This window comes from Bartonella sp. CL162QHHD (assembly GCF_042195435.1).
Classification (GTDB): Bacteria; Pseudomonadota; Alphaproteobacteria; order Rhizobiales; family Rhizobiaceae; genus Bartonella.
On record NZ_JBHIOG010000015.1, the window covers coordinates 1 to 57,671 of the forward strand.

52 protein-coding genes, 2 tRNA genes and 2 pseudogenes (1 of these 56 running past the window's edge) are annotated in these 57,671 nt (G+C 35.8%); 26 read left to right on the top strand and 30 right to left on the bottom strand.

Going from position 1 to position 57,671, the window contains the following annotated elements; translation table 11 throughout:
• Positions 1–154 precede the first annotated feature (154 nt).
• Positions 155–358 (top strand): AlpA family transcriptional regulator, encoded by a 204-nt coding sequence (locus ACFILD_RS01225; protein ID WP_273790351.1) that lies wholly within the window; start codon positions 155–157, stop codon positions 356–358.
• A gap of 173 nt (positions 359–531) precedes the next feature.
• On the opposite strand, the gene ACFILD_RS01230 is transcribed toward ACFILD_RS01225, so the two are convergent.
• The 4 genes from ACFILD_RS01230 to ACFILD_RS01245 form a co-directional block, all read right to left on the bottom strand.
• A tRNA-Thr gene (locus tag ACFILD_RS01230) sits at positions 532–607 on the bottom strand.
• A 203-nt stretch (positions 608–810) separates the two neighbouring features.
• The gene (accC, locus tag ACFILD_RS01235; protein WP_375657794.1) at positions 811–2,169 is read right to left on the bottom strand and encodes an acetyl-CoA carboxylase biotin carboxylase subunit; all 1,359 of its coding nucleotides are present in this window, start codon (positions 2,167–2,169) and stop codon (positions 811–813) included.
• Between the two features lie 14 nt (positions 2,170–2,183).
• Positions 2,184–2,681, bottom strand: coding sequence for an acetyl-CoA carboxylase biotin carboxyl carrier protein (accB, locus tag ACFILD_RS01240; protein ID WP_375643407.1), 498 nt, complete (start codon positions 2,679–2,681; stop codon positions 2,184–2,186).
• Between the two features lie 242 nt (positions 2,682–2,923).
• On the bottom strand, positions 2,924–3,796 hold the full coding sequence (locus tag ACFILD_RS01245) for a DsbA family protein (RefSeq protein WP_273791009.1): 873 nt from the start codon (positions 3,794–3,796) through the stop codon (positions 2,924–2,926).
• Positions 3,797–4,140: 344 nt separating this feature from the next.
• Here ACFILD_RS01245 and glpD point away from each other — a divergent pair, with 344 nt between their 5' ends.
• The 3 genes from glpD (at position 4,141) to cobT (ending at position 8,754) form a co-directional block, all read left to right on the top strand.
• A complete protein-coding gene (glpD, locus tag ACFILD_RS01250) occupies positions 4,141–5,670 on the top strand; it encodes a glycerol-3-phosphate dehydrogenase (protein WP_273791010.1) in 1,530 nt (509 codons plus the stop codon).
• Positions 5,671–6,372: 702 nt separating this feature from the next.
• The gene (dusA, locus tag ACFILD_RS01255) at positions 6,373–7,353 is read left to right on the top strand and encodes a tRNA dihydrouridine(20/20a) synthase DusA (RefSeq protein ID WP_375631111.1); all 981 of its coding nucleotides are present in this window, start codon (positions 6,373–6,375) and stop codon (positions 7,351–7,353) included.
• 393 nt (positions 7,354–7,746) lie between these two features.
• Positions 7,747–8,754: a nicotinate-nucleotide--dimethylbenzimidazole phosphoribosyltransferase gene (gene cobT, locus ACFILD_RS01260; protein ID WP_375637612.1), complete on the top strand. Its 1,008-nt coding sequence runs from the start codon at positions 7,747–7,749 to the stop codon at positions 8,752–8,754.
• Between the two features lie 26 nt (positions 8,755–8,780).
• Here cobT and ACFILD_RS01265 read toward each other — a convergent pair whose 3' ends face one another.
• The 7 genes from ACFILD_RS01265 to topA all read right to left on the bottom strand — a co-directional run bounded on the left by ACFILD_RS01265 (position 8,781) and on the right by topA (position 17,409).
• Entirely contained in the window at positions 8,781–9,272 is a 492-nt protein-coding gene (locus ACFILD_RS01265) for an Lrp/AsnC family transcriptional regulator (protein ID WP_015856433.1), read from the bottom strand.
• A 21-nt stretch (positions 9,273–9,293) separates the two neighbouring features.
• Positions 9,294–9,923, bottom strand: a complete 630-nt coding sequence (locus ACFILD_RS01270) for a uracil-DNA glycosylase family protein (RefSeq protein ID WP_375637613.1) — start codon at positions 9,921–9,923, stop codon at positions 9,294–9,296.
• Positions 9,924–9,951: 28 nt separating this feature from the next.
• The gene (locus tag ACFILD_RS01275) at positions 9,952–10,515 is read right to left on the bottom strand and encodes a thermonuclease family protein (protein ID WP_375611942.1); all 564 of its coding nucleotides are present in this window, start codon (positions 10,513–10,515) and stop codon (positions 9,952–9,954) included.
• A 331-nt stretch (positions 10,516–10,846) separates the two neighbouring features.
• Positions 10,847–11,014, bottom strand: a complete 168-nt coding sequence (rpmG, locus tag ACFILD_RS01280) for a 50S ribosomal protein L33 (protein WP_004864083.1) — start codon at positions 11,012–11,014, stop codon at positions 10,847–10,849.
• 102 nt (positions 11,015–11,116) lie between these two features.
• On the bottom strand, positions 11,117–12,289 hold the full coding sequence (locus ACFILD_RS01285) for an MFS transporter (protein ID WP_375637614.1): 1,173 nt from the start codon (positions 12,287–12,289) through the stop codon (positions 11,117–11,119).
• A 266-nt stretch (positions 12,290–12,555) separates the two neighbouring features.
• The gene (gene rnr / locus ACFILD_RS01290; protein WP_375664663.1) at positions 12,556–14,832 is read right to left on the bottom strand and encodes a ribonuclease R; all 2,277 of its coding nucleotides are present in this window, start codon (positions 14,830–14,832) and stop codon (positions 12,556–12,558) included.
• Between the two features lie 3 nt (positions 14,833–14,835).
• Positions 14,836–17,409 carry a type I DNA topoisomerase gene (topA, locus tag ACFILD_RS01295; RefSeq protein ID WP_375664664.1) on the bottom strand — a complete coding sequence of 858 codons (2,574 nt, stop codon included), beginning with the start codon at positions 17,407–17,409 and terminating at the stop codon, positions 14,836–14,838.
• A gap of 261 nt (positions 17,410–17,670) precedes the next feature.
• Between topA and ACFILD_RS01300 the strand changes: the two genes are divergently transcribed.
• Positions 17,671–17,877 carry a hypothetical protein gene (locus ACFILD_RS01300; protein WP_005773510.1) on the top strand — a complete coding sequence of 69 codons (207 nt, stop codon included), beginning with the start codon at positions 17,671–17,673 and terminating at the stop codon, positions 17,875–17,877.
• Here the strand turns inward: ACFILD_RS01300 and dprA are convergent.
• From dprA to ACFILD_RS01320, 4 genes are read right to left on the bottom strand one after another with little or no spacing between them, the layout of a single operon-like run.
• The gene (gene dprA, locus ACFILD_RS01305; protein WP_375637615.1) at positions 17,807–19,039 is read right to left on the bottom strand and encodes a DNA-processing protein DprA; all 1,233 of its coding nucleotides are present in this window, start codon (positions 19,037–19,039) and stop codon (positions 17,807–17,809) included. The genes ACFILD_RS01300 and dprA overlap by 71 nt on opposite strands.
• Positions 18,996–19,628 (bottom strand): glycerol-3-phosphate 1-O-acyltransferase PlsY, encoded by a 633-nt coding sequence (plsY, locus tag ACFILD_RS01310; protein ID WP_375625752.1) that lies wholly within the window; start codon positions 19,626–19,628, stop codon positions 18,996–18,998. The genes dprA and plsY overlap by 44 nt, the downstream gene beginning before the upstream one ends.
• A gap of 11 nt (positions 19,629–19,639) precedes the next feature.
• A complete protein-coding gene (locus tag ACFILD_RS01315; protein WP_375637616.1) occupies positions 19,640–20,941 on the bottom strand; it encodes a dihydroorotase in 1,302 nt (433 codons plus the stop codon).
• A complete protein-coding gene (locus ACFILD_RS01320; protein ID WP_375631119.1) occupies positions 20,938–21,903 on the bottom strand; it encodes an aspartate carbamoyltransferase catalytic subunit in 966 nt (321 codons plus the stop codon). Before ACFILD_RS01320 ends, ACFILD_RS01315 begins: the two co-directional genes overlap by 4 nt.
• A gap of 125 nt (positions 21,904–22,028) precedes the next feature.
• Between ACFILD_RS01320 and ACFILD_RS01325 the strand changes: the two genes are divergently transcribed.
• Complete coding sequence (locus tag ACFILD_RS01325; protein ID WP_375631120.1) at positions 22,029–23,648, top strand: acyl-CoA dehydrogenase family protein; 1,620 nt, start codon at positions 22,029–22,031, stop codon at positions 23,646–23,648.
• Here ACFILD_RS01325 and ruvX read toward each other — a convergent pair.
• A complete protein-coding gene (gene ruvX, locus ACFILD_RS01330; protein ID WP_273791023.1) occupies positions 23,633–24,112 on the bottom strand; it encodes a Holliday junction resolvase RuvX in 480 nt (159 codons plus the stop codon). The genes ACFILD_RS01325 and ruvX overlap by 16 nt on opposite strands.
• A 147-nt stretch (positions 24,113–24,259) precedes the next feature.
• Here ruvX and gatC point away from each other — a divergent pair, with 147 nt between their 5' ends.
• Positions 24,260–24,547 (top strand): Asp-tRNA(Asn)/Glu-tRNA(Gln) amidotransferase subunit GatC, encoded by a 288-nt coding sequence (gene gatC / locus ACFILD_RS01335; protein WP_273791024.1) that lies wholly within the window; start codon positions 24,260–24,262, stop codon positions 24,545–24,547.
• A gap of 31 nt (positions 24,548–24,578) precedes the next feature.
• Positions 24,579–26,063 carry an Asp-tRNA(Asn)/Glu-tRNA(Gln) amidotransferase subunit GatA gene (gene gatA / locus ACFILD_RS01340; RefSeq protein ID WP_375631121.1) on the top strand — a complete coding sequence of 495 codons (1,485 nt, stop codon included), beginning with the start codon at positions 24,579–24,581 and terminating at the stop codon, positions 26,061–26,063.
• A gap of 96 nt (positions 26,064–26,159) precedes the next feature.
• Here gatA and ACFILD_RS01345 read toward each other — a convergent pair whose 3' ends face one another.
• From ACFILD_RS01345 to ACFILD_RS01365, 5 genes are all read right to left on the bottom strand, one after another.
• The gene (locus ACFILD_RS01345) at positions 26,160–26,870 is read right to left on the bottom strand and encodes an ABC transporter ATP-binding protein (protein ID WP_273791026.1); all 711 of its coding nucleotides are present in this window, start codon (positions 26,868–26,870) and stop codon (positions 26,160–26,162) included.
• Positions 26,857–27,639 carry an ABC transporter ATP-binding protein gene (locus ACFILD_RS01350; RefSeq protein WP_273791027.1) on the bottom strand — a complete coding sequence of 261 codons (783 nt, stop codon included), beginning with the start codon at positions 27,637–27,639 and terminating at the stop codon, positions 26,857–26,859. The genes ACFILD_RS01345 and ACFILD_RS01350 overlap by 14 nt, the downstream gene beginning before the upstream one ends.
• On the bottom strand, positions 27,636–28,694 hold the full coding sequence (locus tag ACFILD_RS01355; protein WP_375664665.1) for a branched-chain amino acid ABC transporter permease: 1,059 nt from the start codon (positions 28,692–28,694) through the stop codon (positions 27,636–27,638). Before ACFILD_RS01355 ends, ACFILD_RS01350 begins: the two co-directional genes overlap by 4 nt.
• Positions 28,694–29,770 carry a branched-chain amino acid ABC transporter permease gene (locus ACFILD_RS01360; protein WP_375631123.1) on the bottom strand — a complete coding sequence of 359 codons (1,077 nt, stop codon included), beginning with the start codon at positions 29,768–29,770 and terminating at the stop codon, positions 28,694–28,696. The genes ACFILD_RS01355 and ACFILD_RS01360 overlap by 1 nt, the downstream gene beginning before the upstream one ends.
• A gap of 114 nt (positions 29,771–29,884) precedes the next feature.
• Positions 29,885–31,018, bottom strand: a complete 1,134-nt coding sequence (locus tag ACFILD_RS01365; protein ID WP_273791030.1) for an ABC transporter substrate-binding protein — start codon at positions 31,016–31,018, stop codon at positions 29,885–29,887.
• A gap of 324 nt (positions 31,019–31,342) precedes the next feature.
• Here ACFILD_RS01365 and ACFILD_RS01370 point away from each other — a divergent pair, with 324 nt between their 5' ends.
• From ACFILD_RS01370 to ACFILD_RS01385, 4 genes are all read left to right on the top strand, one after another.
• Positions 31,343–31,918, top strand: coding sequence for a cold-shock protein (locus ACFILD_RS01370; RefSeq protein ID WP_273791031.1), 576 nt, complete (start codon positions 31,343–31,345; stop codon positions 31,916–31,918).
• 251 nt (positions 31,919–32,169) lie between these two features.
• Positions 32,170–32,682, top strand: a complete 513-nt coding sequence (locus tag ACFILD_RS01375; protein ID WP_375637617.1) for a DUF192 domain-containing protein — start codon at positions 32,170–32,172, stop codon at positions 32,680–32,682.
• The gene (locus ACFILD_RS01380) at positions 32,679–33,452 is read left to right on the top strand and encodes an alpha/beta fold hydrolase (protein WP_273791033.1); all 774 of its coding nucleotides are present in this window, start codon (positions 32,679–32,681) and stop codon (positions 33,450–33,452) included. The genes ACFILD_RS01375 and ACFILD_RS01380 overlap by 4 nt, the downstream gene beginning before the upstream one ends.
• Before the next feature lie 616 nt (positions 33,453–34,068).
• The gene (locus ACFILD_RS01385) at positions 34,069–34,281 is read left to right on the top strand and encodes a DUF3126 family protein (RefSeq protein WP_375637619.1); all 213 of its coding nucleotides are present in this window, start codon (positions 34,069–34,071) and stop codon (positions 34,279–34,281) included.
• Between the two features lie 43 nt (positions 34,282–34,324).
• On the opposite strand, the gene radC is transcribed toward ACFILD_RS01385, so the two are convergent.
• The 3 genes from radC to sfsA are packed head-to-tail and all read right to left on the bottom strand — an operon-like array spanning position 34,325 to position 36,676.
• On the bottom strand, positions 34,325–35,119 hold the full coding sequence (gene radC, locus ACFILD_RS01390; RefSeq protein ID WP_273791035.1) for a DNA repair protein RadC: 795 nt from the start codon (positions 35,117–35,119) through the stop codon (positions 34,325–34,327).
• A gap of 17 nt (positions 35,120–35,136) precedes the next feature.
• Complete coding sequence (map, locus tag ACFILD_RS01395) at positions 35,137–35,967, bottom strand: type I methionyl aminopeptidase (RefSeq protein WP_273791036.1); 831 nt, start codon at positions 35,965–35,967, stop codon at positions 35,137–35,139.
• The gene (gene sfsA, locus ACFILD_RS01400) at positions 35,960–36,676 is read right to left on the bottom strand and encodes a DNA/RNA nuclease SfsA (protein ID WP_273791037.1); all 717 of its coding nucleotides are present in this window, start codon (positions 36,674–36,676) and stop codon (positions 35,960–35,962) included. Before sfsA ends, map begins: the two co-directional genes overlap by 8 nt.
• 278 nt (positions 36,677–36,954) lie before the next feature.
• Between sfsA and ACFILD_RS01405 the strand changes: the two are divergent.
• The 4 genes and pseudogenes from ACFILD_RS01405 to ttcA all read left to right on the top strand — a co-directional run bounded on the left by ACFILD_RS01405 (position 36,955) and on the right by ttcA (position 40,541).
• Positions 36,955–37,792 (top strand): annotated as a pseudogene (locus ACFILD_RS01405) (RNA methyltransferase).
• Positions 37,785–38,612 (top strand): glutamate racemase, encoded by an 828-nt coding sequence (gene murI / locus ACFILD_RS01410; protein WP_375664666.1) that lies wholly within the window; start codon positions 37,785–37,787, stop codon positions 38,610–38,612. Before ACFILD_RS01405 ends, murI begins: the two are co-directional and overlap by 8 nt.
• 170 nt (positions 38,613–38,782) lie before the next feature.
• The gene (gene rpsD, locus ACFILD_RS01415; protein WP_273722651.1) at positions 38,783–39,400 is read left to right on the top strand and encodes a 30S ribosomal protein S4; all 618 of its coding nucleotides are present in this window, start codon (positions 38,783–38,785) and stop codon (positions 39,398–39,400) included.
• Positions 39,401–39,665: 265 nt separating this feature from the next.
• Positions 39,666–40,541, top strand: coding sequence for a tRNA 2-thiocytidine(32) synthetase TtcA (gene ttcA / locus ACFILD_RS01420; RefSeq protein ID WP_273791040.1), 876 nt, complete (start codon positions 39,666–39,668; stop codon positions 40,539–40,541).
• A 532-nt stretch (positions 40,542–41,073) separates the two neighbouring features.
• Here ttcA and rimO read toward each other — a convergent pair.
• Positions 41,074–42,387: a 30S ribosomal protein S12 methylthiotransferase RimO gene (gene rimO, locus ACFILD_RS01425; RefSeq protein ID WP_273791041.1), complete on the bottom strand. Its 1,314-nt coding sequence runs from the start codon at positions 42,385–42,387 to the stop codon at positions 41,074–41,076.
• A gap of 459 nt (positions 42,388–42,846) precedes the next feature.
• The gene (gene lexA, locus ACFILD_RS01430) at positions 42,847–43,551 is read right to left on the bottom strand and encodes a transcriptional repressor LexA (RefSeq protein WP_273791042.1); all 705 of its coding nucleotides are present in this window, start codon (positions 43,549–43,551) and stop codon (positions 42,847–42,849) included.
• A 1,216-nt stretch (positions 43,552–44,767) separates the two neighbouring features.
• On the opposite strand from lexA, the gene ACFILD_RS01435 reads away from it, so the two are divergent.
• Positions 44,768–44,843 (top strand) — tRNA-Lys (locus ACFILD_RS01435).
• A 90-nt stretch (positions 44,844–44,933) separates the two neighbouring features.
• Here the strand turns inward: ACFILD_RS01435 and ACFILD_RS01440 are convergent.
• Positions 44,934–45,120: pseudogene (locus ACFILD_RS01440) on the bottom strand (hypothetical protein); the annotation flags it as partial.
• 277 nt (positions 45,121–45,397) lie between these two features.
• Between ACFILD_RS01440 and ACFILD_RS01445 the strand changes: the two are divergent.
• From ACFILD_RS01445 to ACFILD_RS01480, 8 genes are all read left to right on the top strand, one after another.
• Positions 45,398–46,297 (top strand): septal ring lytic transglycosylase RlpA family protein, encoded by a 900-nt coding sequence (locus tag ACFILD_RS01445; protein WP_375631127.1) that lies wholly within the window; start codon positions 45,398–45,400, stop codon positions 46,295–46,297.
• A gap of 1,094 nt (positions 46,298–47,391) precedes the next feature.
• Complete coding sequence (locus tag ACFILD_RS01450) at positions 47,392–48,555, top strand: D-alanyl-D-alanine carboxypeptidase family protein (RefSeq protein ID WP_375664667.1); 1,164 nt, start codon at positions 47,392–47,394, stop codon at positions 48,553–48,555.
• A gap of 28 nt (positions 48,556–48,583) precedes the next feature.
• Positions 48,584–49,228 (top strand): dTMP kinase, encoded by a 645-nt coding sequence (gene tmk, locus ACFILD_RS01455; RefSeq protein ID WP_273791046.1) that lies wholly within the window; start codon positions 48,584–48,586, stop codon positions 49,226–49,228.
• On the top strand, positions 49,225–50,268 hold the full coding sequence (locus ACFILD_RS01460; protein WP_375611915.1) for a DNA polymerase III subunit delta': 1,044 nt from the start codon (positions 49,225–49,227) through the stop codon (positions 50,266–50,268). Before tmk ends, ACFILD_RS01460 begins: the two co-directional genes overlap by 4 nt.
• A 76-nt stretch (positions 50,269–50,344) precedes the next feature.
• A complete protein-coding gene (gene metG / locus ACFILD_RS01465) occupies positions 50,345–51,904 on the top strand; it encodes a methionine--tRNA ligase (RefSeq protein ID WP_375637624.1) in 1,560 nt (519 codons plus the stop codon).
• Positions 51,894–52,667, top strand: coding sequence for a TatD family hydrolase (locus tag ACFILD_RS01470; protein WP_273791049.1), 774 nt, complete (start codon positions 51,894–51,896; stop codon positions 52,665–52,667). The genes metG and ACFILD_RS01470 overlap by 11 nt, the downstream gene beginning before the upstream one ends.
• 10 nt (positions 52,668–52,677) lie before the next feature.
• On the top strand, positions 52,678–53,487 hold the full coding sequence (locus ACFILD_RS01475) for an MBL fold metallo-hydrolase (protein ID WP_375631133.1): 810 nt from the start codon (positions 52,678–52,680) through the stop codon (positions 53,485–53,487).
• Between the two features lie 109 nt (positions 53,488–53,596).
• Complete coding sequence (locus tag ACFILD_RS01480) at positions 53,597–53,956, top strand: hypothetical protein (RefSeq protein WP_375613428.1); 360 nt, start codon at positions 53,597–53,599, stop codon at positions 53,954–53,956.
• A 307-nt stretch (positions 53,957–54,263) separates the two neighbouring features.
• Here the strand turns inward: ACFILD_RS01480 and ACFILD_RS01485 are convergent, their stop codons facing one another.
• Genes ACFILD_RS01485 through pcsA form a run of 3 tightly spaced genes read right to left on the bottom strand, consistent with a single transcriptional unit; the run spans position 54,264 to position 56,563 of the window.
• Positions 54,264–54,680: a DUF6163 family protein gene (locus ACFILD_RS01485; protein WP_375664668.1), complete on the bottom strand. Its 417-nt coding sequence runs from the start codon at positions 54,678–54,680 to the stop codon at positions 54,264–54,266.
• Positions 54,677–55,723: an enoyl-CoA hydratase/isomerase family protein gene (locus ACFILD_RS01490; RefSeq protein WP_375664669.1), complete on the bottom strand. Its 1,047-nt coding sequence runs from the start codon at positions 55,721–55,723 to the stop codon at positions 54,677–54,679. The genes ACFILD_RS01485 and ACFILD_RS01490 overlap by 4 nt, the downstream gene beginning before the upstream one ends.
• Before the next feature lie 21 nt (positions 55,724–55,744).
• Positions 55,745–56,563: a phosphatidylcholine synthase gene (gene pcsA, locus ACFILD_RS01495; protein WP_375664670.1), complete on the bottom strand. Its 819-nt coding sequence runs from the start codon at positions 56,561–56,563 to the stop codon at positions 55,745–55,747.
• Between the two features lie 182 nt (positions 56,564–56,745).
• On the opposite strand from pcsA, the gene ACFILD_RS01500 reads away from it, so the two are divergent.
• Positions 56,746–57,671, top strand: partial view of a UbiH/UbiF family hydroxylase gene (locus ACFILD_RS01500; RefSeq protein WP_375637628.1) — the 5' portion only. 301 nt of this gene lie beyond the right edge of the window; 926 of the gene's 1,227 nt are visible here — the first part of the coding sequence; it begins with the start codon at positions 56,746–56,748; its stop codon lies beyond the right edge, outside the window.

The following is a 57,671-nucleotide window of genomic DNA, read 5'->3' on the forward strand; positions in this document are numbered from 1 at the left end:
CAACTCGCATTAGCTCTTACTCAATTGCCTGATTGGAAATATGAAATTAAGCACATCTAAAAAATAAACTTGCAAATTTTTAAAAGTTGAGTGCTTCACATGCCTTCCAGCCCCCCACCCATTTAATTAACATAAAAAAGAGAAAGGTAATGAGATGATATTTGATGATGGAGATAGATATGTAACGACACGTGAGTGTGCACAGCTTTTTAGTGTATCCACAACAACGATTCGCAATTGGGTGCTTCAGGGGTTGTTTCCGGAGCCATATAAGCTAGGGAGAGCAGTGAGATGGAGAAAAAAAGAGATCTTAGACTTCACTCCAAAGAAAAATAAGGAGCAAATAAGAACAAATTAGGTAAAATTATATAAACTGTAGAAGGTGGTCTNTTCACTCCAAAGAAAAATAAGGAGCAAATAAGAACAAATTAGGTAAAATTATATAAACTGTAGAAGGTGGTCTAAAAGGTGGTCTGAAAATAGCTATTTAAAGAAAAAAACTATATATTTCAATATGTTTAAGAAATAAAATGGTGCCCCCAGAGAGACTCGAACTCCCGACCCCCTGATTACAAATCAGGTGCTCTACCAACTGAGCTATAAGGGCGTAACCATGTAGGGATTAGCACAAACTCACAAAAAGGAAAACAGAAAATTATCAAATTTTGTGCATATTAAGTGAAAACTATATAATAAATAAAAATAACTAACTTATTTCCTCTTTTACCACTTTTTACAGCAAGGTTGGCACTATCCTTATGTTGATATCTTATAGAATCTTTTATAAGAATGCACTATTTTGCTATCAAATTACGAATCTGAAGACTTTGATTGATGAGAAAGGTATTTTTCAAGCCAGTGAATATTATAATTACCATCAGCAACATCTTGATTATTAATAAGATCGCGAAAAAGAGGTAGTGTAGTTTTTATCCCATCGACGACAAATTCATCTAAAGCACGCCGTAAACGCATCATACATTCTAAACGGGTACGTCCATGAACAATCAGCTTTCCAATCATGCTATCATAGTAAGGAGGGATACGATAACCTGAATAAGCGCCTGAATCAACACGAATCCCTAAACCTCCAGGTGTATGAAAATGTGTAATGGTTCCAGGTGATGGCGTAAAGTTAATAGGATCTTCTGCATTAATACGGCATTCAATGGCATGACCAGAAAAACAGACTTCATCTTGTGTCACTGAAAGCTTACAGCCTGATGCAATATGGATTTGTTCATGGACTAAATCTATACCTGTAATTGCTTCAGTTACAGGATGTTCTACTTGTAAACGTGTATTCATTTCAATAAAATAAAATTCGCCATTTTCATAAAGAAATTCAATAGTACCAGCTCCACGATATCCAAGTTTGGCACAGGCATTTGCAACAATACTTCCAATTTTTTTCCGTTCTGTTTCATTAAGTGCAGGTGATGTAGCTTCTTCCCATACTTTTTGATGCCGTCGTTGAAGTGAACAATCGCGTTCTCCTAAATGAATAGCATTTCCCGCACCATCACCTATGACTTGAATTTCAATATGACGGGGTTTTTCTAAATATTTTTCTATGTAAACAGCGTCATCACCAAAAGCAGCTTTCGCTTCTGAACGTGTTGTTTTGAGAGCTATAGAAAATTCTTGTTCAGAATGAACAACCTTCATACCACGTCCACCACCACCGGCAGAAGCTTTGATAATAACTGGATAACCAATTTCACGAGCAGTGCGTAAAGCATCTGATTCTTCAGTGACGGCCCCATCTGAACCGGGAACTACAGGAATACCAAGTTTTTTGGCGGTTTTCTTTGCTTCGATTTTATCGCCCATGATTCGGATATGAGTAGCTGTTGGACCGATGAATGTAATATCATGGGCTTCTAGAACATCCGCAAATTTTGCATTTTCAGAAAGAAAGCCATAACCTGGATGAACAGCATCAGCTCCTGTAATTTCACAAGCAGCAATAATTTGCTGAATACTCAAATAAGAATCGCGAGCGGGAGGAGGTCCAATACAAACACTTTCGTCAGCAAGACGAACATGCATTGCATCTGCATCAGCGGTAGAGTGAACAGCCACGGTTTTTATGCCAAGTTCTTTACATGCACGTAAAACGCGAAGAGCAATTTCTCCCCGATTAGCAATGAGGATTTTTCGAATCATGGTTGCCCCTCGCTTTATTCAACAATAATAAGTGGTTCACCAAATTCAACAGGTTGACCATCTTTGACAAGAACAGTGGTTACTGTGCCTGAGCGTGGTGATGAAATTTGATTCATTGTTTTCATGGCTTCAATAATAAGTAATGTCTCCCCTTCAGAAACATTTTGTCCTACTTCTACAAAAGGTTGCGCGCCTGGTGAAGGTGCAAGATAAGCTGTTCCAACCATGGGAGAGGTTATTGTGTTTTTTGATTTATCTTCTTGGATAGATTGTATAGGAGCTTCAGCTGTTGGAACTGGAGAAGATGTTACAGAAAAAGTAGGAGTAGAAACAGGAGCATAGATTGCTTGCTCAGAAGAAATTAAGGTATTTTGGCGTGAGACACAAATACGAAGCTCCCCTTGTTCAACTTCAATGTTCGTTAAATTTGTATCATTCAAAATTTCAGCAAGATCACGAATAATTTTCGTATCAATTGCGGTTTTTGCCGAATCCATTTTTTTTGTTGTCATTTTATTTCTAACTCCTTGATCAATGAAGATCGTCATTATCTCATTTTATGACCGAATATCTCTAGATTAGGGATGACATCTTTTGAGGCTTTAAAGATTTTTATTTCCTTTAAATTATTATACTTTGCAATTTAAAACTCGTATCTGCTTTACGCAAAATTGCACTTATAAGCCTGTTGTCAAAAAAGAGAAAGCATAAAATTACCTCATTTACAGTATTCTTTCTAAAATGGATCAGGAATTCACTGTGTATTGTCTATCGCTTGTTTTAGAATATCTTGTTTGGCTGCGCCAATGAATATTTTATTACCAATGATGTAAGAAGGTGTTCCCGTAATATGAAGTGTAGAGGCAATTTGAATATTTTCTTTAAAAGCGTTTTGCAGAGTGGGATCTTTTATTGCATTACGTAGTTTTTTTTCATCTGCTCCTAATGAAACAGCTACTTTAATAGCTTTAGCTTCATTTGCACGACCCTGATACATTAAAAGCGTTTTGTGAAACTGAGGATATTTCTCTGGAAATTGTTTTCGAAATGCGTAGGCAACAGTATGGGCTGCCATAGAATCAGAGCTTAAAATTGGTAAATCCTTGATAATAACCTTTAAATCTGGGTATTCTTTTATCAAGTCTTCTATATTTGAATAGGAAATTTTACAATATCCACAGTTGTAATCAAAAAAATTGACAAGCACTCTTTTACCATTTGGGTTTCCCAAAACAGCGTCATGAGGAGAATGAAAAATTTCTTTTTCTAACAAATGAATGACAGAAGTTTGTTTTTGGTTTTCGTATTCATTCTGTTTTTCCAGCTTATCTTGAAGAATAAGCTGCATTTCAATCATAATTTCTGGATGAGTAAGAAGGTACTCTCTGACAATTTGTTGAATATGATGAGAATCAGTATGTGGTATCATTTTTTCTTTAAGCTTAGATAAAAAGCTAGAATCTTCCAAAAGTTGTGTTTTAAGCTTTTCTAAGCTTAAATTATTTGCTGTTTTTGAGTGTGATGTTGCGTTTGATAAAGAAGGTAAAAAGATTAAAATACTCGACATAACTGGGACTAAAATTTTTGAAAGAAGTGTTATTTTCGAGTTTTGAGAGTGATAATTCATCTGTATACCTTCACATTTTCTAGGGTGTCATTGAGTGAACTATATGAAAAGCGCTCTCTATGTGCAATAAGCATTTAGCTATAGTGTGTCTTTAAGAATGAGAAAAAACATCAATTTTTCTCTAAAAAGATTTCATATGATGAACCTTGGTTTGGCAAGGATTATGTTTTGTAAAAGATAAAAAAAATCTCTTTAATTTGTCAAATGTTGTTTTGATGTATAAGGATATCAAAAGCTTTTTGTGCGTGTTTATTTTAGGAAAAAGTACGTTGATAATACAATGAAGAACACTTGTATTATTTTTTTCCTGTTGCTTTATTGAGTACTGAGAAAAAAATTAAATAATGAAAAGTGAAATTATGAAAACCACAACACATTATGAGCTGTTTATCATTGGGGGAGGGATAAACGGGTGTGGATTGGCAAGAGATGCAGCAGGACGCGGTTTTAAAGTGGGATTGGCTGAAATGAACGATCTTGCATCTGGGACCTCAAGTGCGTCAACAAAGCTTATTCATGGTGGGCTTCGTTATCTTGAACACTATGAGTTCAAACTTGTTCGTGAAGCATTGAAAGAACGCGAGATCATTTTACGCATGGCTCCACATATTGTGCGTCCTTTGCGTTTTCTCCTTCCTTATCATAAAGAATTGCGCCCTGCTTGGATGTTGCGTTTTGGACTTTTTATTTATGATTATTTAGGGAATTGGAATCAGAAATTGTGGCGCAGTAAAACGATTAATTTTTCACAAAAATTTTGCTCTACACTGAAGAAAGAATATCAGAGAGGTTTTGAATATTCTGATGCAAGAGTAGATGATGCGCGTTTAGTTATTGGCAATGCTCGTGATGCAGAAAAGAGGGGAGCTGATATAAAAGTACGAACAGAAGTTCTCTCTTTAAAAAAAGAAGACAATAAATGGCGTATCTTTCTTCAAGACAAGTTAAGTAGCAAAGAATATAGTGTCACAGCTTCTTATGTCGCGAATATGACAGGACCTTGGATTGATCATGTTTTGGCAAGCATATTAGATTGTAAAGAACATCCACCAGTACGGCTTGTTAGAGGTTCTCATATTTTGGTTCCCAAGCTTTATACTCATGATCGTGCTTATATTTTTCAAAATGGTGATGGGCGTATTATATTTGCTATTCCGTATCAAGAAGAGTTTACCTTGCTTGGAACAACAGATTGTAATTATCAAGGAGATCCGGCTGACGTTCATATTACTGATACAGAAATTGATTATATTTGTGCAGCAGCCAGTGAATATTTCATACAACCAGTGTTGCCTGAAACGATTGTCTGGTCTTACTCTGGAGTTCGTCCACTCTATGATGATGGAGCTTCAAAAGCACAAGAAATTACGCGCGATTATGTTTTAAAAGAAATGGGAACAGGAACAACACCAAAGATTCTTAATCTTTATGGTGGAAAGATTACAACTTATCGTAAGTTGGCTGAAGATGCGATGAAATTTGTTGAAAAAGAGCTTGGTAAAAAGGGAGCATCATGGACGGCTAAGGCAGTACTTCCAGGGGGTGATTTTCCCTATAACAAATTAGATACAATCGAAAATAGGATTGCTCTTTTGATGCCAGATTTAGATGCTTTTACACATCGCAGGCTTGCACGCTCCTACGGTACGGAAGCATTGGTGATCTTTGCACATGGTAAGGCAAATAAAGGAAAAAATTTTGGACATGGGCTTTATGAAGTAGAAGTAAAATGGTTGATGGAAAAAGAATGGGCTAAAGTATGTGAAGATGTGTTATGGCGTCGTTCAAAACTGGGTCTCCTATTTAATGAACAAGAGGTTGATACTCTTTCTTCCTATATGCAAAGCCAACAAGAGATTGAACAACTTTTATGATCATTTCATTTTACAGATTTTATCTGCAATATTGTAAAATATTTTCCTTAAAGAGATACTGATATCAATCATAGATATTAAAAAGGCAATGGCTGTCTATACCCTGATTTTAGTTTTTTTTTGCAAGAATCATAAAATGGCAAAATTAGATAGAATATTTAGGATGAAATTTATCTATCTTATAAAGTGAAATTCAAGAATGTTACCAAGAATAACTCATTGAAAAAAAATGATTTATAATTAGATTCATGTGAAATAAGGATTTTTATTCTTTCTTTAGGAGAAGATAAAGATACTTTCTGTAGCATTTATTTGCACAATAAGTTAAAAAAAATCTAAAGAAAATTAAATCTATTATAAAAAATTGTATAATGTGTTAGTTTAGCATTTATTATCTTAAATGCTGTGCTAAATCATGTAAGGATGGAGGCTTGATGAGCGTAAGAAGAACTTGTAAATGAGTTTTTTATATTATGGTGAAAATCTTCTTTTTTCATGTTTATATACCTGAACACTAATCTATGAGAAATGCAAAATTGTGTTTTATCATGATTGATTGTAGTAAACCTTGATATCAATTGAAAATAATGAACTGTTATTATACTCATGATAGTATAAGAGAATAAAATTTTCCGTAAACTAAAAGTAAGTATTTTTCTATGTATAAAGAGAGAGCTATAGGGACATGAGAGTAATACCCTCATGATATTTTACAACCTTCCATCGACTATAAAATTTGCAGTAGCACCAATGTTGGACTGGACAGACCGACATTGCAGGTTTTTTTATCGTCTTTTAACGAAAAAAGCTCTCCTTTATACGGAAATGATGGTAGCAGATGCTGTCATTCATGGTGTTCGCGAACAATTGTTGGCTTTTAGCGATAAAGAATGTCCAGTTGCATTACAACTAGGGGGGGCTGATCCGAAAAAGTTAGCAGAAGCTGCACGAATTGCTGAGGATTTTGGCTACAACGAAATAAATCTTAATGTCGGGTGCCCATCAAATCGTGTTCAAGCAGGTGTCTTTGGGGCTTGTTTGATGTTACATCCAGACATTGTGGCAAATGCCGTGGAAGCGATGAAACGAGAGGTTACTATACCTGTAACTGTCAAATGTCGGATTGGAGTGGACGAACAAGATGAAGAGTTAGCGTTAGATCTTTTGGCTAATCAGGTTTGGAATGCTGGATGTGATGCGCTCTGGATACATGCACGCAAGGCATGGCTGCAAGGATTGAGTCCGAAAGAAAACCGTAATATTCCGCCCCTTAATTATGAAAGAGTTTACAAATTAAAACGTAAATATCCTCATAAATTCATTGGGATAAATGGTGGAATTAAATCGATTGATGAGATCAAAGAACACTTAACTTTCTGTGATGCTGTCATGGTTGGTCGCCAAGTTTATCATAATCCAGCTTTGTTAAAACATATTGATTTTGAACTCTATGGTGAGACGCAAAATAATCTGAGTGAGAGTGATCTTATTGAGGTTATGTGTGATTATGCAGCTCGACATATTGCATCGGGGGGGCGGCTTTCTCATGTGACACGTCACATGATTGGTTTATTTCATGGGCGGGGTGGGGCACGTCGATGGAGGCAAATATTATCAAATGATGCGACAAAACCAAATGCAGATATATGTATTTTAAAAGAAGCTTTTTATGCTCTCATTTAATAATAGCCTAATAATTAACATATATTAAAGTTGAGATCCTTTGCGTTTGGATGTCTTTGCGATAATTTTGATCTCTTCAATTTTATAAGTTTTTGAAAGTTTATAACTTTTATTATGCATAAGAATTGTTGGAATGTATATATTAAACGGCATGCTGATTATGCCTATTAAATAAAAAATAGGTTAAGGGTATCACTGTAAAGGTAATCATAAGATATTAATAACATTTTGAATCTTGCACGTTTGTTATTAGGGTTGAAAATAGAATGTAGAAATTATTGCTTTCATAGTATTTAACATTTTTAAAGCACTGTTAAAAAAACAATAAATTATTCATATCCTGTATATATGACGGGATTTTCATAAACATTGTAGATTTTAAAAGGTATCCTTATGACCGCTAGTCCATTTGATGATTTTCGTGCTTTGCTTACAAATTTACCTGTTGCTGATGAGTTTTCTATAATTTTGGCAAAAAAACGGCAAAAAGACTTAACAAAAGAGCAAGGAACATTAGGAAAACTAGGAGATATTGCTGTTTGGTATGCGGGGTGGAGGGGTACAGAAAAACCTATCGTAACGAGACCTTTGGTCGCTATTTTTTCTGGAAATCATGGTATTGTAGAGGAGAATATTACACCATTTCCACAATCTATGACACAAAAAATGGTAGAAAATTTTGCCTCTGGTGGAGCTGCTATCAATCAAATTTGTATTGCTTATGATCTTGGATTAAAAATATTTGATTTAGCATTAGAATATCCAACAATGAATATTACGAAGGATGCCGCAATGGATGAGCGGAGTGCGGCTGCTACAATGGCATTTGGAATGGAATCCATTGCGGGTGGAACAGATCTTTTATGTATTGGAGAAATGGGAATTGGAAACACAGCAATAGCTTCAGCTTTATGCTTAGCATTGTTTGGAGGGGAAGTGGAAGAATGGACAGGAAATGCTATGGAATCAGAAGGTGATTTTTATCAGCGTAAAATTGCAGCGGTTAAGACAGCTATTTCTTTGCACAAGGATTATTTCAATGATCCTTTTGAGATAATGCGTCGCTTAGGAGGACGTGAAATTGCTGCTATGGTTGGTGCTATTTTAGCAGCAAGAATAGAAAAAATACCCGTTATTTTAGATGGTTTTGTGGCAACAGCAGCTGCAGCGGTCCTTTATAAAATGCATCCAAAAGCTCTTGATCATACCCTTGTTGGACATGTTTCTTCTGAGACAGCTCATCGTAAACTTTTAAAAAAAATTGGCAAAGAACCACTTCTAGATTTGGGGATGCGTCTTGGTGAAGGGACAGGAGCAGCTATGGCAGCTGGTATTGTCAAAGCTGCTGTTTTAACACATGCACAAATGGTCGTTTTTCAACAAGAAAGTTTGAATGCCTAAAAGATCATGAGACGGATATAAAAATCTTAAGAGTTTTGTTCATGCGTCTTGTCGTGTAATTTAATATAATTAAGTGGAAGTTCCGTTGTATATTTAATCTGTTCCATTGCGAAAGAAGATGAGACATCACGGATGTCAATTTTAGAAATTAATTTTTTATAAAAAAGATCATAAGCTTCAATGTTGGGCACAACAACACGCAATAAATAGTCAATATCTCCACTCATTCGATAAAATTCAATGACTTCACGGAATTCTTGCACAATTTTTGAAAAACGCTTAAACCATTCATGACTATGTGTGTTTGTGCGAATAGACACAAAAACAGTGACGTGTGCGTTTACTTTTTCAGGAGAAAGAACAGCAACACGACGCTGAATGACGCCATCTTCTTCAAGTTTTTGAATTCTACGCCAGCAAGGAGTGGTCGAAAGTCCCACTTTTTTAGCAATATCAGCAACAGAAAGTGTCGCATTTTCTTGCAAAAGATGTAAAATTTTTCGGTCAAGACGATCCATATTTATTCTCAATATTTTAATTTATAAAAATTTACGCACTAAACAACGCAGATATACAATAAGCTCATCATTAAACCATGGATTTTTCTGTAACCAAGAAGTATTTCGCCATGATGGATGAGGCAAAGGCATAACATTATAGCCTCGAGGTTGGGGAATGGAAAGAATATTTCTCCAATCACCAACAGTTGCAGAAACGGTTTTATATTTTAATTCTGTAATGTGCCACTTTTGCGCATAACTGCCAATAGCAAGAACAAGCTTTATTTGAGGCATCGCTTGAAATATCTTTTCATGCCATATTTCTCGACATTCACGTCTTGGTGGTAAATCAGCTTTATTTTTGTCATAGCCTGGAAAACAAAATCCCATAGGAACAATAGCAAAAAGAGATCTATTATAAAATTCTTCTTTCGTGACACCCAGCCAATTACGCAATTTTTCGCCAGAACGATCATTAAAAGGGATAGAAGTTTCATGGACACGCAACCCTGGTGCTTGGCCTGCAATTGCAATCGAAGCGGTATCGGATAAATAAACGACCGGGTTTGGTTCATGAGGAAGAGGAGGAAAATAATGGGGTTGTTGGACGCAAACACGACAGGAATAGATCTCTTTTTCAAGTTTGATAATTTGGCTACATTGTTTCATTGGTAAATAAAATTAAAAAATATTTTTCTTATTCTGTGCGAGGATTTGCTTTGCGCCATTCTTTTGGTCGTTGAAAACTTGATGCCCATATTCCTTTCTTTTTCTTTCTAGCTTCTTGCTCTTCTTTGGGGTATTCATAATAATTTACAGCCCAACCATTATGTACAAGTGTTGCGTTGATATTGCTAACTTGTTTTGTTTTACATGTTGCAAGAATACGGCGATATTTATCTGTTTTTTGCCAGTGACATGTAACAGTTTGATTTTTTAATAGTTTTTCTAAATATTTCTTTGCCTCAAGCCCACAAGGGTAGCGTGCTTCTTTTTTTCCACAAAATTGGTGGAGTTCAGGAGCATCAATTCCAGCTAGTCGAATCTTAATTGAAGAAATCATAATGGTATCGCCATCAATGATTAATGCATTTCCTTCAACAGTGTTTTGAGAAGAAAATTTTTCTTTTTGAGGCAACAGCTGAGTTTTCTTAAAATAAGTTGACATAATGATAAGAATGCTAGCAGCGACAAAAATACTGAAACCGATAACTTTTAGATTAAAGCTTCTTAGATTAAAATGAGAAAAAGATTTTTTCATGAAATAAAGAAACTGCTAACATTATTATAACTCTATTTTAGTATTGTTTATAATTGACCCGAGAAACTTTATTCATATGACGAAACAGTGTTTCGTTTTAATGACAAAATTTTCATTAGATATCACAATAATCAAATACTCATACAGAATATATGTAAGCAACTTAAATAATAAATCAACTTATCCAAATCCGTACAAAACATACAAAGTTTAAAGTAAACTTTTTAAACTTAAGGAAATAAAAAAACACCCCTCAAAAAATAACTTTGAAGAGCAATACTCCAACATTTCTTTTGGAGTATAAAATCTATCAATTTAATAATAATTTTATTTATTTAATTTTTGTTTCTTTAAATTCAACGTGCTTTTTTACAACTGGATCATATTTACGCTTGCTCATTTTATCTGTCATTGTACGGCTGTTTTTCTTTGTTACATAGAAAAAACCAGTATCTGCAGTTGATAAAAGCTTGATCTTAATGGTTGCTGCTTTAGCCATAATGTAAATACCCTATTTATACTGAAAAAATATTATTTCTGTCAAAACTTATTTCCGACATCATCAGATTTTCCGGCAACACTACGGATGTTCTCAAAAAAGTCAAGAGCTGATTAATTTTCTCATAAGTTGGACAAACACCAAAATGACATATAAACCGAAAAAAACAGCCATGGCTATTGAAAAACCAAAGTGTTTAAAGATATCCATGGATTTTCCGATAAAGGTCGGTCCGATGAGCATACCAATTCCATAACAAAAAATAAAAGCAGAATTAGCAGCAGCAAGCTCTTGCCCCTTGAGACGGGCTCCTAAATGTGCAAGACTAATTGTATAAAGGCTCGCTGATACACCACCCAGAAAAAACAAATCAAGCATCAGAATCCATGGATATTGAAGAATCCATGGTACTATAAAAGTTCCTAAAAAACCTAAAATAGCGCAACTCATCAGCGGGTAGCGTCGATCTTTGGCGTAGTCGCTTATAATGCTGATAGGAATTAAGAGGAAAATATTCCCAAGTGCAAGGGTTGCCATAAAATGTGCTGCTTCATTCTCATTATAACCAATGGATAAACTAAAGGGTATTATAAGAGTTAATACGCCCATTTGAATGGCCCCGTAAACAAGGACCGCCATCATTGCACTTGGAACGTGAAAAAGATAACGAAAAAATGGCATATATTGATTTTTTTGAAATTCTGGACTTAATTTCCAAGCGGTAAGAATTGGTATAGTAGCAAGTATAATAAGGCTATATCCAACAGCAAAAGGAATAAATCCTTGTGTTCCCACTTTTGCTAGCAGCGTTAGACCTATTATAAACCCTAATCCTAAGACAATAGCATAAATAGAAAGGATCAAACCGCGTTTTTTTGGGGGAGCATAACTGTTGATCCAAAACTCTGATAGGATAAACATAACTGTCATGCTGAAATGTAATATAAACTTTAAAATAAACCAAATCCATATGGGATCAAAAAAATAGAATCCTAAAAAACTTAAAGATCCTATCGCCATCATAAGCAATATTGTTTGAGCGATTCCTAAGCATAAGGCAATTCGAGACGTAAAAATAGCTGCAATAATTGTGGCGATTCCACCAACTGTTCCACTATAGCCGATTGTACTGTTGGAAAGTCCTTTCTCTGCCATAAGAAGAGAGACAAGTTGTGTTCCCATTGCCAATGCTGTTCCAACAGTGCCAATGGTTGCAATAGCGGCAATAATTGCACGCAAAGAATTATTTTGAGAGTCAAAAGGTTTTTTTTTCATGAGAATGGCTTAAGGTACTCTTGTTTATTTAAACAATGAAAAGATGAGCTGAAATGAAAGGGAGCCAAAACTATCCTTTGCAGTTTCTCTCATTTTCTAAGTATAAAAAACTGCAAGATTTTTATATGGTTATTATAGACTTAACAATAAAATTTATCCTCTTGTATACTAAAGAAAGAAGATTGTACATATAAATATTATATAATATAAGTCATTTCTTAAATTAAATTTATTATTCATATTATATTCAATGGAGGGCAAGAAGCTTAATTTTTTCTTTTCCCATAAAAAGTATACTTTTGTTTTTTTAATTTGTTTTTATGGTAGGATGTCGGTGAAAATTTTATTGGACGAGGTTTTGTTAACAGTTCAAAGCATAAAGCGCCAGCAAAAGGTTGTACCGTTATAAGTTTTACTTCTACAACATCACTGAGCTGATAGCCTTTATGGCTACGCTGTCCTACAAGAACATGTTGTGCTTCATCAAAATGATAATAATCATTTTTAAGTGTAGAAATATGGACAAAACCATCTGTATTGAGTTTATCAAGTGAGATAAAAAGACCTGCTTTTGTAACTCCGGAAATGCGGCCTGTAAAAATACGACCGATTTTATTCGTTAAATAGTGAGCAACAAGCCGATCAATCGTTTCTCTTTCAGCCATCATTGCACGGCGTTCGTATAAAGAAACTTGCGTAGCAATTTCTGCAAGATTTTGTTCTTGTGTATCTGTTAATTGATCATTTCCTAATTTGAGAGCTTTAATGAGTGCTCGATGAATAATGAGATCAGCATAACGACGGATTGGTGATGTAAAATGTGTATAGTTCTGCAAATTCAAACCAAAATGGCCACTATTTTTAGGGTTGTACTCTGCTTGTGATTGTGAACGCAAAATAACTTGATTGACTAGTTCTTGTTGTTGAGTATGAGCGACCTTTTCTAAAATTCTATTAAGGCGCGCTGAGGTAAGTTCGCTTCCGCGGGAGAGTGGTATCCCCAAACTTTGAAGAAAGCTCCGAAGTATTTCTTGCTTAGCAAGAGAAGGTTTTTCATGAATACGATAAATGAGCGGCTGGTGATGTTGTTTTAATGTTTCAGAAGCTGCAATATTAGCTTGTATCATAAACTCTTCAATTAAACGATGCGCTTCTAATTGTGTTTCACTCACAACATCTTTTATGCATCCATTTTGATCAAGAATAATCTTTTTTTCTGCAATTTCTAATTCTAGTGGTTGGCGACGATTTCTCGCAGCTTTAAGGCATGCATAGGCTTCCCATAAGGGGTGCAAAATGCTCTCAAAAAGAGGGGTTATTTTTTCATTTATATTACCTTCAATTGCCAATTGTACTTCTTGATAAGAAAGTTTGGCTCTTACACGAATCATAATACGATGAAAACTATGTTTTCGTTTATTACCGTTTGCATCAAAAATCATACGAACGGCTAAAGCTGGTCTTTCTTTTCCTTCACGAAGAGAACATAAATCATGAGAAAGGCGTTCAGGTAACATTGGCACAACGGTATCGGGAAAATAAACAGAATTTCCACGTTTCAATGCTTCTTTATCTAAAGCGCTTCCTGTTTTGATATAGTAAGAAACATCTGCAATGGCCACAATAATAATCCAACCATCATTATTTGCTGGGTCTTTATCCTTGGTTGCATAAACTGCATCATCATGGTCTTTTGCATCTGGTGGATCAATTGTAATAAAGGGTAATTGTCGCCAATCTTCACGATTATCCATATTGGCAGCTTTGATATGTTTGGCTTGCTCAAGAACACTTTCAGGAAAAATATAAGGAATTCCTTTCGAAAGAAGCGCTATCATTGAGAGTGTTTTCTCACTCTTAATGTGCCCTAAAACATTCTTTATTTTTGCGCTCTTTAATCCGTAACCAGTATTTTTTTTAATTTCGACTTCAACGAGGTCACCAATTTGAATCTTCATTTCTGGAGACATTTCAACAATGAGTTCATTGGTTTTGCGGTCTATAGGATCAAGGCGCCATTGATTATTTTCAAATTTTTGTACAACAGCAAATGCGCTTTTGGGAGATACATCAATTTTACGAATAATTCGTCCCGTATAAGGATGGCTTGAGCTTTCAGAATTTTTATTTCGAAAAACTTTTACAAGAATATGATCTCCAACACCAATATTACTTCCTGTTATGTGATGAAAAGAGTGTATTTCAATATTGGGCTTTGGAGAATCTTCCCATTCAAGAGGTTGTGCAATAAAACTTCCATCTTTATCACGTCCGCTAATTTTTACTAAAGAAACAGGGGGTAATTTTCCTTTGTTTATTGCTCTTTTGTGGTGTTTAGATATGAGATTTTGATCCTTTAACTCACGTAACATATCTCTAAGCCAGATACGAGAATCGCCTTTTAAGTTAAAAGCTTTAGCGATTTCTCGTTTACTTGAGTGGTTAGGATTCTCAATTATAAAGGAAAGGATTGCTTCCTTATTGGGAAAAGTTTTCCCCTTGAATGAAGAGAGATATTTTATGTTTTTTTCACCTTTAGCCAAAATTTATGTCTCTTTTATTTTTGCTTTTGTTTTAGAAGAAGCTCTTTTTGAAGTTGTTTTTTTACTCGATGCTTTAGCCGATATAAGTTCTAGTGCCTCTGGAAGTGTTACACTAATGGGATCTTTATCTTTTGGCAATGTTGCATTAATTTTACCCCAATTGACATAAGGACCATAACGCCCGTTGCGCACGGTAATGGTTCCTCCTTCTGGATGCTCTCCTAATGTTGCCAATGCTTCAGGTGTTGTTCTGCTTTGCTTGGTTTTGTTTTCTTGTTGTTCTGCCAATACTGTAACAGCGCGATTGATACCAATATCAAAAACTTCATCTGCATGAAGAAGGCGCGCAGATTTTCCGTTATGGCTAAGATAGGGACCATATCGTCCAATCGTAGCCGTGATTATTTTTCCAGTTTCAGGATGAATGCCAATTTCACGGGGAAGGGATAGTAAAGCCAAGGCTTTATCAAGGGTTACATTTTCTGCCTGCCACTCTTTTGGTAGTCCTGCACGCTTAACTTCTTTGCTTTCACCAAGTTGAATATAGGGTCCAAACCGGCCATTGCGAAGAGAGATATCTTTTCCTGTTTCAGGGTCAATACCAAGTATAACAGGTTCATCATTGCGTACAGCTTCATTATCTTCTCCAGTATCTGTACCAAGTTGGCGTGTGTATTTACATTCGGGATAATTGGAACAGCCAACAAAAGCACCATAACGACCGAGTTTTAATGATAATTGACCATTTTTACAAAGAGGACAGGAACGCACATCACTTCCATCTTCGCGTTCAGGAAAGGCGAGAGGTGCTAATGTTACATTTAAAACATCAAGGACATTGGTTATACGGAGTTCTTGGATATTGCTAATAGATGCATTAAATCCATCCCAAAAATCCCTTAAGACGTCTTTCCAAGAAAGTTTGCCGTCAGATATAAGATCCAGCTTTTCTTCAAGATCTGCTGTGAAACCATATTCTACATAGCGATTAAAGAAATTTTCAAGAAAGGCCGTAACAATACGTCCCTTAGCATCGGGAATAAGCTTTCGTTTATCAATGACAATATATCCACGGTCACACAATGTCGCCAATGTGGAGGCATAAGTCGAAGGACGACCAATTCCTAACTCCTCAAGCTTTTTAATTAATGAAGCTTCAGAATAACGAGAAGGGGGCTCTGTGGTATGTTGTACGGATTCAACTTTTTCTTTTTTAAGTGCTTCACCAGTGTTTATTTGTGGTAAACGTGTTGTTTCATTTTCTTCATTATTTTCTTCGTCTCGTTGATCCGTGTAGACGGAAATAAAGCCATCAAAGCGAATAACAGATCCTGTTGCTCGTAGATTTGCACGGTTTTCTCCTTGCTGTGCTTCAATTTCAACGGTTGTACGTTCAATGTCAGCAGAACGCATTTGGCTGGCAATAGCACGCTTCCATATCAGCTCATAGAGCTTTGCTTGATCGCTATCGAGAAAATTACGGACTTGACTAGGATTGCGTTGAAAATCTGTTGGACGGATCGCTTCGTGTGCTTCTTGTGCATTTTTTGCCTTTGTTGAATAAAAACGTGGTTTTTCAGGAATATAGTCTTTACCGAAAGTTTCATGAATAACTTTTCGTGCTGAATCAATAGCTTCTGGTGCTATTTGCACACCATCGGTACGCATATAAGTAATCAGCCCTGCCGTTTCACCATTAATTTCAATGCCTTCATAAAGCTTTTGGGCAATTTGCATAGTGCGAGAAGCTGAAAATCCTAATTTTGAAGAAGCTGCTTGTTGTAGTGTGGAGGTTGTAAATGGAGGAAAAGGATTTCTCTTTGTAGGTTTTGCTTCAACACTGAGTGTATGATATTGGGCTTGCTCCAACATAAGGCGAATTTGGTCTGCTTGTTCTTGAGATTGAATATCAAGCTTGCCTATTTTTCTTTGATTAAACATTGTCAATCTTGCTTGGAAACTATCATTTCGGATGGTTTTTAACTGTGTTGTAATGGACCAATAATCTTCTTTGATAAAATGTTCTATTTCTGATTCACGATCACAAATAATACGCAAAGCAACCGATTGAACGCGTCCTGCTGAACGGGCACCAGGAAGTTTCCGCCATAAAACAGGTGAAAGTGTAAAACCAACGAGATAATCAAGAGCGCGACGTGCAAGATAAGCATCTACAAGTGATGTATCAATATCACGTGGATTGTTCATAGCATCAAGCACAGACTTTTTGGTGATGGCATTGAAGACAACTCTTTTAATAGGTTTATCTTTTAAAACTTTTTTTTGACGGAGAACATCCAGAATATGCCATGAAATAGCTTCCCCTTCACGATCAGGGTCTGTTGCTAATATAAGGCTATCGGCTTCTTTAACGGCTTTTGCTATTTCATTTAAACGTTTAGCGGCAGCAGAATCTATATCCCATTTCATAGAAAAATCTTGATCCGGTAAAACAGAACCATCTTTTGCAGGCAAATCACGAACATGTCCAAATGATGCGACAACTTTGTATTGAGATCCAAGATATTTATTAATTGTTTTTGCTTTTGCTGGAGATTCAACGATAACGATATTCATAATTTTACCCAAATATTGAAATAAAAATTTTTTTATAAACGCCTTTTACGCGAATAGCTAATGCCAATTGCTTAAGAGCACATAAAAAAATATTAGCCATATAAAAAACATGAATATTGTACAACTTATGATTGTCATTATTAGAATACACCCTATATAGAATTACACGATTTATTTTCCACTGTTATTACAAAAACATACGGCGAAATACTAAGACGTCTATTGAGAGGTAGGAGGGGAAATGCTCAAGGATAGAGGATTATGTTTATAAATCATTTAAAAGTTATCCAATATATTACAGACATGTCAAAGCAAATGAATCAGATGGCGCGTCAGGCGCATAGTCCGCTTTTAGCATTGCTTTTGGATATGGTTGCCAAAGAAGGGCAAAGCATTATTAATAGTGCTGAGGCTCTTGGGGAAGATCAAGATTCGACAATGACACACAACCACCAGAGTGTCGAATAAGCTTTCCAGCAAGGTCGAGTTCTACCAACAAGAGGTAGAGAGCTGGGAGTGAAACACCTGAGTGGATACTAAGTGTGTCTAAATCGATTGGCGTTGTTGAAAGAGCGGAGAGAACTGCTGCGCGTGCTGCATTGTCATCTGCTGAAGAGAGACCGCTGTTTTTTTCATCTGCTAAATTAAAATTCTCCTTTTCAAGTTGTAAAGAGGATGGTTCCTCAAAAAAATTGAGTTGCGAATTTGGAAGCGGTGAAATTAATGGCGTAAGTGTTTCTATAATGTCAGAAGGATGTGTGGTGAGTAGAGCACCGTCTTTGATAAGATTGTTTGTACCAACAGATCTTGGATCAAGTGGAGAACCGGGAATGGCAAAAATTAACCGTCCCATTTCAGCTGCTTGACGTGCGGTAATTAAGGACCCTGAGCGCAGGGCTGCCTCTACAACCAAGAGACCAAGTGATAGAGCTGCAATAATACGGTTTCTTCTTGGAAAATCGATAGCACGCGGCTTCCAAGAAATGGGCATTTCGCTGATGATGGCTCCACCGTTGGCGATAATATCTTCGTGCAACTTTTTATTTTCAGGAGGATAGATATGATCAATTCCTCCAGCCATGACTGCAACAGTTCCTGTTTTTAAACTTGCTTGATGCGCAACGCTATCAATTCCACGAGCGAGACCAGAAATTGTTACAAAGTCTGCTTCTCCGAGAAAACGCGCAAATTGAGCCGTAAGCTTTTTCCCAGCAGCTGAAGCATTTCGAGAACCTATAATTCCAATAGAAGTTTTTTGAAAAATTGAAATATTACCTTTGATAGCAATAAGCGGCGGAGGGGCTTCTGTAACCTTAAGAAAAGCTGGATAGTCTGGTTCGCCCATACCGATGAACCGAATATCTAATCTTTCAGCTTCTTGCATTTCTTTTTCTGCATCTTCTAAGCTTGCTATTTTTATAGATACAGAACCACCACCTTTTCTACTAAGCTCTGGCAGCGCTGCCAGAGCATTTTCTGCTGTTTTATAATGATCAATGAGATTGCGAAAACTAACAGCTCCAATATTTTCACTGCGCAACAACCGTAACCAGCTTAGACGTTGACGATCAGTAAGCAGGATTCCTTTATTTATCTCCGTGTTGCGTACCAATCTTACTTTCTTCCCCAATTAATAATCTACTGATATTTGCAGAATGTTTTATAAACACAAATACGCTCATCACAATCAGCATACAATAGAAATAAGAAGCGGAAAAATAAAAAACAAATATCGGTGTGATCGTAACAGCAATAAGCGCAGATAATGAAGAATAACGCATGAGAAGAAAAATCGTTATCCATACAATAATAAAAATAATTGCTGCGGGCCAATAGATTCCTAAACAGACCCCTAGATAGGTAGCAACACCTTTGCCACCTTTAAATTTAAGCCATACGGGGAAAAGATGTCCTAAGAAAGTAAAAAAACCCGCTAGAGAAACAAGTATACTATTGTCTAGCGGATTACTAAAAAACTTTATAATCAAAACAACGATAGTTCCTTTTAACATATCACAAAGAAGTGTTAGAGCAGCAAGCTTTTTATTTCCTGTTCGTAAAACATTTGTTGCTCCAATATTGCCGGAACCGATTGTTCTTATATCACCAATTTTGAACAATCTCGTAAAAAGAAGACCAAATGGAATCGAGCCAATGAGATAAGATATGAGGAAAATAAACCATGGAGTGGACTGAAAAAATATTTCTGCTTCATTCATTAAGAATCTCATTAAGTTTGTTGATCAAGTTTAAAAACGGATTTCCCTTTCACAAAGGTCTGGAGCACACGTCCTTGAAAACGTGCATTATCAAAAGGGGTATTTTTTGAACGTGAATAGAGCTTCTCTTTCGAAACAACCCATGGTTCTTCAAGATCAACCACAATAAAGTCTGCATGAGCACCTTTTTTGAGTGTTCCTGCATTGAGTCCAAAGAGCTTTGCAGGCGCCGTTGACAAAAGTTCCGTTATCCGTAGAAGAGATAGGCTCTCATCATGATAAAGGCGTAAGGCTGCGCTCAATAAGGTCTCCATACCAATAGCGCCAACTGCCGCGTCATTAAATGGTAAATGTTTTTTGTCGATACTCTGAGGATCATGAGAAGAGACAATAACATCTACAGTCCCATCCTTTATTGCTTCAATCATTGCTATACGGTCTTCTTCTGTACGCAATGGGGGCATTAAGCGAAAAGAGGTGCGATATTCACCAATGTCATTTTCATTGAAAGATAAATGATTAATAGATACACCCGCTGAAATTTTCTCACTGTGTTTTTTACCTAAACGAAATGCATCAGCAGAGAGTGCTGTCGATATTTGAGCGGCATGATAGCGTGTTTGCGTTAATACTGCTAATCGCAGATCTCTTTCAAGTGGAATAACTTCTGCTTCGCGAGGGATGCCAGAAAGACCAAGCCAACTGGCAAGCAGTCCTTCATTCATCACACCTTGCCCTGTAAGATCTTTATCTTGCGTTTCATGCATCAATGGAACATCAAAATCGCGTGCATAAGTCATTGCACGCCGCATAACAGATGAATTTTGAAGTGTTTTTTTGCCTTCACTAAAAGCAACGGCTCCTGCATCTTTGAGCAAACCAAATTCGGTTATTTCTTGTCCGTTGAAACCTTGTGTGATTGAAGCAACGGGATAAATATTGACCAATGAGATTTCCTGTGCTGTATGCGTAATAAATTTAATCAGAGCAATATTATCAATAACTGGATGCGTGTTTGGCATCATAAGAAAGGAAGTAATACCACCTGCTGCGGCCGCTTGACTTGCTGATGCAATTGTTTCACAATGCTCATTCCCTAATTCTCCAACAAAAACGCGCGCATCAACGAGTCCAGGGAGAATTGCTTTGTTTTGTGCGTTAATAACTTCTGCTTCTTCAGGGAATCCCTGATTCAGAGCTTCTTTTCCAGCGGCTATAATTCGTCCATTTTCAACAATAACTGTACCAATTTCATCGATTGTGCGCGAAGGATCAATAATACGAGCATTTTGAAAAACAATTGGTTTTATCATTTTTTTTCTCCACTGATCTTTGCGCGTGAATCTAATAAAGCCTCCATGACAGCCATACGCACTGCAATTCCCATTTCTACTTGTGTATGAATCATACTTTGTGGTCCATCTGCTATGTCGGATGCAATCTCTACACCACGGTTTAATGGGCCAGGATGCAGAATAATAGAATCATTTTTGGCATAGGCTAAATTTTCTTTATGTAAGCCAAAATAATGGAAATATTCACGCGTAGAGGGAATAAAAGAGCCTGTCATCCGTTCATGCTGTAAGCGCAACATCATGATAACGTCAGCATTTTTAAGACCTTCTTTCATCGTGTTAAAAACCTCAACACTCATATGAGCGATTTCTGCGGGTAAGAGTGTTGAGGGAGCAACAGCACGAACACGAGCACCCAAAGCATTAAGACACAAGATATTGGAACGGGCAACACGTGAGTGTAAGATATCTCCGCAAATCGCAACAGTTAATCCTTCAATACGACCTTTTGCCCTTTTAATGGTTAGAGCATCTAATAAAGCTTGGGTTGGATGTTCATGAGCACCATCACCTGCATTAATAACACAACAATCAACTTTTTGCGCTAATAAAGCTGCCGCTCCTGCACTGTTATGGCGAAAAACCAGTATATCTGGCTTCATTGCATTGAGAGTTGTAGCTGTATCAAGTAATGTTTCTCCCTTTTTTACAGATGAGTTGCCGATCGCAAGACTCATCACATGTGCACCTAGCCTTTTACCCGCTAATTCAAAAGAAGATTGTGTTCGCGTAGAGGCTTCAAAAAAGAGATTAATTTGAGTCCGTCCATGCAAAGTAGATTTTATTTTATCAATTTTGTTAGAAAGGATAACATTTGCTTCTGCACGATCAAGCAATGTATTAAGATCTTGTACACTCAGATCTTTAATAGCTAAAAGATGTTGATGAGGGAAAAGTGGAAAAAAATTATCTTGAATCATAGCATTCTTCTTTATCTCTCTCTAAACAGGTTAAACAAGCATTTGTTTGAATATGATAAATGTTTCTTAACTCTAAAAAGACAAATAGTCTATGATATGAATGATTTGAATGTAGGAATATACCTATGAGTGCTGTATCTGCGCAAAATACTCGTCGAAAAAATACATTTCTTAGCGATACGCTTATGTTTCGTATTGCTTCTACTTTGCCTAAGTTTTTGTTAGCAAGTTTTGAAGAAATAGGGGATTTTGCCGCGAGTCGAGAAGCATGGAAACTTTCTTGCTTAGCGAATCGTTATAAGCCTTTATTATGCTATAATGATGAATGGGGGCAACCAACGGAAAAATTAGAGATCCATTCTTCCTATCAAGCTCTTCAACAATATTCTAGACAAGCAGGTTTGGTTACCTCACTTTGGGAAAATGCGAGTTCAGAAAATGGAGTACGCTATCAAGCGCGTGCGATTCGTTTAGCTTTATCTGCTGGTTTAGAAACAGGACATTTGAATGAAGTTATCATAACGAGTGCAGCTATTGCTGTTTTAATTAGTGATATTGAGCTCTTCAAAAAATGGCAAAATGTACTTTTATCACGCCAATATGATTCTTCATCAAAGCCTATTCATCATAAAAAGGCTGCTTCTCTAACTTGTGCATTTGACGATATTGAAAAATACGCTTTCAATTTTCCAAGTGTTAAGAAAATTTCTTTCGATGAAAGTATGGAACGTGATCTATATCGTTTAAATGTTGTAAAAACCAATGTTATTAATCCTACCGCTGACGGATATCTTGTTAGTGCAGATTTAAATGGTCATTTAAGTTGTTTTTTTATTCCACGCATACAAGAAAATGGCGCATTAAATGGATCTATATCGATTCGTCATTTAATTCAGCGTTCTGGAGAACTTTTAACACCAGAGGGGGTTGTCGATTTCCAAGGCAGTTATGGCTGGCTTTTGGGAAATGCTGGAGAAGGGCTTAAAGTTATTAAAGATATCGAGACGATGATGCGTTTCGATCAATCTGTCATATCGGCAGGTGTTTTACGAGCGGCTCTTCAATTTGGTATAGATTTTTTCCGGAAAAAAATGCCCAATCAGCCGTTACCTCCACTGACAGAACGTATTTTTGCAGATATTGCATTAGATATAGCTGCCTCACAAGCATTGGTTTTGCGTTTAGCGAGAGCATTTGACAATGCAGCAAATGACCGTTCTGAAGCAGCTTTTGCCCGTATTATGACACCTATTATTGCTTATCATGTAAGTCAATTGGTTGTGCCTATTATTGGTGAAATTATTGCACAACTTGGTATTGAAAGTTTTATAGAGAATAATCCATTATCACAAATGTTGCATAATGGGCCTGCGCGAATTGTGAGAAATAGTTCTGCTAATCAATTGGTAAAGGATGCCATTCTTATTGCTGAAAAAGCACCGGGATTGTTTCAGAAATTGTTGGAAAAAATTGCTCTTGATATTGGACCAGCGGGACCCAGAGCAATTGAAATCATTAAGTCAGCAGGTGATATGGCATCAGCAAATGAAGGTGCAGGAAGGTTTTTTGTTGAACAGGTAGCTTATGCAGCAGCAGCAGCAGCATTACGTTCTACAGACATAGAACATGTTGCAAATGCCTATATGGAAAGCCGCCTTGGGGGACAATGGAGATCTTCTTACGGGATGCTCATTGCACGATATAATGCAGGGCATTTGCTCAATGTCCTCTATCCTTCCATATGATGAAAGTGTTGAATTCTATTGAGAGCACCTTGCAATATAAAAGCGGCGGCTGCCGAATCAATACGGCTTGCTCTTTTAGCGCGCGATACATTCATTTCTAAAAGAGACCGTTCCGCAGCAATTGTTGATAAACGTTCGTCCCAAAAAACAAATGGAATTTTTGTATAAGCTTTCATATTGCTCACAAAAGCTCTGGTTGCTTGAACACGAGAGCCACTGCTTCCATTCATGTTAAGAGGTAAGCCAATGATAATAACGCCTACATTTTCACGGTCAAAAATTTTAATAAGTGTGTAAGCATCTTCTGTAAATTTTTTTCGCTGTAGTACAGGACGCGGATTTGAGACAGTCAGCCCCATATCAGAAATGGCAATTCCGATAGTTTTTGTCCCTAAATCTAAGCCTGCTATTGTTTGTCTAGGCAAAAGATGTGTTATAACTTCATCTATATTAATAACAGTCATAAGGGTATAATACGTTTTTTAATGTTTCAGATCTATAGTTATATTCTTTATTCATGTTATCTAATATTCTTGCACTTACAAGTGCAGCCTTGTATAGCCAGAATAAAGATCAATAAATAAACAAAAAAGCAGAAAGGCGTAAAGAGTATGTCTGTTGATCAAGAGACAGTCAAGCGGATAGCACATTTAGCAAGGATTGCCCTCCACGATGATGAGATAGAACCTGTGACAAAAAAATTCAATGCTATTTTAGGTTTTGTAGAACAATTGAATGAAGTTGATGTCAGTGGAATTGAGCCATTAACATCTGTGATGCCGATGACTCTACGAATGCGTGAAGATAGTGTTACAGATGGTGATAAAGCAGCAGATATTGTAGCCAATGCTCCTGTTACAGAAGAAAATTTTTTTCTTGTCTCAAAAATTGTTGAGTAATTTTTTATATTTTTGAAATTTGAGAACCAATATGACTGATTTAACAACCCTCACAATTGCGCAAGCTCGTGATGCTTTAACAAAGAAAAATCTCAAAGCAACAGAATTAACGGAAGCTTATTTACAAGCAATAGAATTAGCTAATCCAATTTTGAATGCTTATGTAACAATAACAGCAGAACAGGCAATGAAAATGGCTGCTGAATCAGACAGTCGCTTAGCGAAAGGGCAGGGAGGGCTTTTAGAAGGAATCCCCTTGGGGATTAAAGATCTTTTTGCAACCTATGGTGTTCATACTCAAGCCTGTTCACATATCCTTGATGGTTTTAAACCGCACTATGAATCAACTGTCACAGCTAATTTATGGCAAGACGGTGCTGTGATGTTAGGAAAACTTAATATGGATGAGTTTGCTATGGGCTCATCCAACGAAACATCATATTATGGCCCCGTTATTAGTCCATGGAGAAAAAAAGGCTCGAATGAAAAACTCGTACCCGGTGGTTCATCGGGAGGATCTTCTGCCGCTGTTGCTGCACAAATTTGTGCTGGGGCAACAGCAACAGATACAGGTGGCTCAATACGTCAACCAGCAGCTTTTACTGGAACTGTAGGAATAAAGCCAACTTATGGACGTTGTTCGCGATGGGGCGTTGTCGCGTTTGCTTCATCTCTTGATCAAGCTGGACCTGTTGCCAGAGATGTTCGTGATTGTGCTATCTTACTCAGATCAATGGCCTCTTTTGATGAAAAAGATTCTACTTCCGTCAATTTACCAGTTCCTGATTATGAAAGTTATCTTGGTCAATCAATCAAAGGAATGAAAATAGGTATTCCAAAAGAATATCATGTGGATGGAATGTCTCCAGAAATTATTGAGCTTTGGCAAAAAGGAATAAATTGGTTAAAAGAAGCAGGTGCTGAGATTAAGGATATTTCTTTGCCTCATACAAAATATGCTCTACCTTCTTATTACATTATAGCTCCTGCAGAAGCCTCTTCTAATTTAGCGCGTTATGATGGTGTGCGTTTTGGTTTGCGCATGCCTGGAAAAGACATCATTGAGATGTATGAAAATACACGTTCTGTTGGTTTTGGTAATGAAGTTAAGCGGCGTATTTTGGTGGGGACTTATGTCCTTTCATCTGGTTATTATGATGCCTGTTATCTAAGAGCTCAAAAAGTAAGAACACTCGTAAAACGTGATTTTGATCAATGTTTTGCTTCAGGCATTGATGCTATTTTGACACCAGCAACACCAACACCTGCTTTTGGTATTGCTGATGAAAAAATAAAAACTGATGCTGTAGCAATGTATCTTAATGATATTTTTACGGTACCAGTCAATATGGCTGGTTTACCAGGAATTTCTGTTCCTGCTGGTCTGTCATCAAATGGTTTACCTCTAGGATTGCAATTGATTGGTAAACCTTTTTCTGAAGAAGTCATTTTTCAGATAGCGCATATTATTGAACAAGAAGCAGGAATATTCAGTGCAGAAAAATGGTGGATGTAATAGTCAAAATTCACAAAGGAGCATTTCTCATCCTTAATGAGAAATGCTTTTTTAGAAGGTGGAGGGAATGAGCTCTATTTCCTTAATTCGTAGTCTTTATCCACCAAGATAGGCTTCTTTAACACGCGAATCAGAGAGCATAGTTTTTCCTTCACCGTGAAATAAAATATGTCCTACCTCTAAAATATAAGCATAGTCAGCTATGGAAAGTGCAGCAAATGCATTTTGTTCAATAAGAAGAACAGTTTTTCCCATATCATTAATTTTTCGAATAATAGAAAAAATTTCTCGAACGAGAAGTGGCGCTAACCCCAACGAGGGTTCATCTAATATGACCATATCAGGATTGCTCATGAGTGCACGGCCCACAGCAACCATCTGTTGTTCACCACCTGACATTGTTCCTCCCAACTGTTTTGCTCTTTCACGTAGGCGCGGAAAAAGGTCAAATATCCATTCAATATCACGGGAAATTCCCTGCTTATCGTGACGAATATAAGCACCTAGATGAAGATTCTCTAAAACAGTGAGATGGGGCATGATACGTCGTCCTTCAGGACTTAGAGCAATCCCTAATCGCAAAATCTCTTCTGGTGATTTTTTAATAATAGATTTGCCATTATAGGTAATTTCTCCATAAACAGAGCGATTAAGTCCTGTAATAGAACGTACAATACTGCTTTTTCCTGCACCATTGGCTCCAATTAAAGTGACAATACTGCCCCGCTTTATGGACATAGAAAGATTTTGGACAGCTTTAATGGCGCCATAATGAACGTAAAGATTTTTTATTTTAAGAATATCCATAAACATCTCCGCCAAGATAAGCTTCAATAACTTTAGGGTTATTACGAATTTCATCTGGTGTACCATTGGCAATGCAACAGCCATATTCCATAACCAAAATATGTTGGCAAAGCCCCATAACCACTTTCATATCGTGCTCAATAAGAAGAATTGTAAGATCAAAGTCTTTTTGCACTTTTGCGATGAATTTTCTAAGATCTTCACTTTCTTGTGGATTCATGCCAGCAACAGGTTCATCAAGAAGAAGCAATTTGGGCTTTGTGGCTAACGCGCGTGCAATTTCTAGACGTCGTTGCACACCATAAGGTAAAGCTGTTGCCGATTGATTGGCAAGGTGATCAAGTTGTAGCTGTTCAAGGAGCTCCAAGGAATTTTTATAAACTTCCTTCTTTTCTTTCATTGCTTTTGAAAAAAATAGAGCTGAAGAAAACCAAGGATATTTTTGTCGAACATGCGCTCCTACCATAACATTCTGCAAAACCGTTAACCCTGAAAAAAGACGAATATTTTGAAATGTTCTGGCAATATGGCTTCTACAGATAATATAAGGAGACGCTCCAGAAATTTTTTTCTCATCAAAAAGAATGATGCCGCTTGTAGGAGCATAAAATCCAGAAATCATATTGAAAACTGTTGTTTTTCCAGCACCATTGGGACCAATTAACCCAGTAATACTTCCTCGTTTAATTGCCATATTAACATTATTTACAGCAACTAATCCGCCAAAACGCATTACAATATTATTGAGTGAAAGGATGTTGTCGTTCATAGCTTTCCCTCAGTATTAGAAAGCTTTTTGCGTGTCAAAAAGCTATAAATTCCATTCCATGAGAATTCTCGTTGTCCCATTAACCCTTTTCTCCAAAACAAGATAATTACCAGCAATAAAAGAGAAAAAACAACCATACGAAGTCCTGGGGTTTCTGGAATATGTATAAAACCTAAGTCAAATGGACTTTCAATAATACGAAGCCATTCAAGCATTACTGTAATAATAATGCTGCCAATAATGCTCCCTGTAATTGAACCGAGACCACCAGCAACAACAATCATCAAAATATTAAAAGTCAAAAGAAAATTAAACATTTTTGGATCAATGGTTGAAATAAGAGCCGCCATTAATGCGCCACCTATACCTGCAAAAAACGCTCCAACAGTAAAAGAAAAACTACGGTAGAAAAAAGCGTTAATTCCCATAGTTTTCGCAGCTATTTCATCATCACGGATAGCACGTAATACGTTACCAGTATTGCTTTGCAGTAAGAGGACAATAAAGAGAACAGTAAATGCTAGCCAACCGTAGTTCCACCATAATGTTGCATTTTGAGGTATTCCTTTGATTCCCAAAGAGCCATTTGTGAGCGATGTTGCGTTCGTAATGACAATGCGAATAATTTCTGCAAAACCTAATGTTGCAATTCCAAGATAATCACCACCAAGACGCAATATTGGTAAAGCAATCAATAAACCTACAACTGCAGCACACAAACCACTTACAACAACAGCGATAAAAAAAGGTAACTGTAAATGGTATAATGGTTTAGCAATAGGATCAAGAATCCACATCATTTCTTTTTGTTCAGGGGAAAGAAGTAAAATTGCGCAAACATAAGCACCAATAGCCATAAATCCAGCATGTCCAAGAGAAAACATACCTGTGAAACCGTAAATCAAATTAAGCGAAATTGCCAATATCGCATTAATAGCAATCAGATTTATGATACGAAGCGTATAGTCATTAAAATGGCTATCAGCATAAAATAAAAAACCTATAAAAACGAAAATACTTATACACGATAAAACAGTTGTCGCTGACTTCGCCATTAGATTTTCTCCTGACTTCTTTTACCCATTAATCCTGTGGGCAATATCAATAAAATCAGAATCAATAAAATGAAAGCGAAGGCATCTCGATATCCAGATAGCGCGGGAAAAAATGCGATAATCATAATTTCAATAAACCCTAATAACAATCCTCCCAACATTGCACCTGGTATCGAACCAATACCTCCGATAACAGCAGCGATAAATGCTTTGAGACCAGGAAGAACACCCATATAAGGCTGAATTTGAGGATAACGTAAAGACCACATAATGCCTGCTATGGCGGCAAGAGCTGAGCCTATTCCAAATGTAAACGCAATAACTTTATTGACAGACACACCCATCAAACGTGTTGTTTCAATATCATGGGAGATTGCGCGCATAGCAAGACCCGGTTTTGTTTTATGGATAATCCATAATAGTAATAAAATAAGAATTAATGACACAAAGGGAACGATCAAAGACATGGGAGCAATTCTGATGATACCATCTGCTCCTGATCCTAGATGCCATAAAAATGGTGTTACAAGAAAATCTGGCTGTTGTACACCTTTCGGAACACCACTAAAGAGTACAGTAGCAAGATTTTCAATAAAAAAAGAAACACCGATTGCACCGATAAGTGCCGAAATACGCGGAGCATGGCGTAGAGGTTTATAAGCAAATTGATCAACAGCAACACCCACAGCACTTGTAATAAAAATGGAAAAACAGAGAGCTAAAGCCCAAATCGGTGTAAAATCTTGTGGGGAAATTTTAAAATAATAAACAAATCCTAGCGCAAGAATTAAAAAAGTAGCAATCCAATAAATTGGAGGACGCCTTTTAAAGCCTATAAAGACCGAATAATAAACAAGAGCAGCAAGGAACAAAAGAAGAAAAGCTGCCCAAGCAGGCATAAAGCCAATTGTGGAAAAGAAAACAAAATATGCTCCCAGCATAAAGATATCACCGTGAGCAAAATTAATGAGTCTCAGTATACCGTAGACCATGGTGTAGCCAATAGCAATAAGCCCATAAAGAGATCCCAATGCCAGTGCATTAAAAAAGTACTGGATGAACATTTCAGTGCTCATCTCTCATCCTTCCACATTTGTTAATTTACATAGGACAATAAGAAATTTCTAAGTTTTTGGTTGAGAAAAAGATCCTCAACCAATTCTTGCATTTTAATAAGTACAACTTTTTAATTAAAAAGCAGGTTTAACTTCTTCTAAATAAACACGTTTTCCATCCTGTATTTTAATGATACCAATAGGAATTTTAGGATTATGATTTTCATCCATTGACATATCCCCAAAGGGGGTAGGAAAATCTTTTAATTGGCTAAGTGCGATAGTAATTTTTTCACGATCAGTGCTACCAGCATTTTCAATAGCCTTCATGAACATCATATAACTCGTGTATCCCAAAACAGAATTGATATTTGGTTCTTTGTCAGGGTAAGCTTTTTTCCATTCTTTTGTGAATTCTTGCGCAGCTACTGACATATTTGGCATATCCTCACTATAGGGAAGTGTCGTATGTAAGAAACCTTCTGCAGCTTTTCCTGCAATCGTAATGGTTTCTGGATTATCCATAGCATCTCCACCCATAATTTGAAACTTAGCCCCTAATTCTCGTGCTTGTTTCATGATGATAGCACCTTCAGAAAAGTAAGATGGAATGAATAAGATATCAGGTTTCTGGGCGATAATTTGCGTGAGAACAGCTGAAAAGTCCTGATCTCCAGAATTATAATTTAAATTTGAGATAACTTCACCACCTAATTTTTTGAAAGCACGCGTAAAATAACTTGCAAGACCAATAGCATAATCGCTTGAAATATCTTTAAGGATAGCAGCCTTTTTTGCGTGTAAAGTTTGGCTTACATAAGTTGCGATTCCTACTCCTTGATAGGAATCAATAAAGCAAGCACGAAAGTAATATTTTTTACCCTGTGTAACAAGGGGACTTGTTGAGGACGTTGCAATGGTTGGAGTCTTTGCCTTTTCAGATATTTCACCACCTGCTAACGAGAGCGAAGAACCATAGCTACCAATGATTCCACTCACTTTTTCACTTGCTGTTAAACGCATAACAGCATTAGCCGCTTCTACTTTATCAGACTTATTATCAATAATAACAAGTTCTACTTTACGTCCTAAAATTTCTGGAACTTTTTTATGGGCTAATTCTATACCTCTAATTTCAAGCTGACCTCCAAATGCATTTTGACCACTTAATGGAAGATAAACACCAATCTTAATAGGTTCACTCGCATAAACATTTGCTGTAAATGCCATAAATGCTGCGATTATCGTAAGGATTTTCTTCAATTGCATTGCGCATTTTCCTTAATTGAATTGTCGTTTTTTCACCTTATATTGAACTTCTTCATCATGCAAGTTACACATTAATCAAAATATCATTATGTAAAAAAACTTTATATATGACCTCTTTTGTAGGGCACTTCTTGTAAGGTATGTAAAGTGTACAATCAAATAGTTTTATAAATATTCATGTTGATATTCTCTGACATTAACATAGAAGATACGACAATGTGGGGAAATCTTATCTTGGGGCTTGCGTGTTGATACAAGAGCAATGTTTACTTAAACCTAGAGAATCAATATCGTACAATTTATAAGCTACAGGATCACGTTATTATGACGAGTAAGGATGCATTAAAGGATTGTTCCCCATCTGAGGATAGTATAGGTGCTTGTGGGGAGATTATCGAAATCAGTGGTGTCATTAAGTGGTTTGATGGTAGTAAGGGGTATGGATTTATTGTACCTGATTTACCTCATTTCCCCGATATATTATTGCATGTTACAGTAATGCGAAGGGATGGTTTTCAAACAGCTTTGGAGGGAGCTAAAGTCATTTGTGCTGTGGAAAAAACTGAACGAGGATTAAAGTGCGTTCAGGTGAAATCCATAGATTGTTCTTCAGCAATTCATCCATCAGAAGTTCCAGCCCGTACCCATGTTGTTGTTACTCCAGAAAGTGGACTAGAACGAGCAATTGTTAAATGGTTTAATCGTGACAAAGGATACGGTTTTCTTAGCCGTGGGCAAGGAACAGAAGATATTTTTATTCATATGGAAACATTGCGCCGTTTTGGTTTAGCAGAGCTTCGTTCCGGTCAAGTTGTTCTTGTACGTTTTGGTAAAGGAGAAAAAGGTTTAATGACAGCAGAGATTTATCCGGATATAGGCATTCCTTTAGCTACGCATTAAATTTCACGAGTGAAATCAGTATGTTTCCTGTATTTTTAAAGGTTATTGTTTCATAAATTGCTATAGAAGTAGATTTTTAAAGAAAATATAGCTCTCGTGAATCTATAAACCAAATGAAGGAAATTGTGCATATTACGTTGAAAGAAACTAGAAAATAACAAGGAAGCAATTCTCTTGTTTTTTGACTTTTAAACTCTGGTACTTTTTATTTTATAAACAAAATTTAAAATTTTTCTGTGGTGGAGACAAGAATGTTAAGGCCTTTTAAAAAGGGGCATGTTGTTTTATTGGTGATGCTTTTTATGCTAGATATGCGTGTTGTTGTAGCAAAGGAGCCCATAGAGATTCCTGTGCATCCGATTCCTTTAGAAATACATACAAAGCAAGGTCCGGTTTTTTATAAGGTAGAGATTGCTTTTACGCCAGCTCAAGCAGCAGCTGGTTTAATGTATCGAACTGATTTTCCACGCGATCGTGCAATGCTCTTTAAGCAGCTAAAAAGTTCTCAATCGGGAGATGAGCAGAAAATTTTTATGTGGATGGCAAATACCCCTTTACCTTTAGATATGATTTTTTTAAACTCTGAGGGAATTATTGTATCGATTGTTGAAAATACTTCTCCATTTTCAACAAAGACCATTTCATCAGAAGTTCCTGCAGCTTTTGCACTTGAGATTAACGCTGGTGAAGTTTCTGAAAAAAAGATACAAAAAGGGCAACGTGTTATTCATCCTGTACTTTGTGGAAAGTGCAATAAAAAATGACCGCTGAAGATATTCGTTTTTTTGAATATAATGGTTTGCGATTTGCTTATCGAGAAGAAGGGCAGGGCGCGCCTATTTTGTTGATCCATGGTTTTGGATCTTCTGCACGGGTGAATTGGTATGCAACGGGTTGGTTCCGTATTCTCACTGAAGCAGGATATCGTGTTATTGCTCTTGATAATCGCGGTCACGGAGATTCAGTTAAAAGTTATGATCCTGTCTTTTATACACCTCAAGCTATGGCTGGCGACGCTGTAAAGTTACTACAGCATTTAGAGTTATCTAAAGCTCATGTTATGGGATATTCTATGGGGGCTCGTATTAGTGCTTTTATGGCTCTTTTGCATCCAACATATGTACACAGTGTTATTTTTGGTGGTTTAGGTATTGGTATGGTGACGGGAGCAGGAAATTGGGAGCCCGTTGCTGAGGCCCTTTTAGCAGAAGATATTTCCACCATTACCAATGCACGCGGTTTAATGTTCCGTAAATTTGCAGATCAAACGAAAAGCGATAGACGTGCTCTTGCTGCTTGTATCATCACATCAAAACAGGAGTTAACGGCGTCTGAAGTTTACAAAATCAAACAACCAGCACTTGTTGCTGTTGGTTCATTAGATGAAATTGGCGGTGCTGCAGAGCCATTGGCAGCCTTGTTGCCTTGTGGTGAAGCTATATCAATTCCTGATCGAGATCATATGCTTGCTGTAGGCGATAAAGTTTATAAAAAAGGTGTTATCGATTTTCTTTCTCGTTATCCTATAAAATAAGAATTCTTCATAGCTTTTAGAATTTACAGAAATACCCAATATTTTTATCTCGTATAAATTAAAAAAGCTTATTTAAAAATCTTTCTTTTGTGACATAAGTTTTTATAAAGAATGAAAAGAAAAATAAACTCTTATTAGCTTATTTTGTATATTTTTCAGAGATGTAACTCTTCTAAGATTAGATAATTATACTTTAAAAGTTATTAAAAAGAATTATTTTTGAATGATGTAATAAATATTTTTTGCTAAAAAATGTAGTTTTAAATAAAAAAATATTGTTATTTATATTTTTTATAAAAGGAACAAAATTATAAATTATTGATCAATTTATTCTTACGAATATGCATTCTAAATACAGATGCTAAAATTGGAGATAAAGTAAAATTATTAAAAATATACAGTTTTTTTGCCATTTTTTAATCTATACGGGTATATTTAATAATGATAGACTCTTTTTGTAAACGTTCTTTATGAATTTATAAAGAACGTTGTAAATATATGTAACATTAAGTAAATATTCAGATTATGCTTTTTTACTGACTTTACAGAATCATAAGAGTGTCTTATTTGCGCGACACGCAATTATTTTAATCGTTTCAAAAAACAGGAGAGCATAGTGAATGCTGATGAAATAAAAAAACTTGATAATTATTTTAAAAATATATTCCAAAACTCAGCATTGCAAGTCAGAGCACGGCCTAAAAAGAGTGATTCTTGTGAGGTTTATATGGGAGATGAGTTTTTAGGCATTATCTATCGAGATGATGATGAAGAAGAGCTCTCCTATAATTTTTCAATGGCTATATTAGATATTGATTTAGAAAATTGATTTGTTATTCATAGTTGAATGAAGTCTTTTTATCCCATAAGATTTATATAAGTTTTAACGCTTTAAAGCTCGTATGGTTATTTCGTGCAATAATAAGATGGTCATGGATAATAATGCCTAATGCATTTGCTGCATCTTTTAATCTATATGTCATTGTTATATCTGCATCAGAGGGGGTGGAATCGCCAGAAGGGTGATTGTGGACTAAGATAAGTCCTGAGGCGGATAACTCTAAAGCGCGAGAAATAACTTCACGAGGATAAACAGGGGTATGATCAATGGTTCCAGTTTGTTGCACCTCATCAGCAAGCAAGCCGTTTTTCTTATCAAGAAATAAAATACGAAATTGTTCACGTGTTTCGTGAGCCATAACAGCTTTACAATAAGCTAAAACTTTATCCCATGATGAAAAAATATCGCGTTTAAACAATTGCGCACGAGCAAGACGTCCAGCAACATCTGAAATAATTTTTAAATCAATTGCAGTGGCGGGACCACATCCTGGAATTTCTTGAAGTCGGTGAATGTCCGCTCCCAACACATCAGCTAATGAACCAAAACGCGCTATCAAATTTTTAGCTATGGGTTTTGTGTTTGCACGGGGTATTGTGCGAAAAAGCAATAATTCAAGATACTCATAATCTTCAATTGCATTTCCTTTTGACTTTAAATAGCGCTTCCGAAGACGTTCACGATGTCCTTGATAATGTTTATGAAGCTGTGCGTTTTTCTGAGGCTCTTCACTTTTTCTTTCTGATACTGGGGTGAGTGGAGAACTCGATGTTAATGCAAAGTGATTACTTTGAGTACCTTCCTTTTGATTTAATTTTTTAGCCATAACATCTCTACGTTGCGTTAGGTATGCGAATTTGGAATATAAAAAATATTTTTAGGAGATTGCGTAAATATTTCATATCCTTCATTTGTCACACCAATTGTATGTTCATATTGTGCTGTCAGAGAACGGTCACGGGTAACAGCAGTCCAACCGTCAGATAAAATCTTAACTTGTGGTTTACCAAGGTTAATCATAGGCTCAATTGTAAACATCATACCTTGTTTTAATTCGACTCCTTCTCCAGGGTTTCCATAATGGAGGATATTGGGAGCATCATGAAAAAGCTGGCCGATACCATGTCCGCAAAAGTCTCTCACAATTGAACAGCGTTCAGATTCTGCATACTGTTGAATGGCTGCCCCGATATCACCTGTCGTTGCTCCAGGCTTAACGACAGCGATTCCTTTCATAAGACTTTCATAGGTTATTTTTAGCAAGCGTTCTGCTGCACGCCTAATTTTTCCAACAGGATACATTCGGCTTGAATCCCCATGCCAACCATCAAGGATAAAGGTTACATCAACATTTACAATATCACCTTCTTGCAAAGGTCTTTTATTGGGAATGCCATGGCAGACAACGTGATTGATAGATGTACAGCATGAATGGCTGTATCCATGATAATTTAGATCAGCAGGAAGTGCTCCTCGCTTAGCTCCAAAAACGAATACAAAATCATCAATTTCTTGCGTAGTAACGCCCGGCTTAATAATATCCGTAAGCGCATCAAGGCATTCTGCAGCAATACGACCAACTTCACGCATTTTAGCAAAAGCATAATCATCGAAAATGCGGATTTTTCCATTAAATTTTAAAGGGATTTTATTATATTCGATATACTCAGTCATTGTTTCTTCTATTTTCTATTTTTACTCTCTGAATCGGAAAAATGCCTTCTACACTTACATGACACTTTACAGCATAACATTCTACCCCTGATTTTAATGCTAAATCAAACTTACGTCCATAGAGTGGATCAAGATCATGACAAATTGTAAAAGCTGTGCAATCTTCTCGTTGAATAATATAAAGCATAGCAGCTCGTTTTCCTTGTTGTACAACTCCTATGAGCTCATCAAGGTGACGTGCACCACGTTTTGTTTCGCTATCAGGAAATTCTGCTAATCCTTTCTGACGAATAAAATGAACATTTTTGACTTCTAGGTAACAATCAGGAAGAATGTCATCTTGTAAAAGAAAGTCAATTCGTGATTGTGTCCCATAGCGTTGTTCTTTTAAAATTGTTTTATATCCACTTAATTCTGGTAGTAATCCGTTTTGAATTGCCTCTAACGCAAGCTTATTGGGTAAAGAAGTATTAATGCCAACCAAAGTATTATCGGCTTCAATAATTTCTAATTGATAGGCATATTTTCGTTTGATGTCGTTATGATAAGAAAGCCAAATATTGGAGTTGAAAGCTGTTAATCCAAGCATTGATCCTGTATTAGGTACAGACACGGTGAGGACATGCTGATCATCTTGTTGAACATCTGCAAGGAAACGTTTATAACGACGGATAAGCTTTGCAGGAAAAAGTTTGGGAATAAAGTGCATATCCCTTTTTAGGATTTATGATTTCATAATTCAACTGAGATTATGATTTGCAGGGGCTGTTTCCTATTAAAAGTAGATAAAATTGATGTAAAAAACGCTACGATATTGTTCACTTTAATGGCTTTTAAAATTTATTATTAGGTTTAGAAACTATTATCTTTGAATGAAAAGATAACATTGTCTATAATTTATTATTAAACAGCATTAGAGTATTGTGAAAAAGGTTTCGTAAAAAATAGTGGAGAGGGAGATAGTTTAAGTGAAACTAGGTAAGATTGATGGCAGGAACGAATAAGAATCGTGAAAATTTAACAAATGGTCCCATTATTATTTTAGTTGAACCGCAGCTTCCTGAAAACATTGGTATGGTCGCAAGGGCAATGGCGAATTTTGGGCTTTCTAAGCTTCGATTAGTCAAACCTCGAGAAATGTTTCCAAATGAAAAAGCTAGAGCTGCTGCAAGTAAAGCTGATCATGTCATTAACAATGCTGTGATTTTTAACACATTGCGTAATTCAATTGCAGATTTACACTATGTTTTTGCCACAACAGCACGTGAAAGATGTGGATTTAAAACTGTAAAAAGTGCTGTCGAAGCAGCAAGCGTATTACGTCAGCGTGAAAGTATCGGACATAAGACAGGTATTGTCTTTGGAAGAGAGAGATGGGGACTAGAAAATGATGAAATCAGCCTTGTTGATGAAATTATTACTTTTCCAGTTAATCCTGCTTTTGCGTCACTTAATATTGCGCAAGCGGTTCTTTTAATGTCTTACGAATGGATGAAAACTGGTTTAGAGAATGTCAGCGATACGGCATTTCGTGCCGCAGAGATGGAACCTGCAAATAAAACAATATTTCATGGTTTTTTATCTCAGTTAGAAGAGGCTTTGAATATCCGTGGGTATTTTAGACCCCCAGAACGCAAAGAAGTAATGATTGCAAATTTGCGCTCTGTTTTTACGCGCGCTAACTTTAGTGAACCTGAGGTTCGTTTATTGCGAGGCATTATATCTTCTTTGGATCATTTTTCGCCACAATATCCACGGGGGAGTAGAGCACCTGAAGAACGTGATCGTAAAAAAATTAAAAATAAGTGTGAAAACTAATGGATGAACGACCTGTTCTTTTTTTTGATAGCGGTATTGGTGGTTTAACAGTGTTTAGGGAAGCGCGTATTCTTATTCCTGAAATGCAATTTATCTATGTTGCTGATGATGCAGGATTTCCTTATGGAAATTGGAAAGAAAATATTTTGAAAGAGCGTATTTTGAAGATTTTTACAAATCTTTTAACACGCTACAATCCAGCTTTATGTGTGATTGCTTGCAACACTGTTTCTACACTGATGATAGCAGATTTACGACAGAATTTTCCTCATGTCCCTTTTGTAGGAACGGTTCCTGCAATTAAATCAGCTGCAGAACAAACAAAATCTGGTTTTATTTCCGTATTAGCGACTCCAGGAACAGTTAAACGTGCTTATACAAATGAATTAATTAACTCTTTTGCTGGACAGTGTCATGTTCAGCTTGTGGGAAGTAAAAAGCTGGCTGGACTTGCTGAAGATTATTTACGGGGAAAATCTATCGATTCAGAAGAGTTAAGAAAAGAAATCCTGCCATGTTTTGTGGAAAAAAATGGACAATATACGGATGTTATTGTTTTAGCCTGCACACATTATCCTTTTTTGATTAATTTCTTTCGTGAACATGCTTTATGGTCCGTTGAGTGGATTGATCCGGCGAAAGCGATCGCCAAACATATCAGATCTTTATTACCATTGTCGGGAAAAATACACCATCAATATATAAAGAAATATCAAGATTTTGCGTTGTTGACATCTAAAAATATCACTTCTTTAACGGAGAATTTGTTTAAAGGATTTGGCTTAAAACTCATGAAAGGAGTTGACTTTGGGTTACGAGACCAATAATGATGATCTGGCTATTTTTTCAAGAAAATAGCATTAATTGACGTGTCCCGTGGATAACTTTGCATATTGATATGTTAAGGTATTCTGTCAGTCTTTAGTATTTAAAGGCAGAGGAGGGCGCGTTTCCTTGGGATCTTAAGATCTCGTGTTTTATTTTATAAGGAAATGCGATGAGTAAACGCGAAACAACAAAGTATAAAATTGACCGTCGTATGGGAGAAAATATTTGGGGGCGTCCAAAATCTCCTGTCAATCGTCGTGATTATGGTCCAGGTCAGCATGGACAGCGTCGTAAAGGAAAACTTTCTGACTATGGGGTGCAGTTGCGCGCTAAACAGAAATTGAAAGGGTTTTATGGAGATATTTCAGAAAAACAATTTCATAAAACCTATGAAGAGGCTGCTCGTCGACGGGGCGATACTGGCGAAAATCTTATCGGTCTGTTAGAATCACGTTTGGATGCTGTTGTTTATCGTGCAAAATTCGTACCTACGATTTTTGCTTCTCGCCAATTTATCAATCACGGTCATGTTAATGTCAATGGGCGGCGCACAAACATTCAATCTTATCGTTGTAAACCAGGTGATGTTATTGAGGTTCGGGAAAAATCGAAACAACTTGTTTTAGTGTTAGAATCAGTGCAATTGGCAGAACGTGATGTCCCTGATTATATTGAAGCAGATCATAAACAGATGAAAGCAACCTTTACGCGTATTCCTGCTTTTGCAGATGTTCCTTATGCTGTGCAAATGGAACCTAATTTGGTTGTTGAATTTTATTCTCGATAATTTTTCTGTAAGAGAAATTGTTTCTCTCTTCTAGTATGATAACTTCAAAATATTGTGTTATTCTTACAATATTTGAAGTTAATAAGTTCTTTTTGTAAATGGTTCTATATTAAGTTTATTGCTATGTTTTATAGTCATAAATTTGTATAGTTCCATTTCTTTTTTGTGTATCTAATTTATAAATTCAAAAAACATAAATGTAAGCTTGCTTTAATATTTTTTTATCTTTGCAAAACGAGCTGTTTATTGTGCAGGATATGGTATTATGAATGATGTTCCAGTTGAATATCAAGTAATAGAAGAAAACGAAGGGAGAGATGATCCTTTAATAAGCGAAGCAGATAATTGTCATCCAATGTTTCGTGTTGCTCCTTCAAGCGTAGAATTTAATAAATTACGCAAACGACTTTTACGTCATATGCGACAAGCTTTGGATGATTTTTCTATGCTCTCTACAGGAGAAAAATGGCTTGTTGCTTTATCGGGTGGAAAAGACTCTTATGGTTTATTAGCGCTTCTTTTAGACTTAAAGTGGCGAGGTCTTTTATCCGTTGAAATTCTTGCCTGTAATCTTGATCAAGGGCAACCAGGATTCCCTAAGCATATTCTTCCAGACTTTTTAAGTTCTTATAAAATTCCATATCGTATTGAATATCAGGATACTTATTCCATTGTTACAGATAAATTGGCAGAGTCGCAGACATATTGTTCACTTTGTTCTCGATTACGACGTGGTAATCTCTATCGTATTGCACGTGAAGAGGGATGTTCTGCATTAGTTTTAGGTCATCATCGTGATGATGTTTTAGAAACATTTTTTATGAATTTGTTTCACGGTGGCCGATTAGCTGCCATGCCTGGAAAACTTAAAAATGATGAAGGAGATCTTTTTGTGTTACGTCCTCTTGTTTATGCTGCTGAGGAAGATATGGAAAAATTTTCTCAAGCAATGCAATTTCCGATTATTCCTTGTAATCTTTGCGGTAGTCAAGATGGTTTGCAACGTAATGCCATGAAAGAAATGCTGAAAAATATAGAAAGACAAATGCCAGGACGTAAAGATACGATGATTCGCGCTTTAACAAATGTACGCCCAAGTCATTTGCTTGATAAGAAATTCTTTGATTTTAAAACGTGTTAATAATAATTAGATATTTAAAAAAAATACGTTCAAAGAGTTTAAGATAAGATACTTATTTATAATGATAATTTATTGTTTTTTTAATTTAGATACGTCAGATTGTTTTGTTTCAAATTCTCTTATATTGCATCTATAAAAAACATCTGCCTGCATATCACAAAGGAAATTCTCGTGTGCATCAAACTCTCTTGAAAAAATTTTTCTTTCACTAACCAATGACTGTCGCAATATCAAAAATAGGAAAATAGTACGATTGTTGATTTGCTCTTTTGTTAATTAAAAATAGTGAACCTTGTGGATTTTATTTTATTCTGTTGCGCCGCCATCACCGTCATTTAAGGTATTAAATTAAGAGAATATATAACTGCTTGATATTTTGGGAGTGTATAGCAACACTCAGGGCAAGAATTGCTCGTAAATTCTCATGAAGTGAGTTACATAAGTGATCAAGTTCGATTGTGAGTAACCGACCTTTTATAAACCAATGCTGATAGAAATCTTCATCATTGAGGACAGAGAAGGAGTTAAATTTTTAAACGGCTATACCATAAAGGTCATAGGCATCCGATTGTTCGATTTTAACGGTGACAAATTCACCAACACGCAGTGGGCGTCGTGATGATATATGGACAACACCATCTATTTCTGGAGCATCGTACTGACTCCGTCCTTTGGCAACTTTTCCTTGACTTTCATCAATAAGAACTTGGAGTCTTTTTCCAATTTTTTTCTTTAAAAGATATGTAGAAATTTGTTGTTGTTTTGCCATAAAACGATGCCAGCGGTTTTCTTTCACCTCTTCAGGAATATTTTCTAATCCCAAATCATTTGCGGCAGCTCCTTTTACTTCTTCATATTTAAAGCACCCAGCGCGTTCAATTTTTGCTTCTTCTAGCCATTCTAGAAGTATATTAAAATCTTCATTCGTTTCACCAGGAAAACCAACAATAAATGTTGATCGCAAAGTAAGATCTGGACAGATTTTCCGCCATTTTTCAATTCTACGGTTTGTTTTTTCCATAAGTGCGGGACGCTTCATGTGACGCAAAACAGCCGGTGATGCATGCTGAAAAGGAATATCCAGATAAGGAAGAATTTTTTTTGCAGCCATAAGTTCGATAACTTCATCAACATGGGGATAAGGATAAACGTAATGCATACGTACCCAAATACCCATATCGCCTAGTTCGCGACAAAGATCAAAGAATTTCGTTTTGATTGTACGATCTTTCCAAGAATTTTCGAGATATTTAAGATCAACACCATAAGCACTCGTATCTTGTGAAATAACCAAAAGTTCTTTTACACCCGCTTGCACGAGTTTTTCAGCTTCACGAAGAACATCGCTGATGGGACGTGAAGTGAGATCACCACGCAGAGTAGGGATGATACAAAAACTACACTGGTTAGAGCATCCTTCAGAAATCTTTAAGTAGGCGTAATGGCGAGGTGTTAAACGAATACCTTGGGGAGGAACTAAATCAAGAAAAGGATCATGAATTGGAGGAATTGCTGTATGAACAGCTTCTATAACGCTTTCATAAGCTTGCGGTTTTGTAATAGCCAATACATTAGGATATGTTTGGCGAATAGCATCAGGATCAGCACCAAGACACCCTGTTACAATAACTTTTCCATTTTTTTTAAGAGCTTCATCAATATTGGCTAATGATTCTTTCCTTGCCGAGTCAAGAAAACCACAGGTATTCACAATAACGACATCAGCTCCTTGATGTTGACGTGAAATCTCATACCCTTCGGAGCGAAGGCGTGTAATAATTCGCTCAGAATCTACGAGTGCTTTTGGGCATCCGAGGGAGACAAAACTAATACGAGGTGCTACCATGATGATCCTACAATTACTATGAATGATTCAGTTACGTTTTTATTAACTTAAAAATAATGTTCTTTATTTTTATACCTATGCAATACAGTCTGTTACAAAGTTATTTGATTTTTTTCTACAAAATTTTATGTGTTTTTATGCATGCATACAATTTTGTCTTATTATATCGTAAAATTCCATCATTGAGGACGAGGATATAAGGCTGCTTTCTTAAAAGCATTCAAGTTCTTTTCAAAGTACGTGGTGAATATTTTAAAGCTTACTTGCCAAGCCTTGCATAAGTGAAGAACATGGAGGGAAGGGAAAGTGAAATCCGCTCGATAAGGATCTGGATTGTTTATAAACCGAATTGGGGGCATCCTTTGGCTGTGGAGAAGAAGTCAATTGCATGTGGCACAATAAAAAAATACTCAACAGCTTCTTATTGCGATATATATCACGTACTATAAGGTTTATTTTTTAATATTTGCGAATAAGTCCGGTAAGTTTGCCTTGTATTTCTACACGCTCGGATTCGTATGTCCGTACTTCATAATGAGGATTTGCAGCTTCTAATGCAATAGAAGCTCCTTTGCGTCGATAACGTTTTAATGTTGCTTCTTTTTTATCAATAAACGCAACAATAATTTCACCTGTTATTGCTGTATTTTGACGTTTCACAATGATCGTATCTTTATCAAAGATACCAGCCTCCATCATAGAATCATCTTTAACTTCTAATGCGTAGTGCTCACCTGTATTAACCATATCGAGTGGAAGAGAAAGGCTGTTTATTTGCTGCAGTATAGCAGAGGCGGGTACGCTTGCAGAAATACGTCCCATAATAGGAATGGTGATATTTTTTTTTTCTTCTTCATCAAAGGGACTCAAGCTTTTTGATATTTCCCTTTTATTTCTTTCTATTATACTGGGAGAAATTTTACGTGCTAAAGAAAGGTTAAATGTTATTTTCTCAGGAAGTCGAATTACCTCCACAGCACGAGCACGATTAGGCAAACGACGTATAAAACCTCTTTGTTCTAAGGCTATAATGAGCTTATGAATACCAGACTTTGAAGAAAGTTCTAATGCATTTTTCATTTCTTCAAAAGAAGGAGGAACACCAGTTTCTTTTATATGGTTATGAATAAACAAGAGTAGCTCATACTGTTTACATGTTAGCATTCAATATTCCAATCAAAATAATAAAAATTAGTAAAGTAAAAATACATGTATATATAACACTTTTACAATTTTTATCGCCAAATCAAAATTATTTTCTTTGTTTTTGATCTTATCGTTTAATAAAGTAATATGTTTATTTATAGATATATTTAAATTATTATTTATATACTATATAGCTACATTAATATTAAATAATGTATAAAATACTTTATAGTTCTGACTGAATTATCTAACACCAAATTTTATGACCAGTATTATCCTTTTCTTCTAAAAATATATCTACATGTTTTGTAATTTCTGATATAAAAAAGTTAAATAGAAGGCATTCTATATATTTAGAACTCTCTATGGGTATTTAAAATCATTTTACATACTGCATATTATTTCTGCTTTTTTATTCTTAGTAAAATTATCTACAGCTCTAATAGTGAACACAATTTATAGTCATTCGAGATATTTTCAATGAGACTAAATTTTTGCTTCATATCTACTTTATTCTATAAGATAAACTGGCTTTCGTTATATATTCATTATGCATAAATAAAATTATACTCTCAAAATGCCATTGTTGCTCATTGTTCCATTTTCAAGTCTAACGTGTCAACTGCTATATACTATTTTCATGAACCCTAATGTTGCGATAAATTTTGATTATTGAAAGGAGGCATAAAAGGTATTTTCATTTCTTTTTTATAGTTTTATTCTCTCACTTATATTGGTCAAGAAAATGCTTTTTATTGTTTCAATATAAAAAAGATTTGAAATGAGATAAGCTTACAGTATTTGAGACTTATCACTCAAGTGAAAAAATGATAAATTATTATAAATCAATATATTATCTTATAAATCTGTATTTATATTTGAAAATTGAACACTAAGATATAAAAAATAATATTATAATAAAAGGTATTTTTTCTTCTCTACCCATTATGCTCAACAACCCATGTGAGGGGAAGGGGGTAATTTCTCATAATTTTAACGCTTCGAATCTATGCAATATTTTGCAGTGAAATTTTTCCTTTATTGAAACTTCAAAAATAAGATTAAAGAGTACTTATACAATGATGAAGTAAAGGGGTGAAAACGAAAAATTATTGATAATTGAAGAAAATAATAATATTTTTCTCCAAAAGGTGTTGACCAAATGGAAAGTCAACCGTATGTTCCCTTCACTTTCTACAAATTAGATAGTGTGCAAACTAGATAGCTTGTATGAGAGCGCGTAGCTCAGCTGGTAGAGCAACTGACTTTTAATCAGTAGGTCCAGGGTTCGAATCCCTGCGCGCTCACCAAATTTAAATTAATATCAATAGGCTATAAAAAATTTAAGAATCTTTCTTGTTTTTATTCTTTTTGAAGTTTTTTGTTGATTCTATAACCTGTCATTTTCTATCAGCTGTTTTGAAATAGAGCGATGCTATGCTGTCTCCTGTCCAACAAAAAAGAGCTTTAAGATTACGATAGGATTGTACCTGCGTTGGCAGCACATGTGGTTTCTAATTTTCTCAATCTATAGGTTGATTTTTTAATACCCACTGCATTACATGATTCGCAAAACAAGTTGCTAAAATCACCACTTATTCACACTTTATATTATGAAATGACTTTTCTATAAGATGTTGATTTATTTAATTTTTACTCTTTTTAACATCTACTATAGTACATTTATTTCTTATGAAGATCATAAAAAGGTTAACAATACGTTAATTTCTTGATAGAAGGGGCCAATTCAAGAGTGGTATATGCGCGAGGGGAATCATTTAAAAACGTAAATTCTTCCGTTGCGTACAAAAAGCGTGACGTGGTTTTTACAGTAGTACTTAACAGAAATAAGTGGACTGAATAGATGCCTTCAAATAGAAAAAAGAAATTTACTTTTATGATTAAACCAACACTTCAATTGTTTTCTATGATCGTCATTTCTCAGTCACTGGTATCTTGTTGCGCAAGCCAAACTATGAATTTTTCAATAAAAGATTCCTATCATAATAAACCAATTAACGTAAACACTTCTGTACTACCTCAACAAGTATCTAATAAGAAGAATCAATCGGAAGAAAAAAAGCGTGGACGAGCGATTGTTGGTAAACCTTATCAAATAAAAGGAAAGTGGTATTATCCTCAAAGTGATCCAACTTATAAACGTGTTGGCGAAGCATCATGGTATGGTTCAGATTTTCATGGACGTTTAACTGCCAACGGTGAAATTTATGACATGAATCTTTTGACTGCTGCTCATCCTACAATGCCTTTACCTAGCTATGCTCGTGTTACTAATTTGAAAAATGGATCTTCAATCGTTGTTAGAGTGAATGATCGCGGACCTTTTATGAAAGACAGAATCATTGATTTATCAAGGCAAGCTGCGACAATACTGGGGTATGTAGATAGGGGGGTTGCAGATGTTAAAGTAGAATATATTGCTGAAGCACCTGTTGGCTATTATGATGGTGCATATTTAATGTCCTCTTATACTCCTGGAAATGCTGCCCCATATTCATTAGCGTCGGAAAATATTGCGAAAAAAAGAGAAACTGTTTTGTTAAAAGAGCAGCGCAATACAGGAAACAAAAAAGAATTAGCTAAAGCAGCTGCTGTTGAACAAGAACAACGTAATAAAACTGTTGCAGTTAAATTGCCAGAAATTGGTCCTATCATGGTTGATAAGCCGATACCATTTGATCAAGTTGCTTCTATAAATAAGCTAAACAAAAAAACAAAGGTCAATTGGCTACAACTGTTTTAAGAAAAAATGCATTGATTTTTTATCTATATAATTTTCTAGTAAAAAAGGTAAGAACTTACGGATTTAGTGTAAGATTTTCATCTTAAAGCGCGTTGTCCTTTTCAAAAAGCGTGGTGGGGTGCTATTATTATAAATTCAGTACGGCCTTTCTACTCCATTGCTGGTCTATTCGTCGTTTTATGATATTGCTTGCTTAATAAAGCGCGTACTTTTCTTACTGTAATAGCTTTTGCTAGACGAAGGTAGATTATTGTATCAGTCTGTTTGTGTAATCTCCAAAACAACTGTACAATCAATTTGAGAGGAACAAAAAGCTTAACAAGTAAAAAAATATTTTATTTTGATTCGGCCTTGCATCTTTCCAAAGTATCCACGGTAATATCTTATGAAGAGATTATATATTACCTCATGCTTTTGTTTATCATGTTCTTTAATGGAGTAAGTTCCCTCACGAAAAACAGAGCGTCTCAAACAAAATACGCTTACATTGCCAATTCACGGACTTATTTAAAAGAGACATACTTCAACACGCTACAGGTCTATTTTACGACAGCGCCTGTGAATGGCATAACTGTAACGCCTTTAGATATCACCATCTTCACACTTATGAAGATATAAACCGACACCGTCATACACTTTGCAAGCCCCAATGTTTTATGCGATAATTCTTAACACTTGAGAGGTTGATAAGAAGTATTTTTACTCTCTTTTTTAATAATCTTTATCTATATACGAACCCTACTTATGATGCGTAAGCAAGCGATTTTATTGAATTCAATATGAGAGGAAATATAACGAAAGAATCTTACAGTATTTTGAATCAGATCCACGTTAAAAGATTATAATTTATCATAATAAATCAATGTACTATCAATATAAAACAATAAATAAAAAAATCTTTTTGTCTTTCATACTTTAAAAGATTAAAATGAATCTACGTGGAAGATAAAAAGTGCAGCATATTACTTTTGTTAACGCTGAATAAAAATAAAATCTTTTCTTGAGTTGTCAATAATTCCTCAATTTGCGGAAATAAAAAAGTTTTTTCCTATATAAGATTCTTTATGTTAATCTTTGGGATGGGAGGAGCAGCTATGTACACAATATTAAGGATCTTATTGACCTTATGGGGGATATTGGTATTTGTCATGTGGGGGAGAGCACAAGATTTTCAAATTTCTGCTTCACAATTGTTATTACTCGATGATGATACAGAGACAATACTTTATGAAAAACAAAGTGATATTCCTTTTTTTCCTGCTTCATTAGCAAAATTGATGACAGTGGAAGTCGTATTTCATCACTTAAAGGAGGGACTGTTAAAGAGTACGCAGAAATTCAAGGTCAGTGAAAATGCTTGGCGCAAAGGTGGAGCACCTTCCGGTACAACCACTATGTTTGCAAAGATAAAGACAGAAATCAGTGTTTCTGATCTTTTACGTGGTTTAATTATTGTGAATGGAAATGATGCTGCTATTATTCTTGCTGAAGGAATATCGGGAGATGAAGCTCATTTCACAAAGTTGATGAATCAGCGCGCAAAAATAATCGGATTATCTCAGAGTCATTTTGTTAATGCAACAGGGTTACCCGAAGAGGGACAATTTGTAACTGTGCGTGATATGATTATATTAGCACGTCATATTGTTCAGGAATATCCGGACTATTATGCACTTTATTGTGAGCCTCATTTTACATGGAATAATATTTTTCAACGTAATAAAAATCCTCTTATTTCTAAGGAAATTGGTGTAGAAGGATTTGGTTTTGGCTACAGTGAAAAAGAAGGTTTTTCAATGGTTGCCACCATTTCTAAAAATCATCGACGTCTTTTTTTAGCAATCAATGGTTTGCAAGATGGTAAAAAATATACAAAAGAAATAGAACGCATTCTTCAATGGGGAATGACGGCTTTTGATCTCAAAACGATTTTTACAAAAGAAGAAACGGTTGGTCGTGCTTCTGTTTATGGTGGTACGCAAAATTTTGTTCCACTCATTGTTAAAACACCAATAAGTTTTATGCTTTCGAATGAAAAAAAAGTAAATGTTAAAGCAAAAATTAAATATCATGGTCCATTGAAAGCTCCCATCGTTTCTGGGCAATCAGTTGGCGTTATTCAAATTTTAGAAGATAAAAAGGTTCTTCTGGAAAAACCAGTTTTTGCCGGAATGAATGTTCAGGAAGGAAGTTTCTTTGCAAAAGTAAAAAATGCATTCTATGAAATAACAATTGGATGGTTACGAAAATATTTGTAGTTACGCGCTAATAAGGTTAAGATCATACGTGTCAGGTTATTTTATTACATTTGAAGGAGGGGACGGGGTAGGGAAAACGGTGCAGATTTCTTTACTTGCTGAGTCTCTCTCACACCAAGGTTATGATGTTGTCACAACACGAGAACCAGGAGGAACACCAGGAGCAGAAGCAATCCGGCATATTTTGTTGTCGGGGCAGGCGCGACAGTATGGACCGTTGATTGAAGCTGTTTTGTTTACAGCTGCACGTGTCGACCATGTTACTGAGGTTATCGCACCTTCTTTGCAAAAAGGTAAAATCGTTTTATGTGACCGCTTTATTGATTCTACACGCGTTTATCAAGGACTCAATGATACCGTCAGTTCTTCTCTTCTTTCTGTTTTAGAGTGTATTGCGCTCAATGGTATTTTGCCTCATTTAACATTTTTATTAGATATGCCTGCAATGTGTGGTATGAAGCGTGCAAATTTGCGAAGAAAAAAAACAGAAGAAATTGATTATTTTGAAAAAGATCTGTTGGAAATTCAAGAACAAAGGCGTCAGGCTTTTCTTCAATTGGCCAAACAGGAACCCCATAGATTTCGAGTTATTGATGCCACTGGCTCAGTGGAAGCCATTGCTCATCAAATAAAAAATATTTGTCATCAGGTATTGTTGGATCAGCTTTCATGAGTAATGTAAATACCTTACGCCAATATGATGATATTGATACAATTTTATCACCATCCCAGAACAATGTTATCTTTGGTCATGAGGATGTGCGTCATTTTTTGACACAAATGCTTAAAGAAGAGCGTTTACATCATGCATTATTATTTGAAGGAGAATATGGGATTGGAAAGGCTACATTAGCCTTTCATCTTGCTTGGAACATTTTAAGTTTTCAACAGAGTGCTTTCTTGAAACCCGATCCTTATTCTACCCCATGGCGCCAAATTACACAAGGAAGTCACCCTGGTCTTTTGTATATTTCACGTCGATTTGATGTGAAAACGCAAAAGTTTAAAACAGGAATACTCGTTGATGATATCCGTGATATTATGCATTTTTTAAGCCGAACATCACAAGAAAATGGATGGCGTATAGTTATTGTTGATTCTGCAGATGATATGAATAGAAATGCAGCAAATGCAATTCTTAAAATACTTGAAGAACCACCTACAAAAACGTTATTTGTTATTATCGCGCATTCTTCTGGCAAATTGCTCCCAACAATCCATTCACGGTGTCAAAAAATCTCTTTTCGTCCCTTGAATAACGATGAAATGAAAAAAGTTATTACACATATTTTCGCCAATCAGGATTTACCTGATGAGAAAACAATTGAAATGATTATTGAAAAATCTAAAGGAAGTCCTCGAAAAGCTGCTTTACTTGTTTGCCATGGCGGTTTTGAAATTATTAAAACAATTGATGCTCTCCTAGAGAAACCTGTTTGTAACGCAATGATTGTACATACTCTTGCACAAACATTTTCATCTGTTTCTTCTACATTCCAATTTCAACAATTTTGTGATGAAATTCTTAATAAAATTCAAAAAAAAGCTATCATGCTCGTTGAAAAGGGAGACTTATTTCTCTCAAAAAAATATGCGGAAAAATGGCGGGAGATTCATCAAGAAATAGAGGAAATACAACTGTTTAATCTCGATAAAAAGCAGTTTGTTATTAACTTGCTTTTTAAAGTTCATAAGATCATTCATGAGGATTAGTTTTTCCGTGACAATGCGATAAACAAACGTTATGTCATAATATCTTTTATTTATAGCGTTTTACAACGAGTATGACATGCGTGACACATATTACATAACAACTCCCATTTTTTATCCTAATGGTGCTCCACATATTGGACATGCTTATAGTGCAATTGCAAGCGATGTTTTAGCCCGCTTTCAACGGTTAAACGGAAAAAATGTATTTTTTCTTTCTGGTACAGATGAGCATGGTCTCAAGATGCAACAAACCGCAGCTGCATTAGGCATGACACCTCAGCAGCTTGCAGATCGTAATAGTGCGGTGTTTCAAAAAATGCTTGCAGTATTAAATTGTTCTAACGATGATTTTATCCGTACGACAGAAGAACGCCATTATCAAGCTTGTCAAGAAATTTGGAAAAAGATGGAAGCAAATGGCGATATTTATCTCGGTCGTTATACGGGGTGGTATTCGGTTCGCCAAGAAGCCTATTATGAAGAAAAAGATACGGAAGTTGGACCAGACAACATCCGTCGTGAGAAGGAATTAGGCTCTCCAGTTGAATGGAATGAAGAAGAAAGTTATTTTTTTAGACTTTCTCATTATGAAAAGGCTCTTCTTGAATATTATGAAAAACATCCTGATTTTATTGCTCCATTTGAGCGGCGTAATGAAATTATAAGTTTTATCAAATCAGGTTTAAAAGATATCTCTATTTCACGCGCAAGTTTTAACTGGGGAATTGCTGTTCCTGAGAATCCAAAGCACGTGATGTATGTCTGGGTTGATGCGCTTACAAATTATCTATCAGCAATAGGTTTTTTCAATGAAAATTCAAAAAAACGTGATTTTTGGCCTGCAAATACGCATATTATTGGTAAGGATATTATTCGTTTTCATGCAGTCTATTGGCCGGCATTTTTAATGTCTGCTGGAATTGAATTGCCTAAAAATATTTTTGCACATGGTTTTTTACTTAATCGTGGTGCAAAAATGTCAAAATCTATTGGAAATGTCGTTGATCCTTTTGAAATGGTTGAACACTATGGTCTTGATCAGGTCCGTTATTTCCTTCTCCGTGAAGTGCCATTCGGACAAGATGGTAGTTATAGTCATGAAAGCCTTGTGAACCGTATTAATGCTGATCTTGCTAATGATCTTGGTAATTTAGCACAGCGCTGTTTGTCTATGATTGCCAAAAATTGTAATGCACAAGTCCCGAAACCAGCTTCATTTTCAGCTCAAGATAAACAGCTTTTAGAACAATCTCTTCAAGTACTTGAAACTGTACACCAAGCTATGTCTTCTTATAGTATGCATTTAGCACTTTCAGCTATTTTTTCAATTGTAGCAGATGCCAATCGCTATTTTGCCAACGAACAACCTTGGAGTTTACGTAAAAATGATCGAGAGCGATTTTCTACAGTTCTTTATATAACTGTAGAAATCTTGCGGAGAATAGGAATTATGCTTTTGCCTTTCATACCCCAATCAGCAGCGAAACTTCTTGATAGCCTTGCGGTTGCTGAAGATGATCGGTTATTGTATCATATAAGTCATTCAAAAATTCAAGAAGGGCTTGATCTTCCACCACCAGAACCAATTTTTCCTCGTTATATCTTGAAGAAAGAAGATACTCATCATGTTGATTGATACACATTGTCATCTTGATTTTGAAGATTTTTCACAAGATTTGGATAATGTTATCCAACGGGCTTTAGATGCTGACGTTAAACGTATGATAACAATTTCAACCCATGTTTATAAGTTAGATAAGCTGTTAGCCATTGCGCAAAGCTATGATCAAGTCTTTTGTTCCGTTGGAACACACCCCAATCATGCGCATGAAGAACAAAATATTACAGCGGAAGAGCTTATACAGCTCTCGAATCACCCTAAAATTGTTGCGTTTGGGGAAGGGGGACTTGATTATCATTATGATTATTCTACTCCAGAAGAGCAAAAGAAAGTTTTTCATGAACATATCATTGCTTCTCGAGAAACACAGATTCCTCTTGTTATACATTCACGCAATGCCGATATCGATATGGAGAAAATATTACGTGAACAGACAAAAGAAGGAGCTTTTCCCTTTATCCTTCATTGTTATTCGTCTGGAATGCAACTTGCTCGTGCTGGAATTGAACTTGGTGGTTATATTTCTTTTTCAGGTATTCTTACTTTTAAAAACGCATTTGAAATCCGTGAAATAGCAAAAATTGTGCCCCATGAGCATTTGTTAGTGGAAACAGATGCTCCATTTTTAGCACCTAGTCCCCATCGGGGCAAAACAAATGAACCATCTTTTGTATGTTATACAGCAGCTGTTTTGGCTGAAACAATTGGCTTAAGCATTGAAGAAACAGCTCAAATAACAACGCGTAATGCTTTTCGTTTATTTAGCAAAATGAAATAAGGCAAAAGATATGTGTGATCAATACCGATTTACAATATTAGGTTGTGGTCCTTCTCCAGGAGTGCCAAGACCTAATGGTGATTGGGGAACATGTGATCCGAATAACCCTAAAAATAAACGCTACAGAAGTTCTTTATTAGTTGAACGTATTAAACCTTCAGGAGGCAAAACAACGATCGTTATTGATACAGGTCCAGATTTTCGCTCACAAATGATCGATGCGCGTGTAAGCCATCTTGATGCTGCTCTTTACACGCATTCTCATGCAGACCATATCCACGGTATTGATGATTTACGCAGCTATGCACTTGCACAAAAATGTTTAATAGATATCTATGCCGACAGATTTACACTAGAGCATCTCAAAAGTGCTTTCGGATATTGTTTTCAAACTCCAAAAGATTCATCTTATTCTCCCATTTTAAAAGAGCATCTTATCAATGAAGATAGCCAATTTATTATTCAGGGGCAGGGCGGAGAAATAAGCGTCAATACACATTTACAACACCACGGAAACATTCATTCCTTAGGTTTTCGGATTGGGAATGTTGCCTATTGTACGGATGTTAGTAAATTTCCTGAAAAAACTTTATCCAAATTAATGGATTTGGATGTTCTCATCATTGAAGCTCTTCAATTTAAATCCCATCCGAGTCATTTTTCTGTTGATCAAGCATTACAGTGGATAGAATATTTAAAGCCAAAACAAGCAATACTCACACATATGGACAGATCGCTGGATTACAATAAGGTTATAAATTACGTTCCATCCTATGTAAAACCTGCATATCAAGGTCTTACTTTTGAAACAGATGCATAAGCTTATTATGCGCAATATTTTAAGTTAAATAAAATACTTTTAAATTTATCCTTTATTTTATTTCATTTCTGACATATTTAGTGTTTTTTATGTCAAAAATGAGGCTTTTATGTATAAGAATTTTAAGCGGGGTGTATGTATTGTGGTTTTAGCGGTTTCCTTAACAGCATGTGGGGGGCGTTTAGAAAAAAATATTGCAACGACAACATTACATGACGGATCAATGAGTTGTGCCGATATTCAACGGGAGTTTTTTGCTAATAAACGTCAGATTAATGATACAATTGCAGAGCGTTCTAAAGCAAGAAATAAGAACGTGGCTTTAGCAGCAGCAAGTGTTGTATTTGTACCTGCTTTGTTTTTTATGGATACTAAATCCAGTGAAAGTAATGAAATTTCGGCTTTAAACAATCGTAATGCTGTTTTGAGTGATCTTGCACGTATGAAACGTTGTAAAATAATGCAATAATTTTCCTTATTTTATTATACGTAATTTCATTATCACTATTTTTGGTCTTTAAGGAATATACCTTAAAGACCAAATTTTATTTTAAAAGTAAATTGTATGATATAAATATTATGATGATGTTTTAAAGTAGGGTTTTCTTTTTGGATAAAGGATTTATCTTCTGCATCATATTATCGCATAATATATATTATGGAACTTTATAGAAGAAGTATATCTAGCATCAGCGCTTTGAAGAACGAATCTTTAAAATGAGCTACTTAAGTTAGCTAAGATTGAAAATCGAGCCTGTTATTCTGGCTCGAAAATTTCAATCACAATGTTTTTTATTTTTTACTCTTTTAAAAAAAATCATCACAATTTGTAGTGCTATAAAAGCTAAAAACAATATTCCATGAAATAATGATACAAATGGCTGATAAATAAAATCGGAATAATACATTGTTATTGCTTCAATCAATGCTGCAATACACCACACAATGATGCCCCATAGTGAATACATCCAAAGTCCAACTAAGGCAATAGGATAGAGAATAGCCAATATAACTGATGCAAATTGCCACTGCCAAGGCATAAGATCAAAACGCCATAGAATACCTGGAAAAACACCAACAAGGCGTATCCAATAACAAATACCTAGAACTAAGCAAATAAGTGCCAAAAACCGTAAGTAACAGTTATAGATTAAATTGATTTTTGAAATATGTTTGTGAGAATTATTTTTCACAATAATAACTCTTGTTCAACAGGTTGGAAGTAAGAATCTACCATTTCATCTGTCACATTTGAAAGTTTATCTGGCTGCCATTGAGGTCTTTTATCCTTATCGATTAACATAGCACGTATACCTTCATAAAAATCATGTGAATGAATCATATGATGCGCTATGCGGTTTTCAATTTTCATACAATCTTCCAACGTTTGAGATGAATTTTGTTTCATTTGTTTCCAGATAACTTTTAAACTTGTCGGGGAACGTGACTGCAAAATATCATAACATTCTTTAGCAAATAAAACATCTTCATTGCTTTTTTTATGTAGCAACTCAAGACATTCTTCTAAGCTATGGGCACTAAAACAACTGTTAATAATACAACGTATTTCATGACTTGTTTCATAGTCTTTTGTAATTGCTCGCTCGTTTAAAGCTAAAGTGGGATCTCCTTGCTCAATAACAGCTTTTCTAATCATATCGAATTCAGTTTCAGCAACGGCGTGTGTTGCTAATCCTAAATTTAAGCAATCTCCCCACTTTATGCGTGCGCCCGTTAATGCAAGATAGATGCCAAAATGATTGGGAAGAGATGGTAAGAAAAAACTTGCACCTACATCTGGGAAAAATCCAATCGCACCTTCTGGCATAGCAAAAACTGTATTTTCTGTAACAATTCGATGCGAACCATAGAGAGAAATACCGACCCCTCCTCCCATCCAAATACCGTTTAAGAAAGCAATGTAGGGCTTTGAAAAATGTTTAATATAAGCATTTAAGCTATATTCATCCCTAAAGTATTGACAAGCAGCAACACTTTTCCCCATATGATAGATTTCTACAACATCTCCACCAGCACAAAAAGCACGCCCCTCCCCTTCAATTAAGACACAAGAAACATTATCATCTGTTTCCCATATTCTGAGAGCTTTTTTTAAAGCTGAAACCATTCGTTGATTAAGAGCATTTAATGCTGAAGGACGTGTGAGCTTTATAATACCAGCTCGCCCTTCTTTCGTAAAAGAAATATCATCATCTGCTCCAAAATTAATTTGCATCTCACACCCTTCTTAAAACAACTATTTCATTGTTTTTTTTATATTTTTTTCCCCAAGTTGAGGAAATATTTGCATGATTGCACCAATACAATATATATAAATTCCTGTTACCGAAATTCCTATTTTAACCCAATAGGGAGCCTCTAGTTGATAAAAGAAGGCAGAAATACCAAAAAAACACCATAAGAGAAAAATGGGAAAATTAACCCTACGTAAACGAAGGACTCTTACTGGATGAATAAAATAAATTGGCAAAAAAGATATAATCGCCGATAAAACAATAATGATAAAAGTAATCCACTCTCCTGGTCTGACGACAAAAAGCGTAAAAATCATCATATTCCAAACAACAGGAAATCCTTTAAAAAAATTTTCTTTGGTTTTCATACTAGTATCTGCATAATAAATAGCAGATGAAATAACAATAATTGCACTCAATGAAAATGATAACCCTACCCCCATAAAACCACTTTGATAGAGTGCAAAGGCAGGAATTAAGACATAAGTCACGTAATCAATAATATTATCTAACAGCTCTCCAGACCATGTTGGAAGAACGTATTTAACATCAAGTTTACGTGCAATTGGTCCATCTATACCATCAACGAGAAGAGCAAGCCCAAGCCAACAGAACATAGCTGTCCATTCTTTTTGAGAGGCTGATATAAGAGAAAGAAACGCTAAAAATGATCCCGAAGCTGTTAGTAAATGAACAGAAAAGGCCTTTGCTTGTGGCATTGTTACTTTTTTATGGCGTAATAATTTAGCATTTGTTTTGATTTTCTTTGTTAGTTTACGTTTCAAGTTTTTCTTATCCTCGTTTTTAAAGTCTTCAACCATCTATCAATACGCCATTTTTTACCGATGATATAACTCAGCATTTTAAAAAATCATAAAAAGGTTACTTTTTTATATCGCATTATTTATTACATACTATAATAGAAGAGCTTCATATAATAAAAAGAGAGCGATCATTTGGAAATGTTAAAATATTTTCTCAATGGAGAAAGGTTCAAGTCATTGTGATATTTGAAAAGGAAGAGCATAAAGATATTGCTGTTATTGGTGCAGGCCCTGTCGGAATGTTAGCGGCGCTGAGTCTTGCACATGAGGGGCTTTCTGTTTTTCTTGTTGGGCCCCCTGCTCATACAGATGAGTTACGGACAACTGCTCTTATGATGCCTGCAATACGCATGCTTCAAAAACTCAATATTTGGGATAATCTTCAAAAACATGCAGCAGCTTTATCTTCCATGAGAATTATAGATATAACTTCTAGAATTGTGCATGCTCCTACGGTGCATTTTTCTTCTGCTGAAATTGGTGAAAAAGCTTTTGGCTATAATATACCTAATGTAAAATTGAACAGTGCTTTAGTCGATGCTGTTACACATACGCCTAATATTACAAGATTTGTTTCTGCAGCCAAATCTGTTCATCACACAAAAAAACATGTATGTATTACTCTTGCTGATTGTAGAGTCATTCAAGCACCACTTGTTATTGCAGCTGATGGACGTCACTCTCTTACACGTGCCGCAGCAGGGATAAGTGTCAAACAGTGGAATTATCCACAAAAAGCACTTGTTCTCAACTTTTCTCATGAGTTTTCTCATCAAAATACATCAACCGAATTTCATACAGAACACGGTCCATTTACACAGGTTCCACTACCAGGACGAAGATCTAGTCTTGTATGGGTTGTTCATCCTTCCCGTGCTGAAGAATTATTGAATACAGAACCAAAAACAATTGCAAAAATGATCGAAAACAAAATGCAATCAATGCTTGGAAAGCTAAGCTTAGAAACATCAATTCAAGCATGGCCGCTTTTCGGACTTCTTTCTCGTCATTTTGCTGCTAATCGAACAATTTTAGTCGGTGAAGCCGCTCATGTTTTCCCCCCTATTGGGGCACAAGGATTGAATTTAGGATTCCGTGATGTCCA

What these genes read in the sequence shown, in the direction of transcription:
- ACFILD_RS01225 (WP_273790351.1), top strand. Translation starts at nt 155, where the DNA reads ATGATATTTGATGATGGAGATAGATATGTAACGACACGTGAGTGTGCA.
- accC (WP_375657794.1), bottom strand. Translation starts at nt 2,169, where the DNA reads ATGATTCGAAAAATCCTCATTGCTAATCGGGGAGAAATTGCTCTTCGC.
- accB (WP_375643407.1), bottom strand. Translation starts at nt 2,681, where the DNA reads ATGACAACAAAAAAAATGGATTCGGCAAAAACCGCAATTGATACGAAA.
- ACFILD_RS01245 (WP_273791009.1), bottom strand. Translation starts at nt 3,796, where the DNA reads ATGAATTATCACTCTCAAAACTCGAAAATAACACTTCTTTCAAAAATT.
- glpD (WP_273791010.1), top strand. Translation starts at nt 4,141, where the DNA reads ATGAAAAGTGAAATTATGAAAACCACAACACATTATGAGCTGTTTATC.
- dusA (WP_375631111.1), top strand. Translation starts at nt 6,373, where the DNA reads ATGATATTTTACAACCTTCCATCGACTATAAAATTTGCAGTAGCACCA.
- cobT (WP_375637612.1), top strand. Translation starts at nt 7,747, where the DNA reads ATGACCGCTAGTCCATTTGATGATTTTCGTGCTTTGCTTACAAATTTA.
- ACFILD_RS01265 (WP_015856433.1), bottom strand. Translation starts at nt 9,272, where the DNA reads ATGGATCGTCTTGACCGAAAAATTTTACATCTTTTGCAAGAAAATGCG.
- ACFILD_RS01270 (WP_375637613.1), bottom strand. Translation starts at nt 9,923, where the DNA reads ATGAAACAATGTAGCCAAATTATCAAACTTGAAAAAGAGATCTATTCC.
- ACFILD_RS01275 (WP_375611942.1), bottom strand. Translation starts at nt 10,515, where the DNA reads ATGAAAAAATCTTTTTCTCATTTTAATCTAAGAAGCTTTAATCTAAAA.
- rpmG (WP_004864083.1), bottom strand. Translation starts at nt 11,014, where the DNA reads ATGGCTAAAGCAGCAACCATTAAGATCAAGCTTTTATCAACTGCAGAT.
- ACFILD_RS01285 (WP_375637614.1), bottom strand. Translation starts at nt 12,289, where the DNA reads ATGAAAAAAAAACCTTTTGACTCTCAAAATAATTCTTTGCGTGCAATT.
- topA (WP_375664664.1), bottom strand. Translation starts at nt 17,409, where the DNA reads ATGAATATCGTTATCGTTGAATCTCCAGCAAAAGCAAAAACAATTAAT.
- ACFILD_RS01300 (WP_005773510.1), top strand. Translation starts at nt 17,671, where the DNA reads ATGTTTATAAATCATTTAAAAGTTATCCAATATATTACAGACATGTCA.
- plsY (WP_375625752.1), bottom strand. Translation starts at nt 19,628, where the DNA reads ATGAATGAAGCAGAAATATTTTTTCAGTCCACTCCATGGTTTATTTTC.
- ACFILD_RS01315 (WP_375637616.1), bottom strand. Translation starts at nt 20,941, where the DNA reads ATGATAAAACCAATTGTTTTTCAAAATGCTCGTATTATTGATCCTTCG.
- ACFILD_RS01320 (WP_375631119.1), bottom strand. Translation starts at nt 21,903, where the DNA reads ATGATTCAAGATAATTTTTTTCCACTTTTCCCTCATCAACATCTTTTA.
- ACFILD_RS01325 (WP_375631120.1), top strand. Translation starts at nt 22,029, where the DNA reads ATGAGTGCTGTATCTGCGCAAAATACTCGTCGAAAAAATACATTTCTT.
- ruvX (WP_273791023.1), bottom strand. Translation starts at nt 24,112, where the DNA reads ATGACTGTTATTAATATAGATGAAGTTATAACACATCTTTTGCCTAGA.
- gatC (WP_273791024.1), top strand. Translation starts at nt 24,260, where the DNA reads ATGTCTGTTGATCAAGAGACAGTCAAGCGGATAGCACATTTAGCAAGG.
- gatA (WP_375631121.1), top strand. Translation starts at nt 24,579, where the DNA reads ATGACTGATTTAACAACCCTCACAATTGCGCAAGCTCGTGATGCTTTA.
- ACFILD_RS01345 (WP_273791026.1), bottom strand. Translation starts at nt 26,870, where the DNA reads ATGGATATTCTTAAAATAAAAAATCTTTACGTTCATTATGGCGCCATT.
- ACFILD_RS01350 (WP_273791027.1), bottom strand. Translation starts at nt 27,639, where the DNA reads ATGAACGACAACATCCTTTCACTCAATAATATTGTAATGCGTTTTGGC.
- ACFILD_RS01355 (WP_375664665.1), bottom strand. Translation starts at nt 28,694, where the DNA reads ATGGCGAAGTCAGCGACAACTGTTTTATCGTGTATAAGTATTTTCGTT.
- ACFILD_RS01360 (WP_375631123.1), bottom strand. Translation starts at nt 29,770, where the DNA reads ATGAGCACTGAAATGTTCATCCAGTACTTTTTTAATGCACTGGCATTG.
- ACFILD_RS01365 (WP_273791030.1), bottom strand. Translation starts at nt 31,018, where the DNA reads ATGCAATTGAAGAAAATCCTTACGATAATCGCAGCATTTATGGCATTT.
- ACFILD_RS01370 (WP_273791031.1), top strand. Translation starts at nt 31,343, where the DNA reads ATGACGAGTAAGGATGCATTAAAGGATTGTTCCCCATCTGAGGATAGT.
- ACFILD_RS01375 (WP_375637617.1), top strand. Translation starts at nt 32,170, where the DNA reads ATGTTAAGGCCTTTTAAAAAGGGGCATGTTGTTTTATTGGTGATGCTT.
- ACFILD_RS01380 (WP_273791033.1), top strand. Translation starts at nt 32,679, where the DNA reads ATGACCGCTGAAGATATTCGTTTTTTTGAATATAATGGTTTGCGATTT.
- radC (WP_273791035.1), bottom strand. Translation starts at nt 35,119, where the DNA reads ATGGCTAAAAAATTAAATCAAAAGGAAGGTACTCAAAGTAATCACTTT.
- map (WP_273791036.1), bottom strand. Translation starts at nt 35,967, where the DNA reads ATGACTGAGTATATCGAATATAATAAAATCCCTTTAAAATTTAATGGA.
- sfsA (WP_273791037.1), bottom strand. Translation starts at nt 36,676, where the DNA reads ATGCACTTTATTCCCAAACTTTTTCCTGCAAAGCTTATCCGTCGTTAT.
- murI (WP_375664666.1), top strand. Translation starts at nt 37,785, where the DNA reads ATGGATGAACGACCTGTTCTTTTTTTTGATAGCGGTATTGGTGGTTTA.
- rpsD (WP_273722651.1), top strand. Translation starts at nt 38,783, where the DNA reads ATGAGTAAACGCGAAACAACAAAGTATAAAATTGACCGTCGTATGGGA.
- ttcA (WP_273791040.1), top strand. Translation starts at nt 39,666, where the DNA reads ATGAATGATGTTCCAGTTGAATATCAAGTAATAGAAGAAAACGAAGGG.
- rimO (WP_273791041.1), bottom strand. Translation starts at nt 42,387, where the DNA reads ATGGTAGCACCTCGTATTAGTTTTGTCTCCCTCGGATGCCCAAAAGCA.
- lexA (WP_273791042.1), bottom strand. Translation starts at nt 43,551, where the DNA reads ATGCTAACATGTAAACAGTATGAGCTACTCTTGTTTATTCATAACCAT.
- ACFILD_RS01445 (WP_375631127.1), top strand. Translation starts at nt 45,398, where the DNA reads ATGCCTTCAAATAGAAAAAAGAAATTTACTTTTATGATTAAACCAACA.
- ACFILD_RS01450 (WP_375664667.1), top strand. Translation starts at nt 47,392, where the DNA reads ATGTACACAATATTAAGGATCTTATTGACCTTATGGGGGATATTGGTA.
- ACFILD_RS01460 (WP_375611915.1), top strand. Translation starts at nt 49,225, where the DNA reads ATGAGTAATGTAAATACCTTACGCCAATATGATGATATTGATACAATT.
- metG (WP_375637624.1), top strand. Translation starts at nt 50,345, where the DNA reads ATGCGTGACACATATTACATAACAACTCCCATTTTTTATCCTAATGGT.
- ACFILD_RS01470 (WP_273791049.1), top strand. Translation starts at nt 51,894, where the DNA reads ATGTTGATTGATACACATTGTCATCTTGATTTTGAAGATTTTTCACAA.
- ACFILD_RS01475 (WP_375631133.1), top strand. Translation starts at nt 52,678, where the DNA reads ATGTGTGATCAATACCGATTTACAATATTAGGTTGTGGTCCTTCTCCA.
- ACFILD_RS01480 (WP_375613428.1), top strand. Translation starts at nt 53,597, where the DNA reads ATGTATAAGAATTTTAAGCGGGGTGTATGTATTGTGGTTTTAGCGGTT.
- ACFILD_RS01490 (WP_375664669.1), bottom strand. Translation starts at nt 55,723, where the DNA reads ATGCAAATTAATTTTGGAGCAGATGATGATATTTCTTTTACGAAAGAA.
- pcsA (WP_375664670.1), bottom strand. Translation starts at nt 56,563, where the DNA reads ATGGTTGAAGACTTTAAAAACGAGGATAAGAAAAACTTGAAACGTAAA.